Origin of the sequence: Micromonospora sp. 067-2 (assembly GCF_046549295.1) — a bacterium.
Taxonomy (GTDB): Bacteria; Actinomycetota; Actinomycetes; order Mycobacteriales; family Micromonosporaceae; genus Micromonospora.
The window spans coordinates 400,655-455,431 of the sequence record NZ_JAJPWB010000001.1 but is presented as its reverse complement, the minus strand read 5'-3'; the positions used below and the strand labels follow the sequence as shown (position 1 = coordinate 455,431).

Annotated in this window: 63 protein-coding genes and 1 riboswitch (2 of these 64 only partly in view); of the genes, 19 read left to right on the top strand and 44 right to left on the bottom strand. The window is 72.1% G+C overall.

Going from position 1 to position 54,777, the window contains the following annotated elements:
- On the bottom strand, positions 1–1,083 hold the 5' portion of the coding sequence (locus ACLJN9_RS02140; protein WP_410809244.1) for an acyl-CoA dehydrogenase family protein. It extends 621 nt beyond the left edge of the window; 1,083 of the gene's 1,704 nt are visible here — the first part of the coding sequence; its start codon is at positions 1,081–1,083; its stop codon lies off the left edge, out of view.
- A 172-nt stretch (positions 1,084–1,255) separates the two neighbouring features.
- Here ACLJN9_RS02140 and ACLJN9_RS02135 point away from each other — a divergent pair, with 172 nt between their 5' ends.
- On the top strand, positions 1,256–1,666 hold the full coding sequence (locus ACLJN9_RS02135; protein WP_410809526.1) for a hypothetical protein: 411 nt from the start codon (positions 1,256–1,258) through the stop codon (positions 1,664–1,666).
- 4 nt (positions 1,667–1,670) lie between these two features.
- On the opposite strand, the gene ACLJN9_RS02130 is transcribed toward ACLJN9_RS02135, so the two are convergent.
- The 5 genes from ACLJN9_RS02130 to ACLJN9_RS02110 form a co-directional block, all read right to left on the bottom strand.
- Positions 1,671–2,387 carry a thymidine kinase gene (locus ACLJN9_RS02130; RefSeq protein WP_410809243.1) on the bottom strand — a complete coding sequence of 239 codons (717 nt, stop codon included), beginning with the start codon at positions 2,385–2,387 and terminating at the stop codon, positions 1,671–1,673.
- Between the two features lie 52 nt (positions 2,388–2,439).
- The gene (locus ACLJN9_RS02125; RefSeq protein ID WP_410809242.1) at positions 2,440–3,831 is read right to left on the bottom strand and encodes an MFS transporter; all 1,392 of its coding nucleotides are present in this window, start codon (positions 3,829–3,831) and stop codon (positions 2,440–2,442) included.
- A 17-nt stretch (positions 3,832–3,848) separates the two neighbouring features.
- Positions 3,849–4,652: a glycerophosphodiester phosphodiesterase gene (locus tag ACLJN9_RS02120; RefSeq protein ID WP_410809241.1), complete on the bottom strand. Its 804-nt coding sequence runs from the start codon at positions 4,650–4,652 to the stop codon at positions 3,849–3,851.
- 63 nt (positions 4,653–4,715) lie between these two features.
- Positions 4,716–5,558: an SDR family oxidoreductase gene (locus tag ACLJN9_RS02115; RefSeq protein ID WP_410809240.1), complete on the bottom strand. Its 843-nt coding sequence runs from the start codon at positions 5,556–5,558 to the stop codon at positions 4,716–4,718.
- Between the two features lie 122 nt (positions 5,559–5,680).
- A complete protein-coding gene (locus tag ACLJN9_RS02110) occupies positions 5,681–6,454 on the bottom strand; it encodes a lysophospholipid acyltransferase family protein (protein ID WP_410809524.1) in 774 nt (257 codons plus the stop codon).
- A gap of 162 nt (positions 6,455–6,616) precedes the next feature.
- On the opposite strand from ACLJN9_RS02110, the gene ACLJN9_RS02105 reads away from it, so the two are divergent.
- The 3 genes from ACLJN9_RS02105 to eis all read left to right on the top strand — a co-directional run bounded on the left by ACLJN9_RS02105 (position 6,617) and on the right by eis (position 10,302).
- Positions 6,617–8,029, top strand: a complete 1,413-nt coding sequence (locus tag ACLJN9_RS02105; RefSeq protein ID WP_410809239.1) for a cytochrome ubiquinol oxidase subunit I — start codon at positions 6,617–6,619, stop codon at positions 8,027–8,029.
- Positions 8,030–8,044: 15 nt separating this feature from the next.
- Complete coding sequence (gene cydB / locus ACLJN9_RS02100) at positions 8,045–9,043, top strand: cytochrome d ubiquinol oxidase subunit II (RefSeq protein WP_410809238.1); 999 nt, start codon at positions 8,045–8,047, stop codon at positions 9,041–9,043.
- A 65-nt stretch (positions 9,044–9,108) separates the two neighbouring features.
- Positions 9,109–10,302: an enhanced intracellular survival protein Eis gene (eis, locus tag ACLJN9_RS02095; RefSeq protein WP_410809237.1), complete on the top strand. Its 1,194-nt coding sequence runs from the start codon at positions 9,109–9,111 to the stop codon at positions 10,300–10,302.
- Here the strand turns inward: eis and ACLJN9_RS02090 are convergent, their stop codons facing one another.
- Positions 10,303–10,758 (bottom strand): hypothetical protein, encoded by a 456-nt coding sequence (locus tag ACLJN9_RS02090; protein WP_410809236.1) that lies wholly within the window; start codon positions 10,756–10,758, stop codon positions 10,303–10,305.
- Between the two features lie 94 nt (positions 10,759–10,852).
- Between ACLJN9_RS02090 and ACLJN9_RS02085 the strand changes: the two genes are divergently transcribed.
- The gene (locus ACLJN9_RS02085; protein WP_410809235.1) at positions 10,853–11,305 is read left to right on the top strand and encodes a MarR family winged helix-turn-helix transcriptional regulator; all 453 of its coding nucleotides are present in this window, start codon (positions 10,853–10,855) and stop codon (positions 11,303–11,305) included.
- A gap of 17 nt (positions 11,306–11,322) precedes the next feature.
- On the opposite strand, the gene ACLJN9_RS02080 is transcribed toward ACLJN9_RS02085, so the two are convergent.
- The 3 genes from ACLJN9_RS02080 to ACLJN9_RS02070 all read right to left on the bottom strand — a co-directional run bounded on the left by ACLJN9_RS02080 (position 11,323) and on the right by ACLJN9_RS02070 (position 13,425).
- Complete coding sequence (locus tag ACLJN9_RS02080; RefSeq protein WP_410809234.1) at positions 11,323–12,003, bottom strand: hypothetical protein; 681 nt, start codon at positions 12,001–12,003, stop codon at positions 11,323–11,325.
- An 81-nt stretch (positions 12,004–12,084) separates the two neighbouring features.
- Positions 12,085–12,546 (bottom strand): peroxiredoxin, encoded by a 462-nt coding sequence (locus ACLJN9_RS02075; protein WP_410809233.1) that lies wholly within the window; start codon positions 12,544–12,546, stop codon positions 12,085–12,087.
- Between the two features lie 45 nt (positions 12,547–12,591).
- Positions 12,592–13,425 (bottom strand): patatin-like phospholipase family protein, encoded by an 834-nt coding sequence (locus tag ACLJN9_RS02070; RefSeq protein ID WP_410809232.1) that lies wholly within the window; start codon positions 13,423–13,425, stop codon positions 12,592–12,594.
- 89 nt (positions 13,426–13,514) lie between these two features.
- Here ACLJN9_RS02070 and ACLJN9_RS02065 point away from each other — a divergent pair, with 89 nt between their 5' ends.
- A complete protein-coding gene (locus tag ACLJN9_RS02065) occupies positions 13,515–14,243 on the top strand; it encodes an SDR family NAD(P)-dependent oxidoreductase (protein WP_410809231.1) in 729 nt (242 codons plus the stop codon).
- A gap of 80 nt (positions 14,244–14,323) precedes the next feature.
- Here ACLJN9_RS02065 and ACLJN9_RS02060 read toward each other — a convergent pair whose 3' ends face one another.
- The 3 genes from ACLJN9_RS02060 to ACLJN9_RS02050 form a co-directional block, all read right to left on the bottom strand.
- Positions 14,324–14,449: a hypothetical protein gene (locus tag ACLJN9_RS02060; protein ID WP_410809230.1), complete on the bottom strand. Its 126-nt coding sequence runs from the start codon at positions 14,447–14,449 to the stop codon at positions 14,324–14,326.
- Entirely contained in the window at positions 14,446–15,858 is a 1,413-nt protein-coding gene (locus ACLJN9_RS02055; RefSeq protein WP_410809229.1) for an OFA family MFS transporter, read from the bottom strand. The genes ACLJN9_RS02060 and ACLJN9_RS02055 overlap by 4 nt, the downstream gene beginning before the upstream one ends.
- Positions 15,859–16,154: 296 nt before the next feature.
- A complete protein-coding gene (locus ACLJN9_RS02050; RefSeq protein ID WP_410809228.1) occupies positions 16,155–17,582 on the bottom strand; it encodes a DHA2 family efflux MFS transporter permease subunit in 1,428 nt (475 codons plus the stop codon).
- 104 nt (positions 17,583–17,686) lie between these two features.
- Between ACLJN9_RS02050 and ACLJN9_RS02045 the strand changes: the two genes are divergently transcribed.
- The gene (locus tag ACLJN9_RS02045) at positions 17,687–18,367 is read left to right on the top strand and encodes a TetR/AcrR family transcriptional regulator (protein WP_410809523.1); all 681 of its coding nucleotides are present in this window, start codon (positions 17,687–17,689) and stop codon (positions 18,365–18,367) included.
- A gap of 40 nt (positions 18,368–18,407) precedes the next feature.
- On the opposite strand, the gene zwf is transcribed toward ACLJN9_RS02045, so the two are convergent.
- A complete protein-coding gene (zwf, locus tag ACLJN9_RS02040) occupies positions 18,408–19,787 on the bottom strand; it encodes a glucose-6-phosphate dehydrogenase (protein ID WP_410809227.1) in 1,380 nt (459 codons plus the stop codon).
- Between the two features lie 121 nt (positions 19,788–19,908).
- Between zwf and ACLJN9_RS02035 the strand changes: the two genes are divergently transcribed.
- The 3 genes from ACLJN9_RS02035 to ACLJN9_RS02025 all read left to right on the top strand — a co-directional run bounded on the left by ACLJN9_RS02035 (position 19,909) and on the right by ACLJN9_RS02025 (position 22,034).
- A complete protein-coding gene (locus ACLJN9_RS02035; RefSeq protein WP_410809226.1) occupies positions 19,909–20,031 on the top strand; it encodes a hypothetical protein in 123 nt (40 codons plus the stop codon).
- 48 nt (positions 20,032–20,079) lie between these two features.
- On the top strand, positions 20,080–21,108 hold the full coding sequence (locus tag ACLJN9_RS02030; protein ID WP_410809225.1) for a hypothetical protein: 1,029 nt from the start codon (positions 20,080–20,082) through the stop codon (positions 21,106–21,108).
- Positions 21,109–21,206: 98 nt separating this feature from the next.
- Entirely contained in the window at positions 21,207–22,034 is an 828-nt protein-coding gene (locus ACLJN9_RS02025) for an alpha/beta fold hydrolase (protein ID WP_410809224.1), read from the top strand.
- 104 nt (positions 22,035–22,138) lie between these two features.
- Here ACLJN9_RS02025 and ACLJN9_RS02020 read toward each other — a convergent pair whose 3' ends face one another.
- The 3 genes from ACLJN9_RS02020 to ACLJN9_RS02010 all read right to left on the bottom strand — a co-directional run bounded on the left by ACLJN9_RS02020 (position 22,139) and on the right by ACLJN9_RS02010 (position 24,726).
- Positions 22,139–23,272, bottom strand: coding sequence for a hypothetical protein (locus ACLJN9_RS02020; RefSeq protein WP_410809223.1), 1,134 nt, complete (start codon positions 23,270–23,272; stop codon positions 22,139–22,141).
- Between the two features lie 145 nt (positions 23,273–23,417).
- Complete coding sequence (locus ACLJN9_RS02015; RefSeq protein ID WP_410809222.1) at positions 23,418–24,077, bottom strand: hypothetical protein; 660 nt, start codon at positions 24,075–24,077, stop codon at positions 23,418–23,420.
- Positions 24,078–24,180: 103 nt separating this feature from the next.
- A complete protein-coding gene (locus ACLJN9_RS02010; RefSeq protein ID WP_410809221.1) occupies positions 24,181–24,726 on the bottom strand; it encodes an AAA family ATPase in 546 nt (181 codons plus the stop codon).
- A 56-nt stretch (positions 24,727–24,782) separates the two neighbouring features.
- On the opposite strand from ACLJN9_RS02010, the gene ACLJN9_RS02005 reads away from it, so the two are divergent.
- Complete coding sequence (locus ACLJN9_RS02005) at positions 24,783–25,796, top strand: tyrosine-type recombinase/integrase (protein WP_410809220.1); 1,014 nt, start codon at positions 24,783–24,785, stop codon at positions 25,794–25,796.
- A gap of 17 nt (positions 25,797–25,813) precedes the next feature.
- Here ACLJN9_RS02005 and ACLJN9_RS02000 read toward each other — a convergent pair whose 3' ends face one another.
- Positions 25,814–26,593 carry an endonuclease/exonuclease/phosphatase family protein gene (locus tag ACLJN9_RS02000; protein WP_410809219.1) on the bottom strand — a complete coding sequence of 260 codons (780 nt, stop codon included), beginning with the start codon at positions 26,591–26,593 and terminating at the stop codon, positions 25,814–25,816.
- 195 nt (positions 26,594–26,788) lie between these two features.
- Here ACLJN9_RS02000 and ACLJN9_RS01995 point away from each other — a divergent pair, with 195 nt between their 5' ends.
- Together ACLJN9_RS01995 and ACLJN9_RS01990 are read left to right on the top strand one after the other, a co-directional pair.
- Complete coding sequence (locus ACLJN9_RS01995; protein ID WP_410809218.1) at positions 26,789–27,562, top strand: sulfite exporter TauE/SafE family protein; 774 nt, start codon at positions 26,789–26,791, stop codon at positions 27,560–27,562.
- 10 nt (positions 27,563–27,572) lie between these two features.
- Entirely contained in the window at positions 27,573–28,343 is a 771-nt protein-coding gene (locus ACLJN9_RS01990) for a GNAT family N-acetyltransferase (protein WP_410809217.1), read from the top strand.
- A gap of 24 nt (positions 28,344–28,367) precedes the next feature.
- Here the strand turns inward: ACLJN9_RS01990 and def are convergent, their stop codons facing one another.
- Both def and ACLJN9_RS01980 read right to left on the bottom strand, forming a co-directional pair.
- Positions 28,368–28,877 carry a peptide deformylase gene (gene def / locus ACLJN9_RS01985; RefSeq protein WP_410809216.1) on the bottom strand — a complete coding sequence of 170 codons (510 nt, stop codon included), beginning with the start codon at positions 28,875–28,877 and terminating at the stop codon, positions 28,368–28,370.
- Between the two features lie 31 nt (positions 28,878–28,908).
- A complete protein-coding gene (locus ACLJN9_RS01980; RefSeq protein ID WP_410809215.1) occupies positions 28,909–30,105 on the bottom strand; it encodes a chorismate-binding protein in 1,197 nt (398 codons plus the stop codon).
- 123 nt (positions 30,106–30,228) lie between these two features.
- On the opposite strand from ACLJN9_RS01980, the gene ACLJN9_RS01975 reads away from it, so the two are divergent.
- Positions 30,229–30,429: a DUF5999 family protein gene (locus ACLJN9_RS01975; protein ID WP_089000314.1), complete on the top strand. Its 201-nt coding sequence runs from the start codon at positions 30,229–30,231 to the stop codon at positions 30,427–30,429.
- 126 nt (positions 30,430–30,555) lie between these two features.
- Here ACLJN9_RS01975 and gcvP read toward each other — a convergent pair whose 3' ends face one another.
- Both gcvP and ACLJN9_RS01965 read right to left on the bottom strand, forming a co-directional pair.
- Positions 30,556–33,378, bottom strand: a complete 2,823-nt coding sequence (gene gcvP, locus ACLJN9_RS01970) for an aminomethyl-transferring glycine dehydrogenase (protein ID WP_410809214.1) — start codon at positions 33,376–33,378, stop codon at positions 30,556–30,558.
- Between the two features lie 69 nt (positions 33,379–33,447).
- A riboswitch (glycine riboswitch) is annotated at positions 33,448–33,546 on the bottom strand.
- Positions 33,547–33,606: 60 nt separating this feature from the next.
- The gene (locus ACLJN9_RS01965) at positions 33,607–34,464 is read right to left on the bottom strand and encodes an NAD-dependent protein deacetylase (protein ID WP_410809213.1); all 858 of its coding nucleotides are present in this window, start codon (positions 34,462–34,464) and stop codon (positions 33,607–33,609) included.
- 75 nt (positions 34,465–34,539) lie between these two features.
- Between ACLJN9_RS01965 and ACLJN9_RS01960 the strand changes: the two genes are divergently transcribed.
- Positions 34,540–35,193, top strand: coding sequence for an NAD(P)H-binding protein (locus ACLJN9_RS01960; RefSeq protein ID WP_410809212.1), 654 nt, complete (start codon positions 34,540–34,542; stop codon positions 35,191–35,193).
- A 54-nt stretch (positions 35,194–35,247) separates the two neighbouring features.
- Here the strand turns inward: ACLJN9_RS01960 and ACLJN9_RS01955 are convergent, their stop codons facing one another.
- From ACLJN9_RS01955 to ACLJN9_RS01880, 16 genes are all read right to left on the bottom strand, one after another.
- A complete protein-coding gene (locus tag ACLJN9_RS01955; RefSeq protein ID WP_410809211.1) occupies positions 35,248–36,225 on the bottom strand; it encodes a methyltransferase domain-containing protein in 978 nt (325 codons plus the stop codon).
- 213 nt (positions 36,226–36,438) lie between these two features.
- Positions 36,439–37,134 (bottom strand): cell division protein DivIVA, encoded by a 696-nt coding sequence (locus ACLJN9_RS01950; RefSeq protein WP_410809210.1) that lies wholly within the window; start codon positions 37,132–37,134, stop codon positions 36,439–36,441.
- A complete protein-coding gene (locus ACLJN9_RS01945) occupies positions 37,131–38,309 on the bottom strand; it encodes a globin domain-containing protein (protein ID WP_410809209.1) in 1,179 nt (392 codons plus the stop codon). The genes ACLJN9_RS01950 and ACLJN9_RS01945 overlap by 4 nt, the downstream gene beginning before the upstream one ends.
- A gap of 2 nt (positions 38,310–38,311) precedes the next feature.
- Positions 38,312–38,707 carry a group I truncated hemoglobin gene (locus ACLJN9_RS01940; RefSeq protein WP_410809208.1) on the bottom strand — a complete coding sequence of 132 codons (396 nt, stop codon included), beginning with the start codon at positions 38,705–38,707 and terminating at the stop codon, positions 38,312–38,314.
- 334 nt (positions 38,708–39,041) lie between these two features.
- Complete coding sequence (locus ACLJN9_RS01935) at positions 39,042–39,623, bottom strand: MerR family transcriptional regulator (protein WP_410809207.1); 582 nt, start codon at positions 39,621–39,623, stop codon at positions 39,042–39,044.
- A gap of 194 nt (positions 39,624–39,817) precedes the next feature.
- Positions 39,818–40,282: a bifunctional nuclease family protein gene (locus ACLJN9_RS01930; RefSeq protein ID WP_210916549.1), complete on the bottom strand. Its 465-nt coding sequence runs from the start codon at positions 40,280–40,282 to the stop codon at positions 39,818–39,820.
- Positions 40,283–40,467: 185 nt separating this feature from the next.
- Complete coding sequence (locus tag ACLJN9_RS01925) at positions 40,468–41,169, bottom strand: MerR family transcriptional regulator (protein WP_410809522.1); 702 nt, start codon at positions 41,167–41,169, stop codon at positions 40,468–40,470.
- A gap of 50 nt (positions 41,170–41,219) precedes the next feature.
- A complete protein-coding gene (locus tag ACLJN9_RS01920) occupies positions 41,220–41,672 on the bottom strand; it encodes an FHA domain-containing protein (protein WP_328416567.1) in 453 nt (150 codons plus the stop codon).
- A 213-nt stretch (positions 41,673–41,885) separates the two neighbouring features.
- Positions 41,886–42,266 (bottom strand): glycine cleavage system protein GcvH, encoded by a 381-nt coding sequence (gene gcvH / locus ACLJN9_RS01915; RefSeq protein WP_410809206.1) that lies wholly within the window; start codon positions 42,264–42,266, stop codon positions 41,886–41,888.
- Positions 42,267–42,326: 60 nt separating this feature from the next.
- Positions 42,327–43,328 carry a DUF881 domain-containing protein gene (locus ACLJN9_RS01910; protein WP_410809205.1) on the bottom strand — a complete coding sequence of 334 codons (1,002 nt, stop codon included), beginning with the start codon at positions 43,326–43,328 and terminating at the stop codon, positions 42,327–42,329.
- An 11-nt stretch (positions 43,329–43,339) separates the two neighbouring features.
- On the bottom strand, positions 43,340–43,672 hold the full coding sequence (locus tag ACLJN9_RS01905; protein ID WP_030327710.1) for a small basic family protein: 333 nt from the start codon (positions 43,670–43,672) through the stop codon (positions 43,340–43,342).
- On the bottom strand, positions 43,669–44,616 hold the full coding sequence (locus tag ACLJN9_RS01900) for a DUF881 domain-containing protein (protein ID WP_410809204.1): 948 nt from the start codon (positions 44,614–44,616) through the stop codon (positions 43,669–43,671). The genes ACLJN9_RS01905 and ACLJN9_RS01900 overlap by 4 nt, the downstream gene beginning before the upstream one ends.
- Positions 44,613–45,245, bottom strand: a complete 633-nt coding sequence (locus ACLJN9_RS01895) for a CDP-alcohol phosphatidyltransferase family protein (RefSeq protein ID WP_410809203.1) — start codon at positions 45,243–45,245, stop codon at positions 44,613–44,615. Before ACLJN9_RS01895 ends, ACLJN9_RS01900 begins: the two co-directional genes overlap by 4 nt.
- A 290-nt stretch (positions 45,246–45,535) precedes the next feature.
- The gene (locus tag ACLJN9_RS01890; protein ID WP_410809202.1) at positions 45,536–45,997 is read right to left on the bottom strand and encodes a MarR family winged helix-turn-helix transcriptional regulator; all 462 of its coding nucleotides are present in this window, start codon (positions 45,995–45,997) and stop codon (positions 45,536–45,538) included.
- Positions 45,998–46,053: 56 nt separating this feature from the next.
- Positions 46,054–47,232: a PP2C family protein-serine/threonine phosphatase gene (locus ACLJN9_RS01885; protein WP_410809201.1), complete on the bottom strand. Its 1,179-nt coding sequence runs from the start codon at positions 47,230–47,232 to the stop codon at positions 46,054–46,056.
- A gap of 82 nt (positions 47,233–47,314) precedes the next feature.
- Positions 47,315–48,061: an SAM-dependent methyltransferase gene (locus ACLJN9_RS01880; RefSeq protein WP_410809200.1), complete on the bottom strand. Its 747-nt coding sequence runs from the start codon at positions 48,059–48,061 to the stop codon at positions 47,315–47,317.
- Between the two features lie 115 nt (positions 48,062–48,176).
- On the opposite strand from ACLJN9_RS01880, the gene ACLJN9_RS01875 reads away from it, so the two are divergent.
- From ACLJN9_RS01875 to ACLJN9_RS01865, 3 genes are all read left to right on the top strand, one after another.
- Complete coding sequence (locus ACLJN9_RS01875) at positions 48,177–49,058, top strand: universal stress protein (protein ID WP_410809199.1); 882 nt, start codon at positions 48,177–48,179, stop codon at positions 49,056–49,058.
- Between the two features lie 73 nt (positions 49,059–49,131).
- The gene (locus ACLJN9_RS01870; RefSeq protein WP_410809198.1) at positions 49,132–49,344 is read left to right on the top strand and encodes a phosphatidylethanolamine-binding protein; all 213 of its coding nucleotides are present in this window, start codon (positions 49,132–49,134) and stop codon (positions 49,342–49,344) included.
- Entirely contained in the window at positions 49,341–49,817 is a 477-nt protein-coding gene (locus tag ACLJN9_RS01865; protein ID WP_410809197.1) for a hypothetical protein, read from the top strand. Before ACLJN9_RS01870 ends, ACLJN9_RS01865 begins: the two co-directional genes overlap by 4 nt.
- Here ACLJN9_RS01865 and ACLJN9_RS01860 read toward each other — a convergent pair.
- Complete coding sequence (locus tag ACLJN9_RS01860; protein ID WP_410809196.1) at positions 49,814–50,053, bottom strand: hypothetical protein; 240 nt, start codon at positions 50,051–50,053, stop codon at positions 49,814–49,816. The genes ACLJN9_RS01865 and ACLJN9_RS01860 overlap by 4 nt on opposite strands.
- Before the next feature lie 101 nt (positions 50,054–50,154).
- Between ACLJN9_RS01860 and ACLJN9_RS01855 the strand changes: the two genes are divergently transcribed.
- Positions 50,155–50,805 carry a hypothetical protein gene (locus ACLJN9_RS01855; protein ID WP_410809195.1) on the top strand — a complete coding sequence of 217 codons (651 nt, stop codon included), beginning with the start codon at positions 50,155–50,157 and terminating at the stop codon, positions 50,803–50,805.
- A 5-nt stretch (positions 50,806–50,810) separates the two neighbouring features.
- Here the strand turns inward: ACLJN9_RS01855 and ACLJN9_RS01850 are convergent, their stop codons facing one another.
- The 5 genes from ACLJN9_RS01850 to selA all read right to left on the bottom strand — a co-directional run.
- Entirely contained in the window at positions 50,811–50,999 is a 189-nt protein-coding gene (locus ACLJN9_RS01850) for a hypothetical protein (protein ID WP_410809543.1), read from the bottom strand.
- 75 nt (positions 51,000–51,074) lie between these two features.
- Positions 51,075–52,352 (bottom strand): hemolysin family protein, encoded by a 1,278-nt coding sequence (locus ACLJN9_RS01845; protein WP_410809194.1) that lies wholly within the window; start codon positions 52,350–52,352, stop codon positions 51,075–51,077.
- 84 nt (positions 52,353–52,436) lie between these two features.
- Positions 52,437–52,634, bottom strand: coding sequence for a hypothetical protein (locus ACLJN9_RS01840; RefSeq protein WP_121652815.1), 198 nt, complete (start codon positions 52,632–52,634; stop codon positions 52,437–52,439).
- 44 nt (positions 52,635–52,678) lie between these two features.
- Positions 52,679–54,433 (bottom strand): selenocysteine-specific translation elongation factor, encoded by a 1,755-nt coding sequence (gene selB, locus ACLJN9_RS01835; RefSeq protein ID WP_410809193.1) that lies wholly within the window; start codon positions 54,431–54,433, stop codon positions 52,679–52,681.
- 2 nt (positions 54,434–54,435) lie between these two features.
- Positions 54,436–54,777, bottom strand: partial view of an L-seryl-tRNA(Sec) selenium transferase gene (gene selA, locus ACLJN9_RS01830; RefSeq protein ID WP_410809192.1) — the final stretch only. 963 nt of this gene lie beyond the right edge of the window; 342 of the gene's 1,305 nt are visible here — the last part of the coding sequence; its start codon lies beyond the right edge, outside the window; the stop codon is at positions 54,436–54,438.

The following is a 54,777-nucleotide window of genomic DNA, read 5'->3' as shown; positions in this document are numbered from 1 at the left end:
GCCCGCCGCGTCCACCGCGAGGGTGCCCAGGGTGGCGCGGTGCAGCGGCGACGACGCCAGCGCGCCGCCCGCGACGTGGCGCGCGTCGGCGTACGCCCGGGCGTAGGCCAGGCCGCGCCGCATGCCGCCGGCCGCCGCGGCGGCGTTGTGGACCCGGGTCACCACGACCAGGGTCATCGCCCGGACCAGGCCGGGCACCGACGGGTCACCCAACGGCACGGCGTACGCGTCGTGCAGGCCGATCTCGGCGGTGGGCAGCGCCCGGGTACCGAGCTTGTCCTTGAGCCGGTGCACGGTGACGCCCGGGGCGGGCGCGTGCGCGGGGAGCCCGTCGGCCAGGGGTGAGTCGGCCGCGTACCGGGGGACCAGGAACGGGGCGAGCATCCGGCTGCCGCGCCCGGCGCCATCCGGGCGGGCGAGCGCCACCGCCATCGCCGAGTCGGCGGCGGAGCAGAACCACTTCTGGCCGGTCAACCGCCACGATCCGTCCGCGGCGGGCCGGCCGACGGTGCTGGAACGGCCCAGGTCGGAGCCGCCCTGCGACTCGGTCATCCACTGCCCACTGGTGATCGCCGTGGCCGGGTCGGTGGAGACCAACCGGGGCAGCCACGCGGCACGAACCTCGGGGTCGACGTCGGGCAGGCTGAGCAGCGCGGCGGCCCCGTCGGCCATCGCCACCGGGCAGGAGAACGTCGCCGACTCCGGGCCGTACAGGTGCAGCAGGGCGTGCTGCACGACCCGCGCGGCGGCACCCCAGGTGCCGCGCGCATCCGGCAGGTAGGGCAGCGCGACCACGGCGTGCCGGGCGGCGGCGGCGCGCTGCGCCTGCCAGCCGGCGGACACCTCGATCCGGTCGATGCGGGCGCCCCACGGGTCGTAGCGGACCAGCGTCGGCGGGTGGGCCTCGGCGTCGGCGTGCGCCGCGCGCAGCGGCCCGGTGACGTCGGCGGCCAGGTCGGCGAGGCGGCCCTTCGCGGCGGCGTGCCCGGCGGGGCCGAGGTGACGCTCCAGCCAGGACCGCAGCAGGCCGTCGCCGGCGTACGGGTCGACGGGGGGTGGTACCGGCTGCACGAAGCGGCTCATCGATCGGCTCCCTGGCGCTGCTCGGGGTGTGCGCCGACGGTAGACGATTCGTGGCCGCTCCGAACAGGCCCAGTTTCCGGCTTGCCGCAGCCCACCGCGATCGCATTCTCTACGGTCGGTAGTCGTGGGTGTTGGGCAGTCGTGGAGCCGACCGGCCCGGCGGCGCCGTCCGATGCGCACCGGGCTGGCCTTCGCCGGGTTCGGCGTGGCGCTGTGCTGTGTCGGGGTGGCCGGGCTGGGCGCCTGGAACCTGCAGACCGTACGCGCCGCCGCCGGCCCGATCCGGGAGACCGCCGACGGTTTCCTCGGCGAGGTGGCCCTCGGTGACACCACCGGGGCGTACGGGCGGCTCTGCGCGGACGCCCGCAGCAGGTGGAGCGCGATCGGGTTCACCAGTTGGGTGCGCACCCCGCCGATGGTCACCGACTACGAGATCACCGACGTCTCGGTGGCCACCCGGGGCGGACGTCCGCACGGCACGGTGACCGTGCGGTTGACCCGCGACGGCGGCACCAGTGAGGAACGTCGCCTGCCGGTGGTCCGCGAGGACGGGGACTGGCGGGTGTGCGGTGACCCGTTCTGAGCCGTCAGTCGCGCGGGCCGAGGTCGCCGCTGCGGTAGTGCCGCCGACAGAGCACCTGGTAGCGCACGTCGGCGGTGTCGACGGTGTCGCCGATGACGACCTGGGCGCCCTCGCGGACCACCCGGCCGTCGACCACCCGGGCGTTGAGCAGCCCTTCCCGGCCGCACCAGCACAGCACCTCGACCTGGATGCGGGCCACCTGGTCGGCCAGTTCGAACAACCGCTGCGCGGCGGGGAACAGGCGGGACCGGAAGTCGGTGGCCAGGCCGAACGCGAAGACGTCCACGTCGTAGCTGTCGACCAGTTCGGCCATCTGCTCGACGTGCTCGACGGTGTAGAAGCACGCCTCGTCGCAGATGAGGTAGTCGACGCGTACCCCGTCGGCCCACCGGCCCCGCACGAGCGCCCGCAGGTCCAGGTCGTCGGTGACCTCGATCGCCTCGTGGGCCAGACCGATGCGCGTGGTGACCTGCGGGCCGAGCGACCGGTCGATGCGGGTGGTGACCAGCCCGCGCCGACCCTGCCGGGCGTGGTTGTAGTTCATCTGCAGCGCCATCGTGGACTTGCCGCAGTCCATCGGCCCCCAGAAGAACTTCAGAGCGGCGGCGTGCACCGGGCGCCCGTCGAGCCCGCGCGCGGCCGCGCACCCGGCCGGAGCGTGCGGCTGGCCGGGAAACGGGTGGGCCAGGCAGGTCGGGGCGGTGGCGGCGTCGTCGGTCACGGTCGGGCAGCCTATCTGATCGACCAGGGCCGATCAGCCGATGCGGCCGTGGTCAGAGCACCCGGGGCGGGGTGTTCCCGGCGGCGACGATGGCCCGGCGGATCGGTACGGCCGCGAGCAACGCGAACCCGACCACGAAGAAGATCAGCAACGAGACCAGGCCCACCCGGTAGGAGGCGGTGAGCTGGAACACCAGGCCGAAGGCGAGCGGACCGAGCCAGCTGGTGCCCTTGTCGCTGATCTCGTAGAAGCCGTAGTACTCGCCCTCCTTGCCGGCGGGGATGAGTTGGCTGAACAGAGACCGGCTCAGCGCCTGGCTGCCGCCGAGGACCAGGCCGATGGCAGCGCCGAGGACCATGAACGGCACCGGTGCCTCGGCGGGCAGCCGGAAGGCGCCGATGATCACACCGGTCCACAGCACCAGGCTGAGCAGCACGGTCTTCCAGGCGCCGATGCGCCGGGCCAGCGCGCCGAGGCTCAGGGCGCCGCCGAAGGCGAGGAACTGCACCAGCAGGATCGTCACGATCAGGGTGCTCTGCTCCAGCCGCAACTCCTCGGTGCCGTACTGGCTGGCGAGGGTGATGACGGTCTGGATGCCGTCGTTGTAGACCAGGAACGCGAGCAGGAAGAACAACGTCAGGGGGTACGCCCTGACCTCGCGCAGCGTGCGGCCGAGCTGCCGGAACCCGTCGGTGAGTACGTTGCCACCCCGGGTCAGCGCCGCTGCCGTGGGGCGCTCCCGCAGCCAGCGCAGCGGCACCAGCGTGAACGCCGCCCACCACACCCCGGCGGACACGATCGACCAGCGGGCCAGGTCCAGGGTGCGCTGCGGGTTGTCGTCCTCGGCGAGCAGGGTGACCGCGACCAGGTTGAACGCCAGCAGCAGGCCGCCACCGAGGTAGCCCAGCGCCCAGCCGCGACTGGAGATGCCGTCGCGCTCGTCGGGGCCGCCGAGCTGCGGCAGGAACGAGTTGTACACCACGATCGCCGCGCCGAAGGAGATGTTGGCGACCAGGAACAGCGCCCCGCCGAGCAGGTAGCGGTCGCCGGTGACGAAGGCCATCGCCATGGTCGCGCCGGCGCCGGTGAACGCTGCGCCGCCGAGCAGCCGCTTCTTGTGCGCCGAACGGTCGGCGATCGCCCCGATCACCGGCAGCACGAACACGGTGAGAAACACCGACAACGAGATCAGGTACGGGTAGTAGGACCCGGCGGCCACCCGGATGCCCAGTGGGTGCACGTACCCGTCGCAGGTGTCCGCACCCAGCTCGCAGCCGGCGGCCAGCTCGGCGACGGTGGTGAGGAAGGGCCCGAGGAACACCGTGATGACGGTGGTCTGGAAGGCGGAGTTGGCCCAGTCGTAGATGTACCAGCCGCTGCGCTCGCGGCGGGTGCTCGCCGGGGGCGGGGTCTCGTCCACCGTGGGGGTCACGGTCTCGGCCATCGGGGTCCTTCGCCGTCTCAGGCGGCCCAGTGGCCGCGGCTGCGGTAGACGTCGCGCAGCACGCCGACGTGATCGGTCATGATGCCATCCACGCCACGATCCAGTAAGTCGTGCATCTGGGCGGGTTCGTCGATCGTCCAGACGTGCACCTGCAGGCCGATCCGGTGGCAGTAGTCGAGGAACCTGCGGTCCACGACCGGCACCCTCCCGTAGCGCGGCGGCACCTGCGCGGCGACCACCGAGGGTGGCAGCCGCAGGGGACGCCCGTGCAGGGAGGCGAGCCGCAGCCGGGCGACGCCGCGCATGCCGAGGCTGGTGGCGACCCGTCCCTCGGTGAGGGCCCGCAGCCGGGTCAACCGGGCGTCGCTGAACGAGGCGAGCAGGACCCGGTCGGCGGCGCCGGCCCGGGTCACGGTGGCCACCGTCGGCGCGACGCCGCCGTCGGCCTTCACGTCGATGTTGAAGCGGACCTGCGGCCAGGCACCCAGCACCTCGTCGAGCCGGGGTACGACGGCGGCGCCGCCCACCCGTACCGAGGCGAGGTCGGCCCAGCGCAGGTCGGCGATGCGCCCCGGTTCGCCGGTGACCCGGGCCAGCGTCGGGTCGTGGAAGATCACCGCCACTCCGTCGGCGGTGGAGTGCACGTCGGTCTCCACGTACCGGTAGCCGAGCCCGACGGCGCGGGCGAAGGCCTCGGTGGTGTTCTCGTCGCCGTCGGCGGCGCCGCCACGGTGGGCGAACGCCAGCGGCGCGGGCGCGTCGAGGTAGCCGAATCGGGTCAACACGTGACGCAGTATGCCCGCTGACGGTGGGCCGATCATCCCGCTGCCCCCGGATCGACCTGAGCTGCGTCGTCGCTGCCGGTCAGTGACGGTCGGCGGTGTTCACTGCAGCCAGCCACTGGTGAGACGGTCGACCGCGCTGCCGTCGAGGTCGGCGAGCTTGACCCCGACGAACTGGCGGGCGCCGTCGGAGGTCTGCACCCGCACCGGCGGTGTCGGGTCGGTCAGGGTGCCCACCACGACCGCCGCGGCGTCCGCCGGCGACTGCGCGGCGGCGAAGGCCGCCGCGCTGCGGGCCAGGTACGCGCGCAGCGCCGGCCCGTACACCCCGGCGTCGGCGATGGCCGCGTCCCGGTCGATGCCGACGTTGGCGACGAACTCGCTGGCCACCGCGCCCGGCTCGACGAGTGTGACCCGTACGCCGGTGGTCGCGGCGAGGGGGGCGAGGGCCTCCATGAATCCCTCGACGGCGAACTTCGCCGCGCAGTACGCCTCGTTGAAGGGCTGTCCGACGATCCCGCCGACGCTGGAGACGGTGACCAGCCGGCCCCGGCTCTCGCGCAGGTGCGGCAGGGCGGCCTGGCTGACGTGCAGCACGCCGAAGAAGTTGACCTCCATGACGGCCCGGATGTCGTCGACGTTCTCCTGCTCCAGGGTTCCCAGGTGCCCGGCGCCGGCGTTGTTGACGACCGCGTCGAGCCGTCCGTACGTGCTGGCGACCTCCTCGACGCAGGCGCTCACGGCGTCGGGTTCGGTGACGTCGAGCCGGCGTACGTCGATCAGCTGGGCGACCCCGGCGGCGTCGGCGGCGTCCCGCAGCCGTTCGGCCCGCCCGACGTCGCGCATGGTCGCCACGGTGCGCCAGCCGGCGCGGGCGCATCCCAGCGCGATCTCCAGCCCGATACCGGTGGACGTGCCCGTGATCAACACTGTCTGCTCGCTCACTGTCTCCTGCTTTCGTCGTGGCCCGCTCCGGGCAGAGTCTCATTGTTCGAGTGCCCTGGAGGTCAGGTCGGGCCGACCTGACCTCCAGGTCGAGGTGCGTCGTCAGGTGCGTGGCGTCCGGGTCAACCCGGCCGGCGGCGATGGACGCGGCCCAGGTCGCTCGGACGGCCGGGGTCGACGTGTCGGGGCCGGTCGGGTTCGTCGGGGCGCAGCGGGGCGAGGGTGTCGGTGAGCGCGTCGATGATCGCGTCGGTGGCCCGGCGGGCGGCGCCGGGGCCGGCGGCGCTCACCTCGCCCAGCTCGACGGGCGCACCGAAGTGCACCCGGATCACCGGACGACGCCAGATCGCCCGGGCGACGGAGCGCAGCATCCCCTTGGGCGCCCGGTAGGGCAGCACCTCGTGGGCGCCCCACTGGGCGACCGGGATGACCGGTGCGCCGCAGGTCAGGGCCAAACGGGCGGCGCCGGTCTTGCCGCGTTCGGGCCACATGCCGGGGTCCAGCCCGATGCGCCCCTCCGGGTAGATGAGGATCGTCGAGCCTGCGGCGACGGCCGTCGTGGCGACGTCGAGGGCCTGGTGCACGGCGCTCGTGCCCCGGTCGACGCGGATGTGTCCGGCGCGGCGCATGAGGGCGCCGATCACCGGGGCGCGGAACAGCCCGGCGGTGGCCATGATCCGGGGGGCGACGCCGCGGGTCTGGCAGGCGGCGACCATCACCACCGGGTCGAACGGGCTGATGTGGTTGGCGGCCAGCACCAGCGGGCCGCGACGCAGGTGCGCGGGGACGTCGCCGGTGACCTCGAGGCGGGCCAGTAGACCGACCAGCGAGCGGGCCAGCAGTTGGGCGGCGCGCCAGATCAGCGGTGCTTGCCAGAGGGAGTGCGCGGTGTCCATCAGCGCGCCATCGTCGCACGCGGCGGCAGGGTCGCGAGGGCGGGCCGGCTGGTTGCCCACGCGGGCCGGGGTGATCAGGGTCATGGGTCCCGGCCCGGCCGATCCGTCTACGACGCGCGGTAGTATTACTACGTCTCGTAGTACGGATGGTTGGGGGTTCAGGTGGACGCGTTGGACGTCGCCCGCTGGCAGTTCGGTGTCACCACCGTCTACCACTTTCTCTTCGTGCCGCTGACCATCGGCCTGTCTGTGCTGGTGGCCATCCTGCAGACCATGTGGCACCGCACCGGCAACGAGCGCTACCTCAAGCTCACCAAGTTCTACGGCAAGCTGTTCCTGATCAACTTCGCGATGGGTGTGGTCACCGGCATCGTGCAGGAGTTCCAGTTCGGCATGAACTGGAGCGACTACTCCCGCTTCGTCGGCGACGTCTTCGGCGCGCCCCTGGCCATCGAGGCGCTCGTCGCGTTCTTCCTCGAATCCACCTTCATCGGCCTGTGGATCTTCGGTTGGGACCGGCTGCCCAAGCGGGCGCACCTGGCCAGCATCTGGGCCGCCGCGATCGGCACCAACCTCAGCGCGTACTTCATCCTCGCCGCGAACTCGTTCATGCAGAACCCGGTCGGCTTCCGGATCAACCCAGACACCGGCCGCGCGGAGCTGACCGACTTTCCGGCGGTGCTGACCAACAAGGTCGCCCTGGTCACCTTTCCGCACACCCTGGCCGGGTCGTTCCTGGTCGCCGGGTCGCTGGTCGTGGCCGTCGGTCTGTGGCACGTCATCCGCAACCGCGACTCCGCCGACACCGGCGCCTACCGCTTCGCCACGAAGTTCGGCTCCTGGGTGGTCCTGGTCGCCTCCGCCGCCGTGCTGTTCACCGGCGACATCCAAGGCAAGATCATGACCGATGTGCAGCCGATGAAGATGGCCGCCGCCGAGGGCCTCTACACGACCGAGAGCCCCGCCTCGTTCTCCGTGCTCACCATCGGCAGCCTCGACGGCAGCCGCGAGGTGTTCGCCCTCAAGATCCCGTACCTGCTGTCGTTCCTGGGCACCGGCGACCCGCACGGCACCGTGCAGGGCATCAACGACCTGCAGGCCCAGTACGCCAGCCAGTACGGCGCCGGCAGCTACGCCCCGATCATCCCGGTCACCTACTGGAGCTTCCGCTTCATGATCGCCTTTGGGATGGCCGCCGGTGCGATCGCCCTGCTGGTGCTCTGGACCCAGCGCAAGGGCCGCACACCCACCAGCAGGTGGCTGCTGCGCGCCGGGCTGGCCATGCCGGTGCTGCCGCTGCTGGCCAACTCCTTCGGCTGGATCTTCACCGAGATGGGCCGCCAGCCGTGGATCGTCTTCGGCGAGATGCTCACCCGCAACGGCGTGTCCCGCAGCGTCTCCCTGGCCGAGGTTCTCACCTCGTTCACCGCCTTCACGCTGATCTACGCCACCCTCGCCGTCATCGAGGTCAAGCTGCTGCTGCGCTACGCCCGCGCCGGCGTACCCGACGTCAGCGAGACGCCACCGACCGACGACACCGATGACGCCGAGCGTCCGCTCGCCTTCGCCTACTGAGCACCGGAGGACATCGTGGAACTGACCACCATCTGGTTTCTCCTCGTCGCCGTGCTGTTCACCGGCTACTTCATCCTGGAGGGCTTCGACTTCGGCGTCGGCATGCTGCTGCCCGTGCTCGGCCGCGACGACCGCGAACGCCGCGTTCTGATCAACACCATCGGCCCGGTCTGGGACGGCAACGAGGTGTGGCTGATCACCGCCGCCGGCGCCATGTTCGCCGCCTACCCCGAGTGGTACGCCACCCTCTTCTCCGGTTTCTACCTGCCGCTGCTGCTGATCCTGCTGGCCCTTATCGCTCGCGGGGTGGCCTTCGAGTACCGCCACAAGCGCCCCGAAGCGTCCTGGAAACGCCGCTGGGACACCGCGATCGTGGTCGGCTCGCTGCTGCCGGCGTTCCTGTGGGGCGTCGTGTTCGCCAACATCCTGCGCGGCGTGCCGCTGGACGCCGACCACGAGTACGTCGGTGGCCTGCTCGACCTGCTGCACCCGTACGCCCTGCTCGGCGGCGCGACCACCCTCGCGCTGTTCGCCACCCACGGCGCGGTGTTCCTGGCCCTGAAGACCACCGGCGACATCCGGAAGCGCGCCGGCTCCCTCGCGGTACGCCTCGGAGTCGGCGCCGCCGTGCTCACGGTGGCGTTCCTGGCCTGGACGTTGAGCATCCGCTCCAGCGCCGCCGCCGTCGTGCTCGCCGTCGGCGCGGCCCTCGCCCTGCTCGGTGGCCTCGCCGCCGCCCAGGTACGCCGGGAGGGCTGGGCCTTCGCCGGCACCGCCGTGGCGATCGGCCTGGCCGTGGCGACCCTGTTCGCCGCGCTGTTCCCGAACGTGCTGCCCTCCACCCTGGACGCCGCCGGCACGCTGACGGCCACCAACGCCGCGTCCACCCCGTACACCCTGAAGATCATGACGTGGGTGGCGGTGATCTTCACACCGATCGTGCTGGCCTACCAGGGGTGGACCTACTGGGTGTTCCGCAAGCGCATCGGCGTAGCCAACATCCCCCAGCACTGACGACGGTGTGAGATCGGCCGATAAATTCGCGGGCCGTCGAGAAGTCGCCCCGCTACGGTGTGCCGATGCACGTGCGCGAACTCACCGCCGACGACCTCGACGCCGCCTGGGAGCTGGGCCGTTTCGCCTTCGGGTCCGACCCGCAGCGACCCGCGCACGCCACCGAGGCGGTGCCCGGCATGACCCGTTACGGCGCGTTCGACGACGCGGGCCGGCTCGTCGGCAAGGCCGTCGACCTGCACCACGACCAGTGGTGGTCGGGTCGCAAGGTGTCCGCCGCCGACGTCGGCGGGGTGGCCGTCGCCCCCGAGGCGCGTGGCCGGGGCGTGGCTCGGGCGCTGCTCACCGCCCTGCTGCGGGGCGCCCGCGAGCGGGGGGCGGCGATCAGCGCCCTCTACCCGACCGTCGCCGCCCCCTACCGCGCCGCCGGGTGGGAGTCCGTCGGGGTGCTGCGGACCGTCGACCTGGCCACTGCCGCCCTGCCCCGACGCCGGCCCGCGCCGCAGGTGGCAGTTCGTGCCGGCGCCCCGGGCGACCTGCCGGCCGTCGACGCCCTCTACGAGCGGGTCGCCCGACACCGCAACGGCATGCTCAGCCGGCAGGGCCCGATCTTCGACCACTTCCGCGACCGGCTCACCGCCACCGGCGGGCTACCCGACGACGGGCTCACCCTCGTCGAGGACGCGACCGGCCTGGTCGGCTACGCCAGCTGGCAGCGGGGTCGCGGCTACGGCGCCGACAGCGTCCTGACGCTCAACGACGTCCTCGCCGTGACCGCCGACGCCGCCCGCGAACTCGCCGGTGTGCTCGCCAGCTGGGCCAGTGTCGCCCCGAGGATTCGACTGATCCTGCTCGACGGCGACGCGCTGAGCGCTCACCTTCCGCTGGAGTCGGTCCGCGAGCACGAACGGGATCTGTGGATGCACCGGCCGGTCGACGTCGTGCGCGCCGTGACCGACCGCGGCTGGCCCACCCATGTGCGCGGTAGCGTCGGCTTCGTCCTCGACGACGGCCTCGCCGACTGGAACGCCGGCACCTGGCGGTTGACCGTCGCCGACGGCGCTGCGGAGCTGACCCGGGTCAGCGGCGGGGCCGACCTGCGGCTGGACGTCCGCGGCTTCGCCCTGCTCTACGGCGGCGCCGTCCACGCCCGCTCGGTGGCACAGGCCGGACTGCTGCACCACAGCCCGGGCGCCGACCCGGCCGCCCTGGACCTGCTCGGCGCGGGCGGGCCGGCGCAGTTGCTCGACTACTTCTGATCAGGCCGGGACCGCCGACAGTTCGGCGTTGGCACGGTGCGTGACCAGGATGAGGACCTGGGCGGCCGCGCTCGCCTCGTCGGCCGGGATGTTTCCGTACAGTCGGGCGGTGATGTCCGCGACGGTGGTGGCGACGCGGCGCTGTGTGGCGTGACCGGTGTCGGTGAGGCGCACCCGCGCCTGCGCGCTCGTCGGCGGGCCGTCCTCGAGGTGGGCGAGATCGGCCTCGACGAGCTGGGCGATCACCTGACGCACGGCCGAATCGTCGATCTTGAGGGTGCTGGTGACGCGGTGCACGATCCGCGCGTGCTCGACAGCACCGTCGGCGAGGACGTTGAGCACGAGCACCTGACCGAAGCTGAGCCCCAGTGGGGCTACGGCACGTTCGAGCAGGGCGCGGGTGGCGTAGTGGGCCTGGCCGATGACCTGCCCGTCGAGGGTGGGAGGAATGGACATGGCGACTCCTTCAATACGTTGGCTAGACCAACGTTGGCTCGCCCAACGTAACACGAATCGTGGGTCGAGCCAACGATTCTGGTACGCTGCCGCCATGGAGTCCACCGCTCCGCAGTCACCCGTCGGGCTCCGCACCACCCCGAGCTGGCTGCTCACCCAGACCGCCAGCCACGCGGCTCGCCTCGTCAGCGAGGGCTTCGCCGCGCACGACCTGCGCGGCTACCACTACCGACTGCTCGCCACGCTGGCCGACGAAGGGCCCGCCAGCCAAGCCGACCTGGGCCGGCAGTGCGGAATCGACCGCAGCGACGTCGTGGCGGCCGTCACCGACCTGGCCGGTCGGGGCCTCGTGGTGCGGGCCCCCGACCCGGCCGACCGCCGCCGCAACGTCATCAGCATCACCGACGCCGGAGCCGACGAGGCCCACCGCATGGGCCAGACCCTCGACCGCGTCCAACGCGACCTGCTCGCGCCACTGTCTAGCAGCGAGCGTGAGCAACTGAGCCGACTGCTCACGCTCCTGCTGCGGCACCACACCCGGCCCTGACGGACCCCGCTCACCCCTCAGCGAGCCTCGCGCAGCTCCGCCAGGCGCGCCTCGATCTCGGCCAGCTCGGCGCGCAGCTTGTCCGCCTGCTGCTCCGCCTCGGCCCGCTCGGTGCCGAGGATGTGCTCCACCGCCTCCTGCACACCGGGCACGTCGACCAACGCCACCATCTTCAACGCCTCCGCCGGCTTCACCACGTACGGCTTGGCGAGGGCCTTGCTGCCCTGCTGCGCCGCGACCGTCCACTCACCGTCGGCGTACGCCAGCGTCACGGTGAGGCCCGCGGGGCTCTTCGGCTTGACGGCCTTGACCGCCCGCCGCGCCGGCGGCTTCTCGGTCTGCTCCACCTTCGGCTCCTCCTGCCGCTGCGCGGGCACCCGCGGCGTGTCCAACACGAACTCGGGCTCCGCCACCGCCGGCGGCTCCTGCGGCTCCGGTTTCGGCTCCACCACCCGGCGACCGGCGCCCTTGGGTGCCACGGCCAGATCGGCGGGGGAGAACGGCAGCTCGTCGCGCCCGAAGCGCACCACCAGGAACTCGTCGGACACCGCGGGGTCGGTCAGCTCGACGACCTGACCGACCTGACCGGCGATCTGCCCCGCCGACGCGGTGAACACCACCCGTGGCTTGCGCCCGGCAGCCAACGCCTCCCGCAGGCTCTGCACCTCGTCAGTGGACAAACCTTGGCCGGCATCCATCACAACCCTCTTCCGTACACCTGTTTGATTGCTGTCTTGATACCAGCCGGCTGCGACACCCGCCGCACGGGGCTCGCCCGCTCAGCCGCCCAACGCCCGCAGCGCCCGGTCCGCGTGGTCGTTCATGCTGACCTCGCTGTGGACCACCTCGATGATCCGCCGGTCCGCGCCGATGACGAACGTCATCCGCTTCATGCTCAGCGGCCCCAACGGCAGTCGCCGCCGCACCCCGAACTGCTGCGCCACCACACCGTCGGGATCCGACAGCAGTGGATAGTCGAAGCCGTGCAGCTTCGAGAACTCCGCCTGCTTCGCCACGCTGTCGCGGCTGATGCCCACCCGCGACGCGCCCAGCGCCGCGAACTCCGCCGCCAGGTCCCGGAAGTGGCAGCTCTCCGCCGTGCAGCCCCGCGTCATGGCCGCCGGGTAGAAGAACAGCACCACCGGCCCCGCCGCCAGGAACTCCGACAGCCGCCGGGGCGTGCCCGTCTCGTCCGGCAGCTCGAAGTCCTCCACCACGTCGCCGACACCCACACCCGTCACCGCGCACCTCCGTTGTCCGACCAGACAGGCGGTGAGCGTAAGCGATCACCCCCAGAGCGCCGCCACCTCCTCCGCCACCGCGGCGGCCTGCGCCCGTCCAGCCCGCGCCGATCGGGCCCGCCGCGCCGGATCCAGCACGTTACGGCCGATCGCCGTGCGCGCCGCCGCGTCCGGCGTCACCAACGCGACCCGCGACCCGGCGGCGCGCAGGCCGGCCACCTGCGCCGACAGCCGCGGCATCGGCCCGAACGCCCCCGACGTCGGCGCGATCACCAGCACCCGCCCGGCCTCCGCCGCCAGATCCGCGTTCACCGCCGAGCGCATCCCACCGTCGACGTAACGGCGCGCACCGATCGTCACCGGCGGCCACACCCCGGGCACGGCGCAACTGGCACCCACCGCGTCCACCAGGGACACCCCGCTGCCCGCGTCGAAGACCACGAACTCACCCGAGGACGCGTCCACGGCGGTCACCAGCAGCCGCCGGGCCGGCCACTCCCGCGCCGGCAGGCGGGCCTCGATGACCGCCCGTTGCGACGCCTCCGACGGGGTACGCGCCGCCACCGCCAACGCCCCGATCCGCGCTCGTGACCGCACCGCGTCCCGGGTCCGACCACCGGCCCACACCAGCCGCGCCACCGTCAGCAACCCCAGCCGCGCCGCCACCTGACCCGACGGCGGCGCCAACTGCGCCTCGTACAACTGCTCCAGCGGCGCCCCCGAACACACCTGCGCGCCGACCACCGAGCCCGCCGACGTGCCCACCACCAGATCGGCGTCGGACACCGACACGCCCCGCTCGGCCAGCCCCGCCAACAGCCCCAACTCCCAGGCCACGCCCGTCACCCCGCCACCACCGAGCACCAACGCCCGCTCCATGTGACTCTCCTCTCGAGGACCGACCCGCGCCGGTCACGGTAGCGTCGGCGCGACCACTGCGCAGCCATCGACAACCTCGGGAGGGCACCGTGGCACCCGTCACCGTCGTCACCGGCGGCGGCCGCGGCATCGGCGCGGCCACCGCCCGCCGCCTCGCCGGAGCCGGTCACCACATCGCCCTGTGCTACCGCCGCGACGAGACCGCCGCCGGCGCCGTCCTGACCGAGCTACGCTCCGCCGGCGCACAGGCCATCGCGGTACGCGCCGACACCACCGACCCCGACCAGGTCATCGCCCTGTTCGACGCCGCCGCGCGGCTCGGCCCGCTCACCGGCCTGGTCAACAACGCCGGCGTCACCAGCCCCATCGGGCCCTTCACCGAGCTGCGCGTCGACGACCTGCGCCGCGTCGTCGACGTCAACCTCGTCGGCTACGTCCTCTGCGCCCAGCAGGCCGCCCGCCGGCTGACCGACGGCGGTGCCATCGTCAACGTCTCGTCGGCCGCCGCCACCCTCGGCAGCCCGGGGGAGTACGTGCACTACGCCGCCGTCAAGGCCGCCACCGACACCCTCACCGTCGGCCTGGCCAAGGAGCTCGCCCCGCGGGGAATCCGGGTCAACGCCGTCGCCCCCGGCATCGTGCGCACCGACATCCACGCCGAATCCGGCGTACCCGACCGCGCCGAGCGCGCCGCCGGTCGGATCCCGCTGGGCCGCGCCGGGGAACCCGACGAGATCGCCGCCGCCATCGCCTGGCTGCTCGGCCCGGACGCCTCGTACACCACCGGGACGGTCCTGCGGGTTTCCGGCGGTCTCTGACCCGCCGTCCCCGTCCCACACGTCGGGCTCCGGCCGTCCCCGACCCCGCGTTCACGAAGCCGGAGACGGCCGGGTCCGTCTCAGTGCGTGAAGAGCTTCGCCGCGGTGATGAGGGTCTGCACCACCCCGTAGCCGAGCAGCGCCGCCACCACCAACCAGGAGATCCACAACCGGGCCTGTTGCCCGGATCGGCTGTCGTCGCTCATCGCGTGCCACTCCTCTGCGCCGTCGTGTCCTCGTCCACGTTCCGATCCGCCGCCGGCTCGTGGTAGCGCTGCGGCACCGGGCGTACCAGCAGGTTCGCCACGAAGCCCACGGCCAGCACCCCCACCATGGTGAGCAACGCCGGCCGGTACGCCGCCGCCGTCAACGTGCCCGGTTTGCCCTGGGCGTCGAGGAACCCGTTGACGATCAACGGGCCCGCGATGCCCGCCGCCGACCACGCGGTCAACAACCGGCCGTGGATCGCCCCCACCTGGTACGTGCCGAACAGGTCGCGCAGGTACGCCGGCACCGTGGCGAACCCGCCGCCGTAGAACGACAGGATCACGCACGCCAACAGCACGAACAGTGCCGTGGCGCTCTGCCCGACCAGGGCCAGCAGCGCGTACAACACCATCCCCACACCCAGGTACACCAGGTAGATCGGTTTGCGGCCGATCACGTCCGAGGTGGACGACCACACGAACCGGCCGGCCATGTTGAACAGCGACAGCAGACCCACGAACCCACCGGCCGCGGCGACGCTCACCGCCGAGGTGCCGTTGTCGCGGAAGAAGTCCTGGATCATCGGGCTGGCCTGCTCCAGGATCCCGATGCCCGCCGTCACGTTGCAGAACAGCACCACCCACAGCAGCCAGAACGAGCGGGTCCTCACCGCGTTCGCCGCCGACACGTTCGCCGTGGTCACCAGCGGCTTCGCCGTCACCGTCGCGGGGTCGAAGCCGGCCGGCCGCCAGCCCTCCGCGGGCACCCGCACGTTCGCCACCCCGAACATCATGATCACGAAGTAGCCCAGGCCGAGCGTCACGAACAGCCACACCAGGGCGCTGCCCGACGCCGTCGACCCCGCGTTGGACGGGTCGTAACCCGCGTCGAAGAACGACAGCAGTTGCCGCGACAGGGGGGAGGCCACCATCGCCCCACCACCGAACCCCATGATCGCCAACCCGGTGGCCAGGCCCGGGCGGTCCGGGAACCACTTGATCAACGTGGAGACGGGGGAGATGTACCCGATGCCCAGGCCGATACCGCCGAGCAACCCGTACCCCAGATACAGCAGCCACAGCTGCTTCGTGGCGATACCCAACGACCCCACCAGGAAGCCCGTCGCCCAGAAGCAGGCCGAGACGAACATCGCCTTGCGCGGCCCGTTCGCCTCCACCCACGTCCCGGCGACCGCGGCGGACAAACCCAACATCACGATCGCGATGCTGAAGATCACCCCGATGGCGGTCTGGCTGGCGTCGAAGTGGGCGATCAGCGAATTCTTGTACACGCTGGTCGCGTAGACCTGACCGATGCAGAGGTGGATGGCCAACGCCGCAGGGGGAATGAGCCACCGGCTGTACCCGGGCGGCGCGACGGTGTGCCGACGATCGAGTGCGGAAAGCATGGGGTGCTTCCTCTCCGAGGCGGGCGAGAAACGTCCCCCTCACTTCTCCACACCGCACCGCTGCGGCAAACCTCACCATCGCCGGACGGTCGCTGCGCTGAGCTGAGCGGTCAGTCAACACCCACGCAGCGGTCAGCCAGCCTGCACGAAGGACCGTGACGGCGGCACGTTGGCTTTCGGTGCCGCTCAATGGCAGGGCTTCGTCAGCTACGCGAAGTCTCTCGGCACTGTCGCCTGACCAGCTCGACACGAAAGCCTCCGGATCGTCCCGGGGGCCTTCGCACGTCTGGTCCGCCTCAGGCCGCGACCGCCGCCTCGGCGACCTGCTCGGCGTCGGGACGCAGTTGTGGGGTGGCGAGGGAGACGACGAGGTTGACGATCGCGAACACGGCGGCGATCAACAGCCCACGGTGGAACCCGTCGACCAACGCCTGTTGTTGACTGGCGCCCTGACCGAGCGCGTCGGTGACGTGGGTGATGGACAACGTGGTGACGATGGCCAACCCCAGTGCTCCGCCGACCTGGTACACGGCGGTGACCACACCTGACGCGGCGCCGGCCTCGTGGTGCTCGACGTCGGAGACCGCGGAGATCTGGGCCGGTACGCCGAGCGTGGTGATGCCGAGACCGAACAGCAGCAGGCCGGGCAGCAGTTCGGTGGCGTACGGGCCGGTGGCACCGGCCCCGCCGAGCAGCAACAGGCCGATCACGCTGAGCAGCGCGCCGACGATCTGCAGGGTGCGGGTACCGAGGCGGTGCACCAGTTGGGTGGCGAGGGCGGCGCCGGCGATGGCCGTCGCGCCCATCGGCAGGAACTGCAGGCCGGCGGTCAGTGGCGAGGCGCCGCGCACCTGCTGCAGGTAGAGCGCGGTGAGGAAGAACATCGACAGGAACGCGGCGCCGTTGAGGGCTAACGCTCCACTGGAGACACTCAGCGCCCGGGAGTTGAACAGCCGTAGCGGCACCAGCGGCGCGGGGGAGCGCGCCTCGACGCCGACGAAGACGACCAGCAGCGCCACCCCGCCGATGAGGGCGACGAGCACCTGCGCCGAACCCCAACCGGCTGACTCGGCACGGACCACGCCGAAGACGACGGCGAGCAGACCGGCTGTGCCGAGGACGGCGCCGAGCGCGTCGAACGTCCGCGGCCCGGGCTGGGAGTGCCGAACGGCCGCCACGAAGGTCGGGACGATCGCCACGAGCGCGATGACAATGGGCACGTTGACGAAGAACACCCACCGCCAGCTCAGAGCGTCGACGAGCAGGCCGCCGGCCACCACCCCCAGCGTTCCGCCGAGCCCGGCGAGGGCACCCCAGATGCCCATGGCGATGTTGCGCTCCCGTCCGTGCGCGAACGTGACGGTGAGGATGGCCAGCGCCGCCGGGGACAGCAGCGCGCCGCCGAGCCCCTGCACGGCGCGCGCGGCAATCAGTAGCTCCGGTGTGGCCGCTAGGCCGGCGAGCAGGGACATCGCTCCGAACAGAACGAGGCCGGCGATGAAGACGCGGCGGGCGCCGAGCAGGTCGGCGGCGCGTCCGCCCAGCAGCAGGAAACCACCGAAGAGCAGGGTGTACGCGCTGATCACCCATTGCAGGTCGTCGGCGGTGAAGCTCAGGTCGGTCTGGATGCTGGGCAGCGCCACGTTCACGATCGTCACATCGAGGATGACGATGAACTGCGCTACCGACAGGACCGCCAGTGTCGTCCAGGGACTACGTCGCATTTGCTACCTCACGTGAAGGGGGACGCCGCACAGAGCGTCCGTCTACGCCGTACGCATACAACGTATACCCCAAGTCTACGTAGTAGACTAGCCGCGTGGTGAGTATGAGCAGGAACACCGGAAGCCAGCCCCGACTCGACCCGGACAAGATCGTCGTCAGCGCCCTGGACATCGCCGACACCGAGGGCCTCGGCGCGATCACCATCCGCCGGTTGGCCCAGGAGCACGGTGTCACCCCGATGGCGCTCTACCGGCACTTCCGGGACAAGGACGACCTGCTCGACGCGCTCGCCGCACGCCTGCTCGACGACATTCGCCTGCCCGAGCCCACGACCGCACCCTGGGACGAGCAGATACGTGCCGTGCTGGCCGCCTGCCTCGCCGCGCTGCGCCCACATCCCACCATCGCCGGGCTCGTCCCCACCCGCATCCTGCTCTCCGAGCCGGGCCTGACGCTGGTGGAGCGCACCCTCGCCCTGCTCGCCGAGGCGGGCTACCCACCGGCGCAGGCCACCGAGATCGGCAGTCAGGCCCTCTGCTCCCTGGTGACCCTCGTCGCCACCGAACCGGGCGCCACGGAGAGCACCGACCCCGACACCCGCGACACCGCCGTCCGCGCCAAGCGGGCGGCGCTGCGGGCGCTGGCGCCCCAGCGGTTCCCGCACGTCCTCGCCGCCGCCAACGCGCTCACCCTCTGCGCAGACCGGGACAGCTACTACGACCTGGGCATCGACTTCGCCGTCGCCGGGATACGCGGCATCCGCCCGACGGGCCGTACCACCTGATCGACCTGACCCGCGCCGCCCACGACCGCGGGCGGCGCCGCTACCGCAGGTCCGGCGTGTGCCAGCCGCCAGCCAACGCGTCGGCGTCCGCCGGACCCCAGGTGCCCCTGTCGTACGACTGCACCGCCGCCGGCAGATCCAGGATCGGCTCGACGATGCGCCACTCCTGCTCGATCGTCTCCTCGCGCGCGAAACGCAGGTGCTGCCCGTCCATCGCGTCGTCGAGCAGACGCTCGTACGCCTCCTGCCGGCGACCCATAGCAGCGCCGAAGTCGACGGACAGGTCCACCGGGCGGCTGGCCACCTCGGCACCCGGGCTCTTCGCCTGGATCGACATCGTGATGCCGTCGCCACGGCCCAGCCGGAACCGCAGGAGGTTCGCGGGCGCCTCAGCGCCGCCCTCGGCCCGGATCAGTGAACGCTGCGGCTGCTTGAACTCGACCACGACCTCGGTCGCCGTGCCGGGCAACGACTTGCCGGTACGCAGGTAGAACGGCACCCCCGACCAGCGCGGGGAGTTGATCGTCAGCCGGGTGGCGACGAACGTCTCGGTGTTCGAGTCCGGCGCAACGCCCGGCTCGTCGCGGTAGCCGGCGTACTGACCCCGCACGGTGGACTCCGCCGACAGCGGCTCGATCTGCCGCAGCGCCGCGGCCTCCGCCTCGCGGAACGCGTCGATGTCGTCGGCGGCCGGCGCCTCCATCGCGATCAGCGCGACGACCTGCAGAATATGGTTCTGCAACACATCACGGGTCGCGCCGACGGTGTCGTAGAAACCCGCGCGGCCCTGCGTGCCGAACCCCTCGGCGAGGGTCACCTGAATGTTGTCGACGTGCTCGCTGTTCCACAGCGGCTCGAACAGCCGGTTGGCGAACCGGAACGCGTAGAGGCCCTCGACGGCTTCCTTGCCGAGATAGTGGTCGATGCGGAACACCCGCTGCGGATCGAAGGCGCCACGCAGGGTGCGGTCCAGCTCGTGGGAGGACTTTAGGTCACGCCCGAACGGCTTCTCCACGATGACCCGACCACGGTCGGCCAGACCGACCGCCGCCAGGTTATCGACGACGGAACCGAACACCACCGGAGGGATCGCCAGATAGAAGACCGGACGTTCGGCGTCCCGCAGACGCTCCGCCAGACGCTGGTACGTCGTGGGGTCCGCGTAGTCGCCGGAGATCATCGACAGGTTGCCCGCCAACGCGTCGAACGTCTCGTCGTCGACCTCGTCGCTCGCCTCGGTGACCGACTTGCGGGCGGTCGTGACCAGGTGCTGATCATCCCAGGCGGAGCGGGCCACACCGATCACCGGCACGTCGAGGCGGCCGCGCCGGGTCAACTCGTACAACGCCGGAAACAGCTTCTTCGAGACGAGGTCTCCCGTGACGCCGAACAGCACTACCGCGTCTGAGCGCACGTGCATGGCACATCCATCCGATCGTCCTGATCTTCCAACCGGGCAACCACTCGACCCATCCGGGAATTCCCGTCGACCGACCCGGGTGAGGACGCCGACAGGGACCCACGCAAACGGTGCCAACGCCGTGCCAACCCGGGCGGGGCGCACCACGCTCAGCAGCGACCACGGGGTGCTGGCCGGGCCAACCAACGGCCTGGCCAGCACCCCGTCCGCCCTCGCGTGGCGCCACCGCGAACTGGCACCATGACGGGGCAGCAACGCGCAACCCAACCGCACCGCCGACGAGGGGACCGGGATGGAACACGACCCGTCGCCCGGCGCCGACGAACGCTTCGTGCACCAGGCCGAACGCATCCGCCGGACCCTGTCGGAGAGCGCGATGCCGGTCGTCGCGCTCGCCGGAAGCGACCGGCCGGCTGCCGAACGGTTCGCCGGCACCGAGACCTTCGACGGCACGATCACCAACGTCCGGGTCGCCCACGGCGATCCGACCAACGGCCCGTGGGCGAGCGTCGACACGGCCCGCTGGGGCGACCTCCCCGTCGACGCCGGTCCGCTGCGCTGGCAACTCGAACACGGCATGCGCCTCGCCGGTGAACGATTCTCCGACGTCGAGTGGACCGAAGACGACGCCACCGTCCTGGTCGACGGCCAGCCGGTCACCGGACGAACCGTGCGAGCCGGCGACCGCTGGTGGGCGACACGCTGCGACCGCGACGGCATCGAGATCACCGTCACGGCCCGCGACTGGCACCCCGCCACCGTCCACCTCCGCTGGGTCACCGACCTCGCGCCACTGCTCGACGGACTCAGAACCTGGTCCCCGACCTCGACGCCGCACGAGGAGTCGGAACCTCTACCGGCAGACCTGGCCGGTGAGCCGCACCGGGCACTCGTCGACGCAGCCCTGAACAACCAGCAGGCCCGGTCCGACTGGATGAAGGACGGGGGACCGGCCCCGCACCTGCCCCCGTACTGGTCGGCGCTGTGGCGGGCCGCCGTACGCCGGCAGGTGGAACTCACCGACCAGGTCGAACCCGAGGCCGCCCGCGCGGTGAGCGACATCGTCGCGCAGTTGACCACCCTCAGCGGCGAGGCCAGCTGGTTCGACGACGACCTACGGCTCCGCCGACGGGCGATCACCGAGACCCTGCTGTACGGCACCGGGTTGGGTGAGGGCGTACCCAGCCAGCCCGCCCACCAGGCCTGGCGCGAGCGGCAACAGTTGCTGCCGCAACGGGACGTACCCGTGCACGCTCGGGAGGCCGTCGACCGGCGGTGGCGCGACGCCTGGACGGCCTGGGCCTCCGGCGTCACCGGTTGAGCGGGCGCGGCCGGCGCGCTCCGCGATCGGCGATGTCGCGTTCTGCCCACAGCGATTCTGGTGGAGACCACCGGCGGTGATGGTGTCGAATGAGCAGAATGACGATCGCGTTCGACGACACCGGGGGAGCCGGCCCCACGGTCGTGTGCCTTCCGATGTTCAGCATGACCCGCGCCGCCACGACGGCAGCCTTCAGACCCGCCTTCGCCGGCGCAGGCCTGCGCGAGGTGTACCTCGACCTGCCCGGGCACGGCGACACCCCCGCAACCTGCCGCCCGTCGTCTCAGGCGCTGCTGGACACCGTGTGTGGGTGGCTCGACCAGCACACGGACGGCCCGGTCCTGCTGGCCGGTGGGTCCTACGGCGCCTACCTTGCCGCCGGCATCGCCCGCCAGCGCCCCGAACTGGTCCACGGCCTGCTCCTCGTCTGCCCCGGTGTCACCATCGCCCCGGCAAGCCGGAACCTGCCCGACCTGGCGCCACCCGAAGCGCCCGCGGGTTGGCTCGACGGCGTCCCCGCCGGGCTACGCCCGCACCTGGACACGGCGCTGGGCCAGCGCACGCCGGAGGTCGTCGCGACGGTGCTCGCGGCGCTGAACTCCGGCGGCCCCGGCGATGACGTGTTTCAGCAGGAACTCCGCTCGGGCGCCGACTACGCGCTTCCCGACGAGGCCGCCGAGGTCGACTACGGCGGCGCGGTCAGCGTGATCACCGGCCGGCAGGACGGCATAGTCGGCTACGCCGACCAGTTCCGCGCCATGCGCCACTACCCACGAGGCACCTACACCGTGGTCGACGCGGCCGGGCACTACCTGCCGTACGAACAGCCCGCGCTGCTGCGCGCACTCGCCGAGGACTGGCTGCACCGTGCGGGCCACGGCACCGCTCGCACCTCCTCAGTAGAGGTGACGGGGTTATCAGGGTAAGACCAAGGCGCACCGCTGCGGCTTCTGGCGAGCTGACTCGGCTGCGTGCAGAGGACGGTGGGATTCAGGTGGTTGCGGATCCTGACTCCGAGGGGACTGGCCGCCTAGCCGAGTTCCTGAGCTCGTTCCCGGGCCGCAGCCTGCTGCAGGACGCCGTAGCGGTGGAGCGCCTGCGGATCGCCGGTGTGTTCGGCAGCCGCGACTGCGGCGTCGAGGACTCCGTCCATCCAGAGCCGGGGAATGCCTTGCAGATCCTGCTCACTCGCCGCGAGAAGACGCCGAGCGGCGGAGGGATCGGGAGCAATCGGGACGAGCAGGAAACATTCTTGGACGAAGTGCCGCCACGTGCCTTGCTCGACGTCGTGTTTGTCGGGCGGCAGGACGCGCTGGACCTCCTGAAGAGTGTGCCAGGCTTCCGCGAAGTCGCCGGTTCGTCGTTGCAGCCGGGCAAGGGTGAGTAGTTTGCTCGCCTTCGCCCCGGGCCAGGAGTCGCTGAGCGCGACGGCTTCCTTCTGCACCTCCACCGCTTCGGCAAGGTAGCCGAGACGGGCGAGGTGGAACTGCAGGGTGTTGAGCGTGGTGTCGCTTCGCGTTTCGCCCGCCGCCCACTCGGTCATGAACAGGCGTGATGCTTCGCGCTCGCCCAGGCGAGCGGCGTGGTGGGCCCACGCTTGGAGTCCTTCGTCGGCAGGGTCGGCCGGGAATAGTGTGCGTTGCTGGTCGAGCCACTCTTCGACGGCAGCGTCGGTATGGCGGGCTGCTGTGATGGCTGCCGAGACGCGATCGTGGTCAGGGTGCGAGCTGGCTTCCACTGCCTCGATGCTGGCGGCGATACCTGCGGTGAGCAGATGGTAGAGATGGTAGCCCAGGGCGGTATCGAAGCTGATGTTCTTGGCGGCCCAGTGCAGCCACAGGTCTTCGACCTGCCGGTGCTCGGCGACCAGGAATCCCGCCAGTGTCAGGTCGGGGGCCAGGCCCGAGGGGACGGCCTCGCGATAGTAGGTAATCTGCTGCTGGAGGAGGAAGCGTAGAAGCGGAAGATCGTGGGGGTGGCGATCGTATTGCAGTGCCCAGAGAACCGCGAAGCGGGCGGCTCGGTTGCGGTCGGTAACGCGACCTTCGTCGGTTCCCTGGCCGCAGTAGGCGAGGTCTGCCCACGTCGCCTGGTCCCCGCGGGCTCGTTCGAGAGCGATCCTGGGTTCCCGCAGTAGTCGGTCCTGCTCGTCGGCGGTACTCATCGTTGACCCCTCCCTAGTTCTCCGATGATTCTCGCGGCTCGTCGTTCGCCCAGGGTGCCGGCGAGCGGATCACGAAACTTCGATAATGTGCATTATGTAAAGTAGAACGATCTGGGCGTCCCCCTCACCGGAGCGTGAACGTGGGTCAGTCGCGCGTCAGTCCGGGCGGAAGGACGTCCTCGTCAGGTCGCACGAGGCGGGCGTTGACCAGCGGATTGCGCCGCAGGCTCGCGACCACGGCGGCGCTGCCGCCGACGTCGGTCCAGGTATCGTCCCAGAGGGCGGAGACGAGCCACGAGCGATCCGCCGGGAAGAACAGGTCGGGCAGCCGCCCGTCGCCGCGCATGTGACCGGTCCGCCACGTGAGGGCCTGCTCGGGTCCCGCTTCGACCAGGACGTAGGACCAGCCCCAGTAGAGCGACACCCTGGGGGCGTGTGGGAAGACGATGTCGTGGGCGCCGGTGTCGAGATAGCCCAGCCACCATGGCTGGTCCGGGGTGTACGCCACCAGCTCGCTGACGGCGGCACGTTCGTGCGCGCCGACACTGACACCGTCGGGCGGGTGGACGGTGGCGTACGCGTCGAACACCGGTGGGATCGCGCTGGTGATGGACCTGCCGTCGGACGTGGTGTGACCGCGGAGCCAGGCGACGTCGTTTGTCGTGCCGATCCGCCAGCTCCGCCCGTCCCTGATGGCGTCCGTGGAGTCTGACCCCCTCGACGTGTTGTCAGGGGCGCGGGCTTCGGCGACGGCGGCCGGTACCGCGTAGGGGGAGCCCATCCGGGTCGGTCGGTCGCCCCCCACCGGTGCCCCTCGGGGCAGACCCAGTCGGTGGGACCGTCCGGCTCCCTGTAGACGACCGGCATGCCGCGTCGACCGCAGTCGGGGCAGGTGGCGACCGGCGACGTCATACCGCGCACGATACGTGCTTCTCGATCAGCGCCACCCGTTCCCACACCGGTCCGGCCGGCACATCGACGAGATGGTGCCCGTGTACCTCGTACACCTCGTGGTGCATCTGGGCGAAGGCCAGCGCATCGGCGTAGCTGATCTGGCGCGCGGCCGTGTGTCGGATGAAGCCCAGCGGGCCGATCAGGAAAACCGACCGCTGATAGGTCCGCTCGTGAACGATCCGGTCCACCTCGTTGGCGAGGGCCGGGCTGATGGGGCGACCCAGGTGTCGGGCCAGCGCCAGCGTGCACAGCGGTGACCGGTCGTAGAGCTGGACCGGGTCGTGTGTGCTGGTCTGTCGCGAGCGTTGGAGTTCGGCGATGGCGTCGACGAAGGTGGGCTCCTGCCACGGCTGGGCGCACCCCTGCGCCTGCCGTGCGGCGATGACGTCGGTGGCGGCCTCTCGTACGGTGACGTGTCCCCTGTGGCGTAGCGCGTCGAGCAGGATCGTCTTGCCGGCGCCGGGTGCTCCGGTCAGGACGTACCGCCGGGGTTCTGGCATCTACTCCCCCTCTCCCGCGCTTCCGGAAAACGCGAAAATGCTGCATAATATCCCTTATGCATGACAAACAGGACGAATCGCTCGGAGTGCTGATCGAGGAGTTCCTGACCGACCGGGCCACCCGTAAGCCCTCCCCCCACACCCTGGCCGCGTACCGGCGGGACCTGCACACGGTGGCGACCCTGGTCGCCGAGGATGCCGCCACTCCCCTCCCCCTGGCCGCGCTGTCGATCACGGACCTCTCCCCCCGGGTGATGCGGGCGGCCTTCGCCCGGTTCGCCGCGCCCCGGGCCGCGGCGTCGGTGCACCGGGCCTGGTCCACCTGGAACAGTTTCTTCTCGTTCCTGGTGGCCGACGGGGTGGTGGCAGGCAACCCGATGCCGGCCGTGGGTCGCCCCCGGGCGCTTCTCCCCCAGCCGAAGCCGTTGCGCGGCGCGGACACCCCGGAGCTGCTGCTCGCCTCGGTGGCACGCGACGACGGCCGGCAGCGCGACCCGTGGCCGGAGCGCGACGTCGCCGTGGTGGCGGTGGCGCTCTGCGCCGGGCTGCGCCTGTCGGAGTTGCTCGCTCTGCGGGTCGGCTCGCTCGGCGGTCGGCCGGGTGAGCGGCGGATCGAGGTGGTTGGCAAGGGCGGGCGGCCTCGGGTGGTGCCGATCGAGGCCGATCTGGACCGGGTGGTGGCGGACTATGTGGACAGTCGCCGGCGGCGCTTCGGGTCACGCTCGGTAGGACCGGACTCGGCGTTGCTCGTCGACCGGCAGGGTGAGCCGCTGCGCCGGGGTGGGCTCCAGTATCTGGTGGAGTCGTGTTACCGGCGGGCGGGCATCGGCGACCGGGTGCCGCGTGGGGCGCGGTTGCACGCGCTGCGGCACACGTTCGCCACCAGGTTGGCCGAGGACGGGGCGAGCGCCGCGGAGATCATGCGGTTGTTGGGGCACGCGTCGTTGGCGTCGTCGCAGACGTACATCGAGGTGACCGCCGGGCAGCAGCGCGACGCGGTGCGCGCCAACCGGACCAATCGCGCGTTGGCCGCTCTGGCGCCCACGCCGCAGCAGGAGGCCGACCGATGATGGCGAGCCAGGCCGGGTCAGCCGAAGTCGACCAGCAGGGGGCGGTGGTCGGAGATGGTGGACAGCGGTGTGGTGACGGCGCGTACCGGTGGGAGCTGGTTGAGGGCCTGCCGGTCGGCGAGGATGTGGTCGAGTTGGACGCGGGGTTGCCCGGCGGGATAGGTGGGGCGGCGGCCCAGGGGGTGCCAGCCGGAGATGAGGCGGGCCGCGCCGGCGGGCAGGTTGAGATCGCCGAGCAGGACGCGGGGGCCGGGCAGCGCGCGGAGGGCGCGGATGGTCTGGCGTAGCTGGCGGGCGTTCCAGCCGGGGACGAAGGACAGGTGGGTCGCGGCGACGGTGAGCGGGCCGTGTGGGGTGTCCAGGACGGCGGCGAGTACGACCCGGGGTTCGTCGTGCAGGAGGATGAGGCCGCCGCCGGGGCCGGGGACGTAGACCGGGGAGCGTACCGGTGCGGGTTGCAGGCGGGTGACCTGCCAGCTGCGTACCGGTAGGCGGCTGATCAGCCCGATGCCGTAGCAGGGTTCGCCGTGGCCGTCGTCGTCGTGGCGCAGTGGGCGGAACTGTTCGCCGGGTGTGCCGACGACGGCGGCGGCGAAGCGGTGGTGGGGTGCGTTCAGGGCGCGGGCCGCGATGGCGGTGAGGTCGAGGTTGCCGCTGCGGCTCTGGTCGCGGTCGACCTCCTGCAGCGCCAGGACGTCGGCGTCGAGGGCGTGTACGGCGGCGGCGAGTCGGTCGGGGTCGACGAGCCCGTCGGTGAGGGATCGTCCGTGCAACATGTTGAAGGTGGCCAGGCGCACTCCTGCACCCTACGTTGCCGTGGCAGGGTTGCCGGATGCTGAAGGTGCTGCTGTGTTCCGTGCTGGTGTTCGTGGCGATGGGTGCGTTGGGGGTGTGGCTGAGGCGGGCGCGGGGTCGTTGACCTCGCTCGGGCTGGGTGGGGTTGGCCATCCCGGTGGTGGGTGGGCGGGCCGGGTTGGGGAGAATGGCCGCCCGTGGACCCCTTCTCGTTGACCACCCTGCTGGCCGCCGCCGCGATGGCCGGTTGGGTGGACGCCGTGGTCGGTGGTGGCGGGTTGTTGCTGCTGCCGGCGTTGCTGGTGGCCGCGCCGGGGTTGCCGGTGGCCACCGCGCTGGGCACCAACAAGTTGGCGGCGATCTTCGGTACCGCCACGGCGGCGGCGACGTACGCCCGGCGGACGACGGTTGACTGGCGGGTGGTGGGGCCGGCGGCGGGGTTGGCGGTGTTCAGTTCGGGGGTGGGTGCCGCGTTGGCCGGTGCGGTGCCGGCGTCGGCGTACCGGCCGGTGGTGTTGGTGGTGCTGGTGTCGGTGGCGCTGTTCGTGCTGCTGCGCCCTCGGCTGGGGGTGGTGGCGGTGCCGGGGCGGCGTACTCCGGTGCGGGTGGCGGCGGCGGTCGCGGTTGCCGGGGTGGGCATCGCGTTGTACGACGGGTTGATCGGTCCGGGTACTGGCACGTTCCTGGTGCTGGCGTTCACGGCGTTGGTGGGTGCGGACTTCGTGCACGGCTCGGCGATGGCGAAGGTCGTCAACGCGGGCACGAATCTGGGCGCGTTGGTGGTGTTCGGGGTGACCGGGCACGTGTGGTGGTTGCTGGGCGCGGGGATGGCGGTGTGCAACATCGCTGGTGCGGTGGTGGGGGCGCGGATGGCGTTGCGTCGTGGGTCGGGGTTCGTGCGGGTGGTGCTGCTGGTGGTGGTGTTGGCGTTGGTCGCCAAGTTGGGACACGACCAGTGGCTGGCCCGGTAGGCGTGCGCTGATGCCGGTACGCGCCGAGCACGACCGGGCCGTCCTGGCTGACCTGTTGGGGCGGGATCCGGTGTTGCACGCCTACCAGTTGGGTGACCTGGACGACTTCTTCTGGCCGTACACCTCGTGGTTTCGCCGTGGTGATCAGGTGGCGTTGCTGTACCACGGGGTGGATCCGCCGACGTTGTTGGCGTTCGCGGCGCCGGCGGACAGTGTGGCGTTGGCGGCGTTGCTCACGGAGGTGGCGCCGGTGTTGCCGGCCCGGTTGTACGCGCACCTGTCCCCCGGGCTGGCCGATGCGCTGGCCGGGTCGTTCCGGTTGGAGTTCGGCGGTGTGCACCACCGGATGGCGTTGACCGATCCGGCCCGGTTGGAGGTGGTGCGTCCGGCGGGTGTGGTGCTCGGCGCGGTGGACCTGCCGCAGGTGCGCCGCCTGTACGCGTTGGCGTACCCGGAGAACTGGTTCGATGAGCGGATGCTGGATACCGGGCAGTACCTGGGTGTGCGGGCGGGCGGTGAGTTGGCGGCGGTGGCGGGGGTGCACGTGTGGTCGCCGGTGTATCGGGTGGCGGCGTTGGGCAATGTGACGACGCATCCGCGCTGGCGGGGGCGGGGTCTGGGCGCGGCGGTGGTGGCGGCGCTGTGTGCCCGGCTGCGGGAGACCGTCGCGCACGTCGCGTTGAACGTCAAGGCGGACAACACGGCGGCGGTGCGGTTGTACGAGCGGGTGGGTTTCACCCGGGTCGCGGACTACGGCGAGTACACGTTGACCGCCCGGTAGTGGCGGGTCAGCGGTGGCACGGGGTCAGCGGTTGCGGCTGGGTGAGTCGAAGCGGCCGGCGCGGATCTCCCGTAGGGCGCGGCGGCGGGTGTCCCCGCTCAGCGTGTCGACGTACAGCTTGCCGAGCAGGTGGTCGGTCTCGTGTTGCAGGGCGCGGGCGAGGAAGCCGCTGCCGGTGATGCTCAGCGGTTCGCCGTTCTGGTCGACGCCTCGGGCGGTGGTGTGCTGGGCTCGCGTGGTCGGGAAGTACAGGCCGGGGATGGACAGGCAGCCCTCGTCGTCGTCCTGGCGTTCCTCGGACAGGTCGAGGGTGGGGTTGATGAGGTGACCGCGGTGCCCGTCGGCGTCGTAGACGAACACCTGGGCGCTGACCCCGATCTGCGGGGCGGCGACGCCGGCGCGGCCGGGCGCGCCGAGCAGGGTGTCCATCAGGTCGGTGACCAGGGCGCGCAGTGCGGCGTCGAACGTGGTGACGGGTTCGGACGGGGTGCGCAGGACGGGGTCGCCGATGATCCGGATGGGCCGCATGGTCATGCGGGTCAGCGTATCGGCGGTGGTGGCGGCTTCAGCGCCCGGCCAGGGTGGCGCGGATCGGGGCGGTCTTCGCGGCGGCTTCGGCGACCTCGGCGGCGGGGTCACTGTCCCAGGTGATGCCGCCGCCGGCCCAGGTGTGCAGCTTCTCGGTGTCGGCGGCGGCGGTGCGGATGGTCAGGCCGAGGTCGACGCGGCCGGGGGTGACCCAGCCGAGCGCGCCCATGCTGGCGCCGCGGCCGACGGGTTCGAGGGCGCCGATCTGGGTGAGGGCGGCGAGTTTCGGGGCGCCGGTGACGGAGCCGCCGGGGCAGGTGGCGCGCAGCAGGTCGGCCAGGCCGAGGCCGTGCGCGACGGCGGCGCGGACGGTGGACTCGGCCTGCCACAGGTCGCACCAGCGGCGGATGGCGAACAGGTCGTCGACGGTGACGGTGCCGGTGCGGGCGATTTGGGCGAGGTCGTTGCGTTCCAGGTCGACGATCATGATGTGTTCGGCGCGTTCCTTGGCGCTGGCGAGCAGTTCGGCGCGGCCGGCGGTGGTGGCGGGGCGGGTGCCCTTGATGGGTCTGGTGGTGAGGTGCCCGTCGGTGACCTCGATGAGGGTTTCCGGGGAGGCGCAGCCGATCGCCCAGCCGTCGCCGGTGAGGACGCCGCCGTAGCGGGCGCCGGGCAGCGCGGCGAGGCGGTTCAGGGCGGGCAGGGGGTCGCCGGTGTAGCGGGCGGCGGCGTGGCCGACGAGGTTGGTCTGGTAGACGTCGCCGCGGCCGATGGCGGCGCGGACGGCGTCGACGGCGTCGGCGTGCTGGCGGGGGGTCCAGCTTTCGGTCCAGTCGTCGAGCCGCCAGCCGGGGGGTGGGCCGGGGGGTGGGGTGGGGCTCAGGCCGTGGTCGTAGACGACGACGGCGAGGTCGGGCAGGGTGGGTGTGGGGTCGGTTGCCGTGGTCGGGGCGCCGGCCAGCAGTGCCCCGGCGGCGGCGGACAGGTAGAGCGCCGCCCCGCAGGCGCCGGTGCTGCGGTGCTGTCGGCCGCCGGGACGGCTCAGGTCGTGCAGGGGCAGGCCGTGTGCGGCGAGGAACTCCTCGGCGAGGGCGGCGGGGTCGCCGCCGTCGGATCGGCGCCACTGCAGGCGCGCGCGTTCGACGAGTCCGCCCCGGCAGCGGGCGGGTGCCGCCGGCGGGTTGACCACCATCTGTGGGAGCGTTTCCACGCCGTACGGTCCGACCTTCCTCATCCGTTCAGTGGATTTCCCGGGCACCAGACGGTTCCCTGCTCGATGCTGGACACTTTCACTTGGTACTGTGCGTCACTGGTCATGTGAACCATGACACAGTGCCCCCACAGTCCGGAGAACCCGATGTGCCAGCACCAACCGACCTGCCCCTCCGCTGAAGCTACCGACCGGGAAGCCGCCCGGGTCCTCGCGTGCTTCCCTGAGCAGGGCTGGAGCCTGCTCTGCAACGGCGTCATCGTCTTCGAGGACACCGGCGAGCTGCTCCCCGACGGCAGCAGCATCGCCCCGCACCGCGGCCCCGCCCGCCACGCCCTCGTGGCCTGATCGACCACCCAGCGTCACCGAATCGCCGCCGTCGACCCAGACTGGTCCCCCGGTAAGGGGACGTCCCGGCCCAGGTCGCAGTGGCTGCCGGGGCGGCCCACACCGCCCGCCCCGGCCCGCCCGTCGTCAGTCCTCGAAGGCCTCCGGCGACGGGCACGAGCACACCAGGTTCCGGTCGCCGTACGCGCCGTCGACGCGCCGCACCGGCGGCCAGTACTTCCCGGCCCGGTCCACCCCGGCCGGGTATGCGCCCACCGACCGCGGGTACGGGTGCGGCCACTCGTCACCGCTGACCATCGCCGCGGTGTGCGGCGCGTTGGCCAGGGGGTTGTCGTCTCCCGGCCACGCCCCGGAACCCACCTGCTCGATCTCCGCCCGGATGGCGATCATCGCGTCGCAGAACCGGTCCAGTTCGGCCAGGTCCTCGCTCTCGGTGGGCTCCACCATCAGCGTCCCGGCCACCGGGAACGACATGGTCGGCGCGTGGAACCCGTAGTCGATGAGCCGCTTCGCCACGTCGTCCACGCTCACCCCGGTCGCCTTCGTCAACGGCCGCAGGTCGAGGATGCACTCGTGCGCCACCAGGCCCTTGTTGCCGGCGTACAGCACCGGGTAGTGCCCGCGTAGCCGCGCCGCCACGTAGTTCGCCGACAGGACCGCCACCCCGGTCGCCCGGGTCAGGCCGGCGGCGCCCATCATCCGCAGGTACGCCCACGGGATCGGCAGGATCCCGGCCGACCCGTACTTCGCCGCCGAGATCGCCGGCGTGGCGTCGACGTGCGCGCCCAGCGGGTCACCGGGCAGGAACGGCGCCAGGTGCGCGCGCACCGCCACCGGGCCGACGCCCGGGCCGCCGCCGCCGTGCGGAATGCAGAACGTCTTGTGCAGGTTCAGGTGCGACACGTCCGCGCCGAACGCGCCCGGCTTGGCGAACCCCACGAGGGCGTTGAGGTTCGCGCCGTCGACGTACACCTGCCCGCCGGCGTCGTGGACCTTCGCGCACAGCGACGCGATGCCCGTCTCGTACACCCCGTGCGTCGACGGGTACGTCACCATGATCGCGGCGAGCGCGTCCCGGTGCTTGTCGATCTTCGCGTCGAGGTCGACGAGGTCGACGTTGCCGTCGTCGTCGCAGGCCACCACGACCACCCGCATGCCGGCCATCACCGCCGACGCCGCGTTGGTGCCGTGCGCCGAGGACGGGATGAGGCACACGTCGCGGTGCGTCTCCCCCCGCGAGGCGTGGTAGGACCGGATGGCCAGCAGCCCGGCCAGCTCACCCTGGGAGCCGGCGTTGGGCTGCACGCTGACCGCGTCGTAGCCGGTCACCTCGGCCAGCCACGACTCCAGCTGGCCGATCATCTCCCGGTACCCGGCGGTCTGCGCATCCGGGGCGAACGGGTGGACGTTCGCGAACTCCGCCCAGCTGACCGGCTCCATCTCGGTGGTCGCGTTGAGCTTCATGGTGCACGACCCCAGCGGGATCATGCCCCGGTCCAGGGCGTAGTCGAAGTCCGACAGCCGACGCAGGTAGCGCAGCATCGCCGTCTCCGAGTGGTGACTGCGGAACACCGGGTGGGTGAGGAAGTCGCCGGTGCGGGCCAGAGCGGCCGGCAGCTGCGCGTCCACGTCACCGTCGAAGCCGTCCACGCCGAAGGCCGCCCACACCTCGCGCAGGTGCACCACCGTGGTCGTCTCGTCGCAGGACACGCCCACCCGGTCGGCGTCGACCAGCCGCAGGTTCACGCCCCGCTGCGCGGCCGCCGCGACCACCTCGGCGGCCCGGCCGGGCACGCTCGCGGTGACGGTGTCGAAGAACGCGACGTCCGCGACCGGCACGCCACCGGCGCGCAGCCCGGCCGCGAGCCGCGCCGCCATGCCGTGGGTACGCGCCGAGATGTCCCGCAGCCCGTCCGGCCCGTGGTAGACCGCGTACATGCCGGCCATCACGGCGAGGAGCACCTGCGCGGTGCAGATGTTGCTGGTGGCCTTCTCCCGCCGGATGTGCTGCTCACGGGTCTGCAGTGCCAGGCGGTAGGCGGGGTTGCCGTCGGTGTCGCGCGACACCCCGACCAGCCGGCCCGGCAGCATCCGCTCCAGACCCGCCCGGACCGCTAGGTAACCGGCGTGCGGCCCACCGAAGCCCATGGGTACGCCGAAACGCTGGGTCGTGCCGGCGGCGATGTCCGCGCCGATCTCTCCCGGTGCGCGCAGCAGCGTCAACGCCAGCAGGTCCGCAGCGATGGTGACCAGGGCGCCGACAGCGTGCGCCGCCTCGACCAGCGGGGCGTGGTCGCGCACCGCACCGGACGCCCCCGGGTACTGCAGGTGCAGGCCGAAGAACTCCCCGGGCAGCTCGTCGCGCTCGACGTCGAGGACCTGCACCTCGATGCCGAGCGGCTCCGCCCGGCTGGTGATCACCGCGATGGTCTGCGGCAGCGCGTCGGCGTCGACGACGTACACCCGGCTCTTGCTCCTGGACGCGCGGCGGGCCAGGGTCATCGCCTCGGCCGCGGCGGTGCCCTCGTCGAGCATGGAGGCGTTCGCGGTGGCCAGGCCGGTCAGGTCGGTGACCATGGTCTGGAAGTTCAGCAGCGCCTCGAGGCGACCCTGGCTGATCTCCGGCTGGTAGGGCGTGTACGCCGTGTACCAGGCCGGGGACTCCAGCACGTTACGACGGATCACCGCCGGGGTGTGCGTGCCGTGGTAACCCAACCCGATCATCGACACGGCGACGGTGTTGCGCGCGGCCAGGGCCCGCAGCTCGGCGATCGTCTCGGCCTCGGTGGCCGGGTCCGGCAGGTCCAGGGTGCCGTGCCAGCGGATCACCTCGGGGATCGCGGCGTCCATCAGCTCGTCGATCGAGCCGTGCCCGACGACCTCCAACATGCGGCGCTCGTCGTCGAGGCCGGGACCGATGTGACGGGTGGCGAACTGCTCTGCGGTCATGGGGGGCTCCCGGGCGAGGTCGACGGATCGGCCTCCCCCTCTGTCGCGCCCGCAGGGCACTCCACAGCGCCTGCCCACGAGGTCCTTTTGCCTGAGAGGTTCCGGGGAGGATTTGCCCCTTCGGCGCCGCCCCGGTGTTCCTCGGGCGGTCTCTCCCACGTGGGTGGTACCGGCTTGGTCAACGCTACCAGCGTCGGTGTTTCCGGCAGATGTCCCACCCCCGGGGCGTCACACCCCGGCCGGCGTGATCACCGGCGCCGCGCCGCCGGTGACGCGGTGCGCCAACGCCGGCAGCAGCACACCCAGCGGTGCGTCGACGCTCACCGTGGCGTGGCCGTCACCGCGGGTCGGCCCCTGGTTGACGATCGCCACCGGAATGCCGCGTTTGGCCGCCCGGATCACGAACCGGCGACCCGACATCACCGTCAACGACGACCCGAGCACCAGCACCGCCCTAGCCTGCTCCACCAGCGCGAAGCAGCGCGCCACCCGCTGCGGTGGCACCGTCTCGCCGAAGAACACCACGTCCGGTTTCAGCATCCCCGTCCCGCAGATCCCGCAGTCGACCGTCCGGAAGGTGGCCACCTGATCCTCGGGGAGATCCACGTCACCGTCGGGGTTCACGGCGGCGACCCGGGCCACGAAGTCCGGGTTGGCCTCCCGCAGTCGACGGTCCAGCTCCTCCCGGGAGGTGAGGTTGCCGCAGTCCAGGCAGGTCACCTCGTCGAGACGGCCGTGCAACTCGACCACCTGGGCGCTGCCGGCAGCCGAGTGCAGCCCGTCGACGTTCTGGGTGATCACCGCGTCGATGAGACCCGCGCGCTGCAACCGGGTCACCGCCCGGTGCCCGGCGTTCGGCGCGGCCCGGGCGATCAACCGCCACCCCAGGTGGCTGCGCGCCCAGTAGCGCCGCCGGGCGACCGGGTCGCGGGTGAACGCCTGGAAGGTCATCGGGGTGTGCCGGCGGGCCACCCCGCTGGGCCCGCGGTAATCCGGGATGCCCGACTCGGTGGACAGGCCCGCCCCGCTGAGCACCACCACCCCACCGCCGGCCACCAGCGGGGTCAACGCCTCCAGGCTCTCCATCACCCCTCCATGCTGCCTCAACCCACCCGCCGACGCCGAACCCCCACATCTGCCCGACCCCGGTAGGTTGGGCGCATGCGCGTCGTCATCGCCGGAGGCCACGGCAAGATCGCCCAACTGCTGGAACGCGACCTCGCCCGGCGTGGCGACACCCCCGTCGGTCTGATCCGCAACCCCGAACAGGCCGACGCGCTGCGCGCCGTCGGCGCCGAACCGGTCGTCTGCGACCTGGAACGCAGCGACGTCACCGATGTCACCGCTCACCTCGACGGCGCCGACGCGGTGGTGTTCGCCGCCGGCGCCGGCCCCGGCAGCGGCGCCGCCCGCAAGGACACCGTCGACCGGGCAGCCGCCGCGCTGCTCGCCGACGCCGCCACCCGCGCCGGCATCCGCCGCTACCTGCTGGTCTCCTCGATGGGCGTGCAGGACCCGCCGGCAGCCGGCACCGACGAGGTGTGGGCGGCGTACCTGCGGGCCAAGCTGGCCGCCGAGGACGACCTGCGCGGCCGCGACCTGGACTGGACGGTGCTGCGACCCGGCCGGCTCAGCGACGACGAACCCACCGGGCGGGTCACCCTCGCCCGGCACTCCGGATGGGGCGCGATCACCCGCGCCGACGTCGCCGGCGTGCTCGTGGCGCTGCTCGACGAACCACGCACCGCCGGAGCGACCCTGGAACTCGTCAACGGGCCGACGCCCATCGCCGACGCCATCACCGCCACCACCTGACCAGCGGCGCGGCAGGGGTGTTCCGCGCCGTACACGGCCTGTCGTCGCGGGAACTCAGCCCGGACGGTGGGCGGCGACCAACACGGGTCCTCCGGGAACGGTCGGGTAGCGCCGGACGTCGTCCAGCCCCGCGGCGGCCAGCACCTCCGCCATGCGATCGGTGTCGTAGGCGTTGCCGCCGTTGCGTACGGCGTTCCACCGGTCGACGGCGGCCCGCAGCGGATCCCCCGCCGGCGGGTTCGTGCCCGTCACGATCCAACCGCCGGGCCGCAGCGCCTGCACCAGCTGGGGCAGGGCGGCCACCAGGGTGTCCTGCGCCACGAACGGCGCCGGCAGCCACACGAGGTCGTACGCGTCCACCTCGGTCACGTCGGCCACGTCCTGCTGGCGCAGGCTGATCCGGTCGGCGACGTCGGGCGCCCCGGCGACCTCCCCGCGGGCGAGGTCCAGCGCCCGCCCAAGGACGTCGATGCCCACCACCGACACCCGGGGCAACTCCCGGGCCACGGCAACGGCCAACGCCGCCACGCCCGTGCCGACATCCAGGACACGCCCGCCCGCCGCGTCCAGACGCTCCGCGAGCCCGGGCAGCCCGGGAACCACCCGGGTGGCCAGAGCGCGACCGGTCGCGGCGGACGCCCGACCCTGATTCAGCAGCACCTCGTCGCCCAGGTCGGCCCAGCCGCTCCCGACGGGGGCGGAAGCGTCCTGCGCGGCGGCGCCGACGGCCTGCCGCAACGAACTCAACCGCGCCTGCACGGTGCTCTGCCCGGTCGGCCCGTCGGCCGGGACCAACGAGGGGTGCACGACCGGCACCGCACCGTCCCACGACAGCAACCCGGCCGCCTCCAACACCGCGCTGCGCTGCGGCGACGCGGCGAGGACCTCGGCGAGCGGCGCCGACAGGGCATCGCGCATCGTGGCCACCACGGCGGCCAGAGCCCACACCGAGGCCTCCATCGCGGCCACCGGATCCACAGACCCGTCGTACGGATGCGGCGAGGCGCCGGAGGTAGACGGTGGCTCAGACATGGAACATCCTTCCCGCACGCGGCCCGGCGGGGGCGCGACCCGACTCGTCGATCATGAAACCCCGCCGGAGTGCCGCCTATTCCACCGGCGATCGTGCCTCCCGCCGCCGGTCGCGGGCGCCGCCCGTCCAGTCTGCCGCCGCCGCGCCGGTCCCGGAGACCATGGCCGGCGCGCCACCCGGGTGGGGTCCGCCTGGCAGACCCCACCCGGCACTCACCGCTGCTGGTGTCGCGGCAACGCCGTCTGCGCCGCCGCACCGGCCACGAACGGCGCCCCCGGCGTCTCCTTCGCGATCCGGTCCATCGTGCGGGCCAACTGCTCACTACCGTCGTCGAGGTGCCGGGCCGCCGCCTGCATGTGCGACACCATCATCTCGCCGAAGATCCGCAGCGCCTCCCTGGTGGCCACCGTGTCGTCGAAGCTCGGCCCGGCCGTGCTGCGGTACTCGTTCACCGCCCGCTCGGCCTCCTGCTTCGCCTCCTCCGCCGCCGCCCGCATGTAACTCTCGTACTGCAGGCGGGCGTACTCGGCGACCCGCCGCGCATAGTCATGCGCCTGCGCGATGATCTGCTCCGCCTCCCGCTGCGCCGCGGACAGCAGATTCACCTCCTTCGCCGCAGGCACCTTCCCGGCCGCGCCGGTACTCGGGATCACCCCGTGCCGGTGCAACTCCACCCGGTCGGTGAGCCGCTCATTCTCCGCCCGCAGGTTCGCGACCTGCGTCGCCAACAGGTCCAACTCGTCGGCGACCTGCACCCGGAACCGATCCACGTCGGCGTTGTCGTAACCACGCCGGGCGAACGGCGCCGCACCGAACTCCCACCGCCGCACCCGGTCGGCGGTCAACCGCACCTGCGCACCGCCGGAGACCTGAATGCCGTCATACCGGCTGATCGGGGTCGCGCTCACCTGTGCCCACCTCCGTCACCGGCGGTCGACTGCTCCGCCGCCGCCGTACGCCATGCCGGGCCGTACCACTGCTTGCCCAGGCCCTCATGGTGCACCTGACCCGCGTGGTAACCCGCCCGGACCAACGTCTGCACCGCGTGCGAAACCATCTCGTCGGACCCGCACACGTACACGTGCCGGGAGCGCCAGTCGCCGTCGGCGAGAGCCCGGTCCACCGCCTGCACGAGCTCCCCCGGCCGGTTCACGTCGGCGCCCACCACGTAGGTCACCGTCAACCACGGATACGACGACGCCAACTTGTCGATCGCGTCACTGTCGTAGAACTCGCTGCGCGAACGGGCGCCCACATACAGGTCCACCCGGCGGCGGGAACCCTCCGCGGCGACCTGCTCCACCAACGCCTTCACCGGCGCCCAGCCGGTGCCCGACGCCAGCAGCAACAGATCACTGGAGCCCGCCGACCACAACGACAACCGTTCCCCCACCGGTGCGGCCAGGTGGATGCGGTCACCCACCGCCGAGCCGTACACCAGCCGCGAGGACACCGCCCCACCCGGAGCGGCCCGCACGTGCAACTCCAACGTGCCGTCCGCACGCGGCGCGTTGGCCGGCGAGTAGTACCGCCACGACCGCACCGACGGATGGGACACCCCGACCGACTGGCCCGCGGTGAACGGCAACAGATACTGCGGACGCACCGTCAACACCGCCACGTCGAACGCCCGCCGCTCGTGCGTCACGATCTCCGCCACCCACCACGGCGGGCTCGCCGTCTCCGCGGCCTGCGCGGCCTCCAGCATCACCTGCGCGACCAGCCCGTACGCGGCCGCCCAGTCCTGGGCCAGCTCCTCGGTCCACTGCTCGGCCAGGAAATGCCGCAACGTCGCCAGCAGCGCCTCACCCACCGCGGGGTAGTGCTCCGCGCGTACCGCGAACTTACGGTGGTCCACACCGAGACCCTGCAGGAAACCCACCAGCCCCTCGACCTGGTCCACGTTGGACACGATGTGGCCCAACGCGGTCACCAGCCGGTCCCGCTGCCCGGCCATGTTCGTCGGGAACATCTGCCGCGTCTCGGGATGGGTCAGGAACAGTGTCGAATAGAAATAGAGCGGAACCTGGTCACCGTGCCCGGCGACCAGCGACCAGCTCTGCTTGAGTCGGGCCGCGTCCACGCTCAGACGCCCGGACGGTTCCCGGACGACACCACCTGGTCCTGCACCTGCCCCAGCACCGTCTGCACGTCGGCCAGGACGTCCGCCGGCACACCCAACTCGGTCAGCGTCACCGTCAGGTGCTCACCCACCTTGACGTAGTGCTCCACCGGGATGTTCAGTGGCTGGTGCGCCTCGGCCAGACCACGACCGGCGTACTCGTTCGGACCGCCCAGCACCACCGTCAACATCAACGCCAGATGCCGACGCTGACCCGGCATGTCCACATCGGCGAAGTAGCCCGCCAGCGCCGGATCAGCGAGGACCTTGTCGTAGAACAGGTCGACGGCCGCCTTGACGGAGGCGGCACCGCCGATGCGGTCGTAGTGCGAGACGGGGGTCTGTTCGGTAACCGTCACGGTCGTTCCTTCCAGGGTGGAGGCCGCGCGGGGTCGGCGCGGAAGGGGCAACGGCCCACCGGAACGCAATCGTCGTACCACGGCGACACACCGGGGGACCGGAACGGACCATAGCCTGTCGGCGGTCTCCGGTCAGGGCCCCCCTATCGGGTTCCCGACACCTGCTTGACACGTAGCGTCACCGCGATTGGGCGGAACCACCACAGACGGACACCACTCCGACACCCACTGTGGACATTCTCCGGCCCGGAAACGCGCCGACCTGACCCTCAGTCACGGACCGGCCGCGCGAAAAAAGCCGTGCGCTATTAGCAGTCCGGGGCCCCGACCGCGCTCAGCCGGCCCGCCGCCGCGCCCGCCGCGCCGCCAACTCGTCACCCACCGGATCCGACTCGGACGCCACCACCGGCTCCACCGGGCCACTCGCCGCCGGCTCCGCCGGCAGATGCGACAACGACCCCTGGATCTCCTTGAAAGCCCCACCGATCGCGATCCCGAACACGCCCTGGCCACCCTGCAACAGGTCGACCACCTCCTCCGGGGACCGGCACTCATACACGGTCGTCCCATCAGAGATCAACGTGATGCCGGCAAGGTCCTCCACGCCCCGGGACCGCAACGCCTCGATCGCCTTGCGGATGTTCTGCAGGGACACCCCCGCGTCCAGCAACCGCTTCACGACCTTCAACACCACCAGATCGCGGAACGAGTACAACCGCTGCGTCCCCGAACCCGAGGCGTCACGCACACTCGGCACCACCAGCGCCGTCCGCGCCCAGTAATCCAACTGCCGGTAGCTGATGCCCACCGCGGTGCACGCCGTCACACCCCGGTAGCCCACCGAACCATCACCCACAGTCGCCGCACCCGGCGACGCCAACTCCGCACCCGGATCGGGATCGCGTGGCTCGTGCATCCGGACAACCTCCCCGTCAGTGCGGTGACACGTCGTTCCTCCGACGCGCACCCCTCGACACGGCAACCCTATCGCCACGCTCAGGAGTTACCACGGAGGAACCGACACGACACGCCGCCCGGCACCCAGAAAGATCACCAACCACACCACGGGATCACCCACAGTGACACCCGGTGCCGGGCGCAACGCCCGGCTCAGCCCGCGAAGTCCTCCGGACGCACCTGCTCCAGGAACTCGCGGAACTTCTCCACCTCGTCCTCCTGCTCATCGGGAATGACGATCCCCGCTTCACTGAGGACCTGCTCGGCACAACGAATCGGCGCACCGACCCGCAACGCCAACGCGATCGAATCACTCGGCCGCGCCGACACACGCACCCCGTCGCCAATCAACAGATCAGCGTAGAAGACGTTCTCCTTGAGCTCGGTGATCTCCACCGCCTGCAACGGCGCCTGCAGAGCCGTCAACACGTCCCGCAGAAGGTCATGCGTCAACGGCCGAGCCGGCTTGACCCCCTGCTGCTCATAAGCGATAGCCGTGGCCTCGACCGCGCCGATCCAGATCGGCAGATAGCGGTCCCCCTCGACCTCCCTGAGCAGGACGATCGGCTGGTTGCTGGGCAGCTCCACCCGAACTCCGACCACGCTCAGCTCGCGCACCGCCGCCTCCGTGTCGTTGTCACCTACGCCGCACCGCGCCTTTCCCTGCACGGTACACGGACCGCAACACGGCCGTCCCATGCGCTACAGCACCACGTCCGCGCCAGAAAGGGGTTACCCCGGCAAGCCTACGGCACGCTTCCCCGAAGAGATCTTTCCGCTCAGCCACCGCCCGCCGGGCACCCTCACCGACCCAACGTCGAGCGCAACCCCACCCGCACCAACGCCGCGTGCAGCTGCTCCGACAACGCCACCAACTCCCGCGCCGTCTCCGCCGCCCGCGCCCGCGCCGCCGGATCACTCTGCCGCGCCAACGGCGCCACCAACTGCGCGAACAACCCGACCTCACGGTCGGCCGCAGTCCGATAACCCCGCAGATGCCGCGGCTCCAACCCGTACGCCGCCAACCCCGCCACCGCAGACGCGATGATCAAGGCATCGGCGTCATACCAGCCCGGCGGATCCGACACCAGCACACCGAGCCGCTCCAACTCCGCCAACGTCGACTCGTCGACGCCACTGCGCGCCACCAGATCCATCCGGCCGAGCCGCACCTGCGACGACTCGGCCGGCTCCGCCGACTCCCGACCCGGCACCGCGCCATCGGGCCCCACCGCGACCAACGCCGGCCGCGACCGACCCGGCTGCTCACCGGACGGATCCCACTGCGCCAACTGCTCACGGATCACCCGCAACGGCAGGTACCGATCCCGCTGCGCGGTCAGCACGAACCGCAACCGCGCCACGTCGTCCCAGCTGTACTTCCGGTAACCCGCCGCCGTCCGCTGCGGCTCCACCAGCCCCTCGGCCTCAAGGAACCGCAGCTTCGAAATCGTCGTGTCCGGAAAATCCACCCGCAACTGCCCCAGCACCTCACCGATGCTCATCAGCGGCTGAGACCGGGCCGACCCGGGTGGCGTGGAGGCCGCAGGCTCGTTCACCCCCGGCCGGCCTCCTCCTCCGGGCGCGGACCGGCGATGAACACCACCCGGAACTTACCGATCTGAACCTCGTCACCATTGCTCAACGTGGCAGCCTCGACCCGCTCACGGTTCACGTACGTGCCGTTCAGGCTGCCCACGTCGCGCACCGTGAACGTTCCACCGTCACGGTGGAACTCCGCGTGCCGCCGCGACACCGTCACGTCGTCGAGGAAGATGTCACTGTCGGGGTGCCGGCCACTGGTCGTCACATCGTGGTCCAACAAGAACCGGGCACCCGCATTCGGGCCGCGACGAACCACCAGCAGCGCCATACCCGGCGGCAACGAACCGGACATCCGGCTCGGCACCACATCGGTCTCCGGCCCCTCCAGCACTTCGTCGAGCGAGCCGAGATTGAGCGTCGAGGTGACGTCGAGCGGGGGGAACTCGTCGTCTGGGCGCGTCATGGGACCACCTCACGGATCTGTTCGGTCGGCGTCGGGTGATGGCGGGTCTGGCCGCCGGGCACATGCACACCCAGCGGCTGGCTCCCCGTGCCCGGGAAGGCAATTCCACAACGCCCAACTATTGGGTTCTCGGTCAACTGGGCGAGCCTAGCCAGCGCCGAAATGCAGGGCAACCGGACGCGCGCAGACATCCACGCACCGGATCAAGCACACTCAGCCTTCGGTGATCTCGCGATACGCGCCAGCCGTCAACAACCCGTCCACCGCCGTCGGATCAGCCGGAGTGATCTCCACCAACCAACCCGCACCGTACGGATCCGTGTTGATCAACTCGGGGGTGTCACCCAACGCCTCGTTACGCGCCGCCACCGTACCGGCCACCGGCGCGTAGATCTCCGACACGCTCTTGGTCGACTCGATCTCACCCAACGAGTCACCGACCGCGACCGCCGCACCCGCCTCGGGCAACTGCACGTACACGATGTCACCCAACGCGTCCTGCGCGAAGTGCGTGATGCCGACCCGGACCGAACCGGTGCCGTCACCCAACACCCACTCGTGCTCAGCCGTGTATCGCAGATCCTCAGGAATCACCAGACGCGTCCTTCATCCATCGGTGCCCCGGACCACCCGGGTCCGGCGCGGCCGCGCCGGTCACGAGACCGGACGGGCGTGTTCCAGCTTGATCGGCGCGTGCAGCGCCGAAACCTCGACAACCCCACGCTCCTCAACGGTCACGTTACCGCCGTCATTGCGGACCGACGCGACCACCCCACCAGGAATGTTCAACGCCGTGCGCATCGTCGCCGGATCACCGATCACCGTGATCGTGAAAGGCCCCACCAACCGACGCCCCTCCACCACCAGCGACCCGTTGTCCCCGTCCAGGAAGTACGTCGACGCGATGATCCGCGCCGTCGCCCGATCAGACCCGGAGATCTGCATCGCCTCCGCGCCCGCACCCCGCAACTCCTGCACCGCGTCCAACACATGGTTCGCCGAGATCGGCTTGGCGCCCCCGGCCTCGAACCGCACGCCCAGCCCCGGCCCCTTCGCCGGCAGGGTGCCCGCCAGGATGCCCAACTCGTCCGCCCGCCGAGTCGCCTCGTCCAGCGCCGCCTGCCGCCCCTGCTCACCCGAACGCAACTGCCGCTGGCTGTCCTCCAACGCCCGGATGTCCTGTTGCAACCGGTCCTCCCGGGCATCCAGATCCGACAGGATCCGCACCAGGTCCTCCTGCCGCGTCGCGCCCAGCGTCGGATCCGTCGACGTCGTCTTCAGCTGCACCACCAGGGTGAAGCCCAACAACACCAACAGCGCCACGATCATCACGCCAGCCGTGCTCCACCGGAACCGCCTCGACGCCACCGGCGCCACCGACTCCTCGACCGGCACCGCCGCACCCTCCGACGACGCCCTCGTCCCTCCCGACCGCGACACCGCACTCAGGTCCACCGTCGCGCCGTCGTCAACCGACGCCACCCCCGGCTCATCGTCCGGCGGCTTCTGCTCCGGGTCCGTCGGCGCCAGCGGGCTCACCTCGTCCGGATCCGGCGCATCCGGCCGCGGATCCGGCTCACCCGCCGGCCCACCCGGCCGCACCGGACCCGCCGGCTGCGGCCAACCCGTCCCCGTCTCGGTCTGTTCGTCGCTCATCGCTGTCAAACCTACGCCCGGAACAGGTGCCGACGGATCGCCGCCACGTTGCCGAAGATCCGGACCCCGAGCACGACAACCACACCGGTCGACAACTGCCCACCCACCCCCAACTGGTCACCCAGGTACACGATCAGGCCAGCCACCAGCACGTTCGAGATGAACGACACCACGAACTGCTTGTCGTCGAAGATCCGGTCCAGTCGTGCGCGCACCCCACCGAACACCGCGTCCAACGCCGCCACCACCGCGATCGGCAGGTACGGCTGCAACGCCGCGGGGACTGTGGGATCAAGCCACACACCGAGCACCACACCGGCGAGCAGCGCCAACACCGCGATCATCGTCCACCTCTCGAGGGGCGAGCGGTCGCCGGAGAACCGGACGACCCAGGACTGCCGGACCGGACACCCGACGCGGAAGGGCTCGGACTGACCAGCGGCTCGGCGTAGCGTAGCTGCGGCTCCGGAGCGGCCGGCAGAGTGAGGTCGTCGGTATCGCGCACACCGAACGACAGCCCGGTCTTCTGCGCCACCTCCCGCATCAGCGCCGCGTTCCGGCTGTCCTGGTACTTTCGCTTCATCGACCCCGGCCCGATCGCCGACACCTCGTACGGCCCCGTCACCGGCCGGAAGTCCACCAGGATCGCCTCACCCGCCAACCGGATCGTCGACGTCGCGGTCAACCGCTGACCGTTGATGGAGACCGCCTCCGCGCCGGCGCTCCACAACGCGTTCGCCACCCCCTGCAGATCGGTGTAGAGCACCCGTGGTGGCCCCGCACCCGCGCCGGTCACCGCATCCGCCTTGCCCGGCGCGTCCGCCAGCCGCACCACCACACCGTCGCCGCGCACCCGCCCCAGCCCCGTGCCCGCCTCCATGTCGCGCAGCCGCGCGGCGGCCGACCCGCTCAACGCCGCGTCCCGCTGCCGCCCGACGTCTTCGCGCAACTGGTCGGCACGCGCCGACAGCCGGTCGGTCTCGCCCACCCGATCCTTGATCTGCGCCACCAACCCGGAGCGGGCCTGGCTGCGCCCCGGCTCGTCCTGCAACGTCTGCCGGTACGCCACCGCGAACAGGAACCCCAACACCACCACCACGACCAGACTGACCGAGCGCGTCGACCACGTCCGCCAACCCCGGGCCTGCCCGTCGGCCGGCGACGCCCGGCGACGAGCAGCCGCCGCGTCGGCGTACCCCGGGTCCAGGGGGTTGCGGAACAACTCGGTGAGGAAGTCCGGCGCGTACACCCGCTCCCGGCTGCGGTCCCCCGGCCGCGGCGCGCTCACGCGGCCGCTCCAGGGCCGCGCGCCGCGCGCACCAACCGGGCCGCCTGCACCACGTACATCGCGCCGGCCACCCAGTAGAGGACCAGCCCCCACCAGGCCAGGCCCCAGCCGATCGCGGACGTCGCCGTGGCGCCGGCGGTCAACTCCGTGGCCAGTAGCAGCACCGGGAACGCCGCGAGCAGCAGGAACGTGGCGGTCTTACCCACGTAGTGCACCGGCGGCGGCCCGTACCCGAAGCGACGCAGCACCGCCAGGGAGCCGAGCAGCAGCAGCTCCCGGGCCAGCAGCGCCGCGGTGAACTCCCACGGCACCACCTCCCGGGCGGTGAAGGCGAGCAGCGTGGCGAGGATGTAGAGCCGGTCGGCCAACGGGTCGAGCAGTTCCCCGAGCCGGCTCACCTGGCGTAGCCGGCGGGCGATCCAACCGTCGACCCAGTCCGTGGTGCCGCCGATGGCCAGCACCACGACCGCCGCCACGTCGGCACGGGCCACCAGGAACAGGTAGAGGAAGAGCGGCACACCCAACAGCCGCCCGAAGCTGATCAGGTTGGGAAGGGTGAGCACCTGGTCGCCGGGAGTCTGCTCTCCAATGTCCCGCGGATGCTCTGCCCGAGCCGGCCGACGCGACACCGAACCTCCTCTGCGGCACGCTCCGGCGCCCGGTCGACGTCGGGCGCGGCGGAGGTCGTACGCGCTGTCGGGCCGGTCAGCGCCGGCTCCCCTGCGGCCCCGGGTCGGGACCTTTTCCCTGATGTGGCCCGTGATCTCGATGATCACGGGCCGGGTGAGTGCGGTGCCACTATATCGGGCCTGCGCCGGAGCCCCGGCCGCCGCGTGCTCGTCGGTGCGGTCTGGGCGCATTGTGGCGTGGATCACCACGCGTAATGCGTCCTAGGATACTAGTGGAGAAGTGCGTGCCGTCAGGCCGTCCGCGCCGCGGGATCGGTCTGCTGCTCAGGGACCTGGATCGCCGCCCGACCGAACGCGAGCAACGACGACAGCAGATCGTGCTGGACGCGCTGCGGCATCCGGTCCAGAACCACCTGCACCGCGCGCTGCCGCCGCTCGGCCAGCTCCCGCAGCAGGGTCTCCGCCGCCGGGGTCGGCACCAACCGCACCTCACGCCGGTCCCGCGGATCGGCAACCCGGCGTAGCAGGCCGGTGGCCTCCAACCGGTCGCAGAGCCGGCTGGCCGAGGAGGGCACCACGTCCAGCAGCTCCGCAAGGCGGTTGACGTTGGTCTCCGACCGGCTGCTGATCAGCGCCAGCACCCGAAGCTGGGTCGGCGGCACCTGATGCCGCGACGCGGCCGAATCCAGTACGGAGATCAGCGTCTCGGCGGCCGAATCGATCGCCGCTGCGAGATCCGCAGGTCGCTCCACCCGATGTCCCCTGCCGTTGTCGCGCTGGTGCCCGCCCGGTGGACCACCGGCGACTCTCATCCGCCGTCCCGATCACGCGGACCGTGCCAGTCCAGGCAGACCACGACGGCGTCGTCGCGCAGATCCGAGTCGGCGTGGTAGGCGTGCAGTTCGCGCATCACCGTACCAACCGCCTCGGTCGCCGGCTGCAACCGCGTGGCGCGCAGGGAGCGGGCCATCGCCCGCTGCCCGTACGGCTCCAGGCCCGCCGGCTCGGCCGCCCACACCCCGTCGCTGACCACGAAGACGCGATCACCCGGTTCGAGCGCGAACTCCTGCACCTCGTAGCGGGTCTCGGCGAACATGCCCAGCGGCAGCTGCTGATCCAGCTTCAGCGGCTCGACCGCCGCGCCGCGTAACCGCAGCATGTGCGGCGAGCCGGCGTCGACGGCCCGCACCCGCCCGGTACGGGTGTTGAGCTCCACCAGCAGGGTGGCCACGTGTCGGCGCCCCCGGTGCTGGTAGAAGACCGTGTCGGAGGCCAACTCCGCCTGCTCCACGAGGCCACCGTCGGAGCGGCGCGCGTTGCGCATCGCGTTGACGGTGAGCGCGGTCAGCAGCGACGCGGCCAGGCCGCTGCCGTCGCCGTTGAGCGCCGTCACGGTGAGCCGATCACCGTCCAGCGACCAGTCGAAGTGGTCCCCACCCACGGTGTACGCCGGTTCGAGTTGCCCGGCCAGGTCGAACGCATGGTGCGCCACGCTGCGTCCGGGCAGCAGGTCCCACTGCATCTCGGCGGCCATGGTGAGCCGCTCTCGACGCCGGGCCCGCCGGTAACGGTCGGTCTCCCGGTCCGCGGCCCGCAGGGCCACCGCCAGCGCACCGGCGATGTCCGTGGCGATGCCCGTGACGGCCGCGCCCGGCACGGCGGGCAGCTCGATCAGCAACACGCCCAGCCGCTCCCCCCACACCGTCAACGGCAGGTACAGCCGGCACGGGCCGTCCTCGGCGGAGTCGCGCACCGGCTGCTGACTGCTGAAGCAGCGTTGCGCCACGGTGTGGCAGGCCAGGAACCCGGCCGCCGGCAGCTCCGGATCCAGCACCGGCCACAGCCCGCTGATCCGGTAGTCGGCGACGAACACGTCGGTGCGGACCGCCCCCAACGTCGAGCGGATCGCCTGGTCGGCGGCCTCGGGCAGCTGGTCGGGTGGGGCGTCACGCAGCGCGCGTGACACCGCGTCCGGCGCGTCCACCATTGTCGTCCTCCCCCAGAAGCTTGCTACAGGGCAAGCATCATACGGACGCCCCCGGGGCCGCCCATCGGCGCGGTCGAGCGGGTCAGTCGGCGCCCCGGGTCGCCAGCACGCCGTGGAACGCGTCGGGCACCTCGGCCGGCGGACCGTCCGGCCGCCAGCGCGAGATCGGCACGATCCCGTCCGCCGTCGGCGCCCACCGACCCAACAACGGCCCGAACGACGAGGGCGACCGCATCCGGAACGCCGGGCCCATCATCGCCAACGCCTCCGGATAGGAGGCCAGCTCCTCGGTGTCGAAGTCGACGGCCAGCAGGCTGCCCGGTGCCGCGGCCGCGTACACCTCGTCGAGGGTGCGCGTCAGCGTGTCGTCGTCGAGGAACGCGGCGAGCCCGAGGAACACCACCCCGACCGGTCGCCGGCCCCAGCCCGGCACGAAGCGGTGCAGCTGGGACGGATCGATGGTGCCGATGTCGGTGGCGTCACCGAAGCCGTAGCCGGCCCGGTCGCTGCCGGCGAGGATGCGCTGCCCCAGCCGGATGGTGACCGGGTCGACGTCGGTGTAGAGCACGGTGGCCTCGGCGGCGGCCTCGTGCACATTGCCCATCGTGGGCACTCCCGCGCCGAAGACCAGGAACCCGTCCACCCCCTGCGCGGCGATGGCCCGCACCGCGCGACCGAGGAAGGCCCGCAGCTCCCGGAACACCGGAGCACACGGACCGTACGCCTGCTCGAAGGCGGCCGCGGCGGCCACGTCGACCGGGAAGTGGTGCTCCCCTCCGAGCCAGAAGTCGATCATGCGAGCGGTGCTCGGCTGATCCGGTTCACCCATCGACGACGCTCCTCCCCCGGCTGTTCGTCGCCAGCGTACCGACCCGGACGTCCTGGGCGGTATCGCTCCGCCGAGTCGCCCCGGGCCGCGATACTGGCCCGGCGGGAGGTGGCCGGTGAACTCGGCGAACAGCGCGGCGGTGGTGGTCGGCGTGGACGGCTCGGAGCCGTCCCTGCGCGCGGTGCGCCTGGCTGCCACGGAAGCCGCGCGGCGGCACCGGCCGCTGCGGGTGGTGCACGGCTTCATCTGGCCGCTGCTGCACGTGCCCGTCTCCCCCGCCCCCGACGCGCCGCCCGGCGCCGGGCTGCGCCGGCAGGCCGAGGAGTTGGTGGCCGCCGCGGTGACCGAGGCCGAGGCGACCGCACCCGGGCTGGCGGTCTCCGGCGAGATCATCGACGGGGAGGCGGCCGCGGTGCTGGTGGGCGAATCCCCCACGGCCGCGCTCGTCGTGCTCGGCGACCGTGGGCTGGGCGGCTTCTCCGCGCTGGTGGTCGGGTCGGTGGCGGTGCAGGTCGCCGCGTACGCCGACTGCCCGGTGCTGGTGGCCCGCGGCACGCAACGCCCCGACGAGCCGGTCCTGGTCGGTATGGACGGCTCGCCGGCGTCCCGGCTCGCCGCCGAGTTCGCCGCCGAGACGGCCGTGGCGCGGGGCGCGCCACTGGTGGCGGTGCGCGCCTACCGGCACCCGGCCAGCACCGGCCCCGGCGACATGCAACCCCTGGTGTACGACGAGGAGCAGCTGCACGCCGAGGAGGCCCGGGTGCTCGCCGAGTCGCTGGACGGGTTGACCGAGCGCCACCCCGAGCTGCGACTGACCCGGCGGGCGGTGCACGGCCGGCCCGGCGGGGTGCTCGCCGAGGCGTCCCGCGCCGCCCAACTGGTGGTCGTCGGCGGGCAGGGGCGCGGCGAGGTGAGCGGGTTGCTGCTGGGGTCGGTGAGCCAGTCGGTGCTGCACCACGCGCAGTGCCCGGTCGCGGTGGTCCGCGCCGCCCGTTGAGCCCTGGGGAATGGGCCGCCGCCAGACGGGTAGACGGGCGCGGTACGCCAACGGCGACGTAAGGAGGCAGCAGATGCCAGGACCACGGCCGGGCAGCAACGCGTACGACAAGCAGCGGGCGCGGATGCGTAACGCCATCGACGACTCCGGACGGCGGGTACCCGACGGTAAGGCCAACCAGGTTGCCAACAAGATCCTCCAGGAGGATCGCGGCCAACGGGGCGTGGTGCGCGGCGAGCGCACGTACGGCCCCAAGTCGGAGCGCGAACCGGGCGACCCGACATGAGGAGGGTGGACCTGGCCGACGGCGCCATCGCGGGCGCCGTCGGCAGCACCGCGTTGAACGTGGTCAGCTACCTCGACATGGCACTGCGGGCGCGCCCGGCGAGCGCGACCCCGGAGGACACCATCGACCGGTTGGCCGGGATCGCGCACCTGGACCTGGGGTCCGGCGACCGGGCGGCGAACCGCCGCTCCGGCCTCGGGCCCCTGATCGGCTACGGGTTGGGCATCGCCGCGGGTGTCGCGTTCGCCCTCTACGCCGGTGGCCGACGGCAACCGCTGCCGATGGCCACCGGCATGCTCGGCGCCGGTGTGATGACCATGACCGACGGGTCCATCACCGCGCTGGGCATCAGCGACCCGCGTACGTGGCGACGCTCCGACTGGATCTCCGACATCATTCCGCACCTCGCGTACGGGCTGACGGCCGCCGCCACCTGGAACAGGTTGCGGCGGCCGTCAGGGCGGAGCCGTTAGGCCCGGGTGTCGCTGTCGTCCTCGGCGATCGGTTCACCCGCCGGGCCGTACGGCGACACCTGGCCCTTGGGCACCGGCCGACCCTCGTCGCCGCGCGACGAGCCACGGTTGAGCGGGTGTCCGGTCGGACTGGGTCCCTTGCTGTCCTGGCTGGTGGCGCCCCTGGCGTTACGCCGGAACTCCTCCTGCTGCGGGTTGACCACGGTTGTCTCCCTCCGGGTGCGGCGGGACGGCATCGACCGCCTCCACCTCGGGCATACCCGCCCCACCCTGCGCCATTCCGACCCCGCCCACCGACGGAAGGGCTAGTCACGCCACCGCTGGGTACCCACCGGACGTGGGCAACGATCGAACCGTGGCGCGGGTCCTGCTGGACCGACACCGCGACACGTACGCGGAGCAGGCGGGCATCCGGCTGTCGGACCGACCAGGGCCGCTGTACCAGTTGCTGGTGCTGGCCACGCTGCTGAGCACCCGGATCCGGGCGTGCCTGGCGGTGGACGCCGCGCGGGAGCTCTTCGCCGCCGGCTACCGCACGCCGCAGGCGATGGAGGCGGCGAGCTGGCAGCAGCGGGTGGACGCGCTGGGCCGCGCCCACTATCGGCGCTACGACGAGCGGACAGCCACCATGCTCGGCACCGGTGCCCGACTGTGCCTGGACCGCTGGCACGGCGACCTGCGGCGGCTGCACCGCGACGCCCAGGGCGACCCGGCCGGACTGCGTCGGCGGCTCACCGAGTTTCCCGGTATCGGGCCGACCGGCGCGGACATCTACCTGCGCGAGGCGCAGACGGTCTGGCCCGACCTGCGCCCATACGTCGACCGCCGGGCCCTCGCCGGTGCCAAGCGGCTGGGCCTGCCGGGCTCACCGGACAGGCTGGCGGGGCTGGTCGACGAACCGGACTTCGGCCGGCTCGCCTCGGCGCTGGTCCGGGTGGCGCTCGGGGAGGAGTCCGCCGGCGAGGTCACCCGCGTCGCCGCCCGCTGAGGCGTTCACTTCACGGTCTTGTCACCCGTCGGCCGTGTCAGGTACCACACCAGCAGCGCCGCGAGCAGCGCCAGGACCACCACTCCGCCGGAGATGCCGCCGCCCTCCTCGGGGCTGCGGCCGGTGCTGCCGAAGTAGATCACCGCGAGGCCGGCCAGCACCGTGACGAACGTACGCAAACCTCGGTCCTTCACGTATCGCACCCTAGGCGGCTCACCGGCGCTTCGGAGGCTGTTTGCCTGGATTGTCCCTCATTCGAGGAGCGCGGTTCACGTGTCGCTGACGAACCCGCTCAGCCGCACCAGGCGTACCGCCCGGTCGGCCACCTCCACCACCTCGAGGGTCAACCCGGGCAGTCGAACCGTCTCCCCGGGCTCGCCCGGCAGGTGACCCAGCCGGGCCAGGACCAGCCCGGCCACGGTGGTGTACTCCCGCGACTGCGGAAAACTCAGCCGCACCCCCACGTCCGGCAGATCGTGCAGCGGAAAGTCACCGGGCACCAGCAGGGATCCCTCCGGCTCCCGCCGCACCCCGCGCACGTCCCGGTCGGTCTCGTCGTACAACTCGCCAACCACCTCGGCCAGCAGATCCTCCAGGGTGACCATGCCGTCGACGCCACCGTGTTCGTCGACCACGAGGGCCAGCTGCTGATGCTCCTGACGTAGCTGGCGCAACGCCTCGGCCACCGGCAGCGTGACCGGCAACAGGAGAGGCTGCCGGGCACGCTCTCCCACCGTGGCGGTGCCGGCCCACACCAGATCGCGGATGTGCACCACGCCGACCACCTCGTCCAGGCCACCCGGCCCGGTGACGGGTGCACGGGAGCGGCCAGCGGCGGCGAGCGTCCGTACCCCCTCGTCGGCGGGGAGACTGGCCGGCAGCGCCGTCACCCGCAACCGGGCCACCAGGATCTCCCGCAACGTCCGGCCGGCGATGTCGAACGCCCCGGTGAGGATCTCCCGCTGCTGCGACGACAGGCCGCGTTGGCTGACCAGCATCTCCCGCAGCTCCTCCTCGGTCATCTCCTCCCGGCTGGCCCGCGGGTCGCCACCGGCCAGCCGGACCACCGCGTCGGTGGCCCGACTCAGCAGCCACACCGCCGGGCGGGACAACCGTGCGAGCAGGTCCAGCGGACCGGCGCTCAGCAGCGCCCACCGTTCCGCCCGCTGCATGGCCAACCGCTTCGGGGCCAGCTCGCCGAACACCAGCGTGATGAACGTCAGCGCCACCGTCACCAACACCACCGAGGCGGGGTGGGCCGCCGCGCCGAGGAAACCCAGCGGGGCGACCAGCGGCTCGGCCAACGACACCGCGGCAGCCGCCGAGGCGAGGAACCCGGCCAGGGTGATGCCGAGCTGGATGGTGCCCAGGTAGCGGTTCGGGTCATGGGTGAGCTGGACCAGTCGATCGCCGGCGCTGGTGCGCCTGCCCAACCGCCGCAACTGCCCCTCCCGCAGCGTCACCAACGCCATCTCGCTGCCGGAGAGCGCCGCGTTGACCAGCACCAGCACGGCCACCAACGCCAACTGCCCGAGCTGACCGCCCACCGTGCACCCCCGTCCGCACCCTCTCAGGCCACTCAACCGCAGTGCGACCAGCTCCGGTCCGTTTTTCGGCCGGCTGGCCGGGGCTCAGTCGACCTCCAGGTCGTCCAGCGAGATGGCGTGGGTCATCAACCACCGGGCCAGCGCCGACATACCGAACAACCACAGTGGGGCGGACTCGGTGGGCCCGTTGGTGGCGTAGATGGCGAACCGCAGGTCCGGGGCGCGGTACGCCTCGATCCGCCACCGGTGCTGCCGGTCCCGCCAGACCGCCGAAGGGTCCATGGCGTCACCGTAGGTGACCGTCGGTCATGCGGTGGCCGGTTGGTTCAGGTGACGACGATGCGGGCGTCGTCCGGCAGTCGACGGGTGGCGCCCCGGCGGTCCAGCAGCTCCAGCAGCGGCACCGCCACCCGGCGGGTGGTGTCCAACGCCTGACGGGCGGCGGAGAGGGTGAACGGCTGGGGCAGCCCGGCGAGCACCCGCACGGCGTCGTCCAGCGCGTCGGGCAGCAGCACCACGGTGTCGGCCAGCCGCAGCAGCGCGCCGGCCCGCACGGCGGCCCCGATCTCCCGAGGGCCCAGACCCAGCTCGACGAGGCGGTCCGCGTCGGGGGCGCGGAACGGGCGGTCGCCGTACTCCGCCCGGACCCGCTGCACGGCACGGGCCACCGGCTCGGGCAACGCGGTGGCGCTGGCCGCGGAGACCCGACCGGCGTGAACCCGCAGCGGCGGCCGGACCAACGCCTCGACCAGCACCCGATCGGGCAGCGCGAGGCGCTGGCGCAACGCGTTGACCGGCATGCCGGGCTCCAGCGGGTGCTCCCGGGCGTAGCGTGCGACCTCCTGGGTCAGCTGCTCGCCGAGTCGCCGCCAGTGCCCGGGGTCGGCCAGCCAGTCGCCGGCCACCGGCGCGGCCTGCACCGGAACGCCCATCCGGATCAGCGCACCGGCCTGGATCAGCCGGCGCCGGCGCAGCTCGTCCGCCACGTCGGGTCGGCCGTTAAGGCTGGCGAGGACCTGCGCGCGGGCGGCGGCAGCGCCCCGGCGCACCAGCGGCGGCGGCGCCACGTCCAACACCCGCACGCCGCCGGCGACGTGGTGCCGGCCCGGGTCGCGCAGCAGCGCCCCGTCGCCGACCAGCAGCGGCAGCGGCCGGGCCAGCCGGAGCCGCACGGTGTCCGGGCCGAGCGGGCGGACCCGCACCGGCACCGCCGCCGATCCGATGTGCAGGGTGAGGGTCGCCGGCAGGTCACCGGCCGGGTCGCCGGTGAGCCGGACGTCGACGAGGTCGCTGTGGTGGAACCGGCCCGGGGTGAGCAGCGCGTCGCCACGGCCGAGCCGGTCGCGGGGCGTACCGCGCAGGTTGACCGCCACCCGCGCGACCGCCGTCGCCTCCGGCCGGGCCTGGCCGAGTGAGTGCAGGCCACGGACACGGACCGGTTCGTCGGTGCCGGCCAGCTCCAACTCGTCGCCGACGCGCACTCGGCCGGCCCCGAGGGTGCCGGTGACCACCGTTCCGCTGCCCCGCACGGTGAAGCTGCGGTCCACCCAGAGCCGCACGGGGTCGTCCATCGTGGGGGCGGGCAGCCGGGCGGCGAGCCGATCCAGGGCGGTCCGTAGCTCCGGCAGGCCGGCGCCGGTCACCGCGCTGACCGGCACCGTCTCCACCGTGCCGAGGCTGGTCGCCGCGATCTCGGCCCGGGCCCGGGCCGTGGCCGGTCCCGGATCCGCCAGGTCCGCGCGGGTCACCGCCAGCAGGCCGTACGCGACGCCGAGCGCGTCCAGCGCGGCCAGGTGCTCGGCGGACTGGGGCATCCACCCCTCGTCGGCGGCGACCACGATCAGCGCCGCGGGCACCGGCCCTACCCCGGCGAGCATGTTCGGCACGAAGCGCTCGTGCCCGGGTACGTCGACGAAGGCGACCGTGCCGCCCGACGGCAGTGTCGTCCAGGCGAAGCCCAGGTCGATCGTCATTCCCCGGCGGCGTTCCTCGGCCCACCGGTCGGGTTCCATTCCGGTCAGCGCACGGACCAGAGTCGACTTTCCGTGGTCGACGTGCCCCGCCGTGGCGACGACGAACACGGTCAGTCGCTCTCGGGTACGCGCAGCACCGCCACCCGGACCACCTCGTCGGCGTCGGCGGGCACGCAGCGCAGATCGAGCAGGAGGCGGCCGCGGACCACCCGACCGAACACCGGCTGGTCGCCGGTGCGCAGCGGCTCGGCGTACCGCTCCGGCAGACTCAGCGCCCAGGAGTCCAGCTGGACGCCGGGGGCGCCGCCGCCACCGACGACGGCGACCGCCGGCACCACCTCGGCCTTGCGACCGTCCGCGCCGAGCAGGTCGCGCAGCCGCTCCACCCGCTGACGCAGGACGCCCGGGTCGGCGTGCAGCGCCGTCCGGGTCGGCGTGTCCGGGCGGTTCAG

Coding starts and splice junctions, on each gene's coding strand:
- def (WP_410809216.1), bottom strand. CDS start 28,877: ATGACCATGCGGCCCATCCGGATCATCGGCGACCCCGTCCTGCGCACC.
- ACLJN9_RS01925 (WP_410809522.1), bottom strand. CDS start 41,169: ATGAGCATCGGTGAGGTGCTGGGGCAGTTGCGGGTGGATTTTCCGGAC.
- ACLJN9_RS02080 (WP_410809234.1), bottom strand. CDS start 12,003: ATGGATGCCGGCCAAGGTTTGTCCACTGACGAGGTGCAGAGCCTGCGG.
- ACLJN9_RS01840 (WP_121652815.1), bottom strand. CDS start 52,634: ATGGACCCTTCGGCGGTCTGGCGGGACCGGCAGCACCGGTGGCGGATC.
- zwf (WP_410809227.1), bottom strand. CDS start 19,787: ATGCACGTGCGCTCAGACGCGGTAGTGCTGTTCGGCGTCACGGGAGAC.
- ACLJN9_RS02070 (WP_410809232.1), bottom strand. CDS start 13,425: ATGGAGCGGGCGTTGGTGCTCGGTGGTGGCGGGGTGACGGGCGTGGCC.
- ACLJN9_RS02025 (WP_410809224.1), top strand. CDS start 21,207: ATGACGATCGCGTTCGACGACACCGGGGGAGCCGGCCCCACGGTCGTG.
- ACLJN9_RS02010 (WP_410809221.1), bottom strand. CDS start 24,726: ATGCCAGAACCCCGGCGGTACGTCCTGACCGGAGCACCCGGCGCCGGC.
- ACLJN9_RS02060 (WP_410809230.1), bottom strand. CDS start 14,449: ATGAGCGACGACAGCCGATCCGGGCAACAGGCCCGGTTGTGGATCTCC.
- eis (WP_410809237.1), top strand. CDS start 9,109: ATGCACGTGCGCGAACTCACCGCCGACGACCTCGACGCCGCCTGGGAG.
- ACLJN9_RS02135 (WP_410809526.1), top strand. CDS start 1,256: ATGCGCACCGGGCTGGCCTTCGCCGGGTTCGGCGTGGCGCTGTGCTGT.
- ACLJN9_RS01980 (WP_410809215.1), bottom strand. CDS start 30,105: ATGAGGAAGGTCGGACCGTACGGCGTGGAAACGCTCCCACAGATGGTG.
- ACLJN9_RS01865 (WP_410809197.1), top strand. CDS start 49,341: ATGAGGAGGGTGGACCTGGCCGACGGCGCCATCGCGGGCGCCGTCGGC.
- ACLJN9_RS02050 (WP_410809228.1), bottom strand. CDS start 17,582: ATGCGACGTAGTCCCTGGACGACACTGGCGGTCCTGTCGGTAGCGCAG.
- ACLJN9_RS01975 (WP_089000314.1), top strand. CDS start 30,229: ATGTGCCAGCACCAACCGACCTGCCCCTCCGCTGAAGCTACCGACCGG.
- ACLJN9_RS02125 (WP_410809242.1), bottom strand. CDS start 3,831: ATGGCCGAGACCGTGACCCCCACGGTGGACGAGACCCCGCCCCCGGCG.
- ACLJN9_RS01960 (WP_410809212.1), top strand. CDS start 34,540: ATGCGCGTCGTCATCGCCGGAGGCCACGGCAAGATCGCCCAACTGCTG.
- ACLJN9_RS01880 (WP_410809200.1), bottom strand. CDS start 48,061: ATGGGTGAACCGGATCAGCCGAGCACCGCTCGCATGATCGACTTCTGG.
- ACLJN9_RS02045 (WP_410809523.1), top strand. CDS start 17,687: ATGAGCAGGAACACCGGAAGCCAGCCCCGACTCGACCCGGACAAGATC.
- ACLJN9_RS01935 (WP_410809207.1), bottom strand. CDS start 39,623: ATGCACGAGCCACGCGATCCCGATCCGGGTGCGGAGTTGGCGTCGCCG.
- ACLJN9_RS02020 (WP_410809223.1), bottom strand. CDS start 23,272: ATGAGTACCGCCGACGAGCAGGACCGACTACTGCGGGAACCCAGGATC.
- ACLJN9_RS02030 (WP_410809225.1), top strand. CDS start 20,080: ATGGAACACGACCCGTCGCCCGGCGCCGACGAACGCTTCGTGCACCAG.
- ACLJN9_RS01910 (WP_410809205.1), bottom strand. CDS start 43,328: ATGAGCGACGAACAGACCGAGACGGGGACGGGTTGGCCGCAGCCGGCG.
- ACLJN9_RS01905 (WP_030327710.1), bottom strand. CDS start 43,672: ATGATCGCGGTGTTGGCGCTGCTCGCCGGTGTGGTGCTCGGTGTGTGG.
- ACLJN9_RS02090 (WP_410809236.1), bottom strand. CDS start 10,758: ATGTCCATTCCTCCCACCCTCGACGGGCAGGTCATCGGCCAGGCCCAC.
- gcvP (WP_410809214.1), bottom strand. CDS start 33,378: ATGACCGCAGAGCAGTTCGCCACCCGTCACATCGGTCCCGGCCTCGAC.
- ACLJN9_RS01965 (WP_410809213.1), bottom strand. CDS start 34,464: ATGGAGAGCCTGGAGGCGTTGACCCCGCTGGTGGCCGGCGGTGGGGTG.
- ACLJN9_RS02005 (WP_410809220.1), top strand. CDS start 24,783: ATGCATGACAAACAGGACGAATCGCTCGGAGTGCTGATCGAGGAGTTC.
- ACLJN9_RS01860 (WP_410809196.1), bottom strand. CDS start 50,053: ATGCCGTCCCGCCGCACCCGGAGGGAGACAACCGTGGTCAACCCGCAG.
- ACLJN9_RS01990 (WP_410809217.1), top strand. CDS start 27,573: ATGCCGGTACGCGCCGAGCACGACCGGGCCGTCCTGGCTGACCTGTTG.
- ACLJN9_RS01920 (WP_328416567.1), bottom strand. CDS start 41,672: ATGACGCGCCCAGACGACGAGTTCCCCCCGCTCGACGTCACCTCGACG.
- ACLJN9_RS01955 (WP_410809211.1), bottom strand. CDS start 36,225: ATGTCTGAGCCACCGTCTACCTCCGGCGCCTCGCCGCATCCGTACGAC.
- ACLJN9_RS02055 (WP_410809229.1), bottom strand. CDS start 15,858: ATGCTTTCCGCACTCGATCGTCGGCACACCGTCGCGCCGCCCGGGTAC.
- ACLJN9_RS02085 (WP_410809235.1), top strand. CDS start 10,853: ATGGAGTCCACCGCTCCGCAGTCACCCGTCGGGCTCCGCACCACCCCG.
- ACLJN9_RS01885 (WP_410809201.1), bottom strand. CDS start 47,232: ATGGTGGACGCGCCGGACGCGGTGTCACGCGCGCTGCGTGACGCCCCA.
- ACLJN9_RS02120 (WP_410809241.1), bottom strand. CDS start 4,652: ATGATCGGCCCACCGTCAGCGGGCATACTGCGTCACGTGTTGACCCGA.
- ACLJN9_RS01870 (WP_410809198.1), top strand. CDS start 49,132: ATGCCAGGACCACGGCCGGGCAGCAACGCGTACGACAAGCAGCGGGCG.
- ACLJN9_RS02110 (WP_410809524.1), bottom strand. CDS start 6,454: ATGGACACCGCGCACTCCCTCTGGCAAGCACCGCTGATCTGGCGCGCC.